The 57,671-nt window shown below is 47.2% G+C and carries 40 protein-coding genes and 1 riboswitch (2 of these 41 running past the window's edge); of the genes, 9 read left to right on the forward strand and 31 right to left on the reverse strand.

What is annotated here, in order from left to right; all coding sequences use genetic code 11:
* The 4 genes from ABIE50_RS11405 to ABIE50_RS11420 form a co-directional block, all read right to left on the reverse strand.
* A protein-coding gene (locus tag ABIE50_RS11405; RefSeq protein WP_209861536.1) for a hypothetical protein crosses the window boundary here: on the reverse strand, window positions 1–194 show its 5' end (the start). Its footprint begins 748 nt before the window's first position; 194 of the gene's 942 nt are visible here — the first part of the coding sequence; its start codon is at window positions 192–194; its stop codon lies beyond the left edge, outside the window.
* 23 nt (window positions 195–217) lie between these two features.
* Window positions 218–1,369 carry a DUF5074 domain-containing protein gene (locus tag ABIE50_RS11410; protein WP_209861534.1) on the reverse strand — a complete coding sequence of 384 codons (1,152 nt, stop codon included), beginning with the start codon at window positions 1,367–1,369 and terminating at the stop codon, window positions 218–220.
* A 10-nt stretch (window positions 1,370–1,379) separates the two neighbouring features.
* On the reverse strand, window positions 1,380–3,395 hold the full coding sequence (locus ABIE50_RS11415; RefSeq protein ID WP_209861532.1) for a TonB-dependent receptor: 2,016 nt from the start codon (window positions 3,393–3,395) through the stop codon (window positions 1,380–1,382).
* A gap of 121 nt (window positions 3,396–3,516) precedes the next feature.
* A riboswitch (cobalamin riboswitch) is annotated at window positions 3,517–3,724 on the reverse strand.
* A gap of 72 nt (window positions 3,725–3,796) precedes the next feature.
* Window positions 3,797–4,354: a nuclear transport factor 2 family protein gene (locus tag ABIE50_RS11420; RefSeq protein ID WP_354027970.1), complete on the reverse strand. Its 558-nt coding sequence runs from the start codon at window positions 4,352–4,354 to the stop codon at window positions 3,797–3,799.
* An 80-nt stretch (window positions 4,355–4,434) separates the two neighbouring features.
* Here ABIE50_RS11420 and ABIE50_RS11425 point away from each other — a divergent pair, with 80 nt between their 5' ends.
* From ABIE50_RS11425 to ABIE50_RS11440, 4 genes are all read left to right on the forward strand, one after another.
* Window positions 4,435–5,739 carry a spondin domain-containing protein gene (locus tag ABIE50_RS11425; protein WP_209861531.1) on the forward strand — a complete coding sequence of 435 codons (1,305 nt, stop codon included), beginning with the start codon at window positions 4,435–4,437 and terminating at the stop codon, window positions 5,737–5,739.
* Between the two features lie 67 nt (window positions 5,740–5,806).
* Window positions 5,807–6,499: a peroxiredoxin-like family protein gene (locus ABIE50_RS11430; protein ID WP_354027971.1), complete on the forward strand. Its 693-nt coding sequence runs from the start codon at window positions 5,807–5,809 to the stop codon at window positions 6,497–6,499.
* Window positions 6,500–6,590: 91 nt separating this feature from the next.
* Window positions 6,591–7,442, forward strand: a complete 852-nt coding sequence (locus tag ABIE50_RS11435; RefSeq protein ID WP_209861529.1) for an AraC family transcriptional regulator — start codon at window positions 6,591–6,593, stop codon at window positions 7,440–7,442.
* Window positions 7,443–7,561: 119 nt separating this feature from the next.
* Window positions 7,562–8,332: a DUF72 domain-containing protein gene (locus ABIE50_RS11440; RefSeq protein WP_209861527.1), complete on the forward strand. Its 771-nt coding sequence runs from the start codon at window positions 7,562–7,564 to the stop codon at window positions 8,330–8,332.
* A 26-nt stretch (window positions 8,333–8,358) separates the two neighbouring features.
* Here the strand turns inward: ABIE50_RS11440 and ABIE50_RS11445 are convergent, their stop codons facing one another.
* From ABIE50_RS11445 to ABIE50_RS11460, 4 genes are read right to left on the reverse strand one after another with little or no spacing between them, the layout of a single operon-like run.
* On the reverse strand, window positions 8,359–9,147 hold the full coding sequence (locus tag ABIE50_RS11445) for an endonuclease/exonuclease/phosphatase family protein (protein ID WP_209861524.1): 789 nt from the start codon (window positions 9,145–9,147) through the stop codon (window positions 8,359–8,361).
* A 20-nt stretch (window positions 9,148–9,167) separates the two neighbouring features.
* A complete protein-coding gene (locus tag ABIE50_RS11450) occupies window positions 9,168–10,823 on the reverse strand; it encodes a RagB/SusD family nutrient uptake outer membrane protein (RefSeq protein ID WP_209861522.1) in 1,656 nt (551 codons plus the stop codon).
* Between the two features lie 2 nt (window positions 10,824–10,825).
* Window positions 10,826–14,188, reverse strand: coding sequence for a TonB-dependent receptor (locus ABIE50_RS11455; RefSeq protein ID WP_209861520.1), 3,363 nt, complete (start codon window positions 14,186–14,188; stop codon window positions 10,826–10,828).
* A gap of 55 nt (window positions 14,189–14,243) precedes the next feature.
* Window positions 14,244–15,392, reverse strand: a complete 1,149-nt coding sequence (locus ABIE50_RS11460; RefSeq protein WP_209861517.1) for a FecR family protein — start codon at window positions 15,390–15,392, stop codon at window positions 14,244–14,246.
* A gap of 190 nt (window positions 15,393–15,582) precedes the next feature.
* On the opposite strand from ABIE50_RS11460, the gene ABIE50_RS11465 reads away from it, so the two are divergent.
* Window positions 15,583–16,251 carry a sigma-70 family RNA polymerase sigma factor gene (locus ABIE50_RS11465; protein ID WP_142683116.1) on the forward strand — a complete coding sequence of 223 codons (669 nt, stop codon included), beginning with the start codon at window positions 15,583–15,585 and terminating at the stop codon, window positions 16,249–16,251.
* Here ABIE50_RS11465 and ABIE50_RS11470 read toward each other — a convergent pair.
* The 10 genes from ABIE50_RS11470 to ABIE50_RS11515 form a co-directional block, all read right to left on the reverse strand.
* Window positions 16,184–19,087: a glycoside hydrolase family 2 TIM barrel-domain containing protein gene (locus ABIE50_RS11470; protein ID WP_209861515.1), complete on the reverse strand. Its 2,904-nt coding sequence runs from the start codon at window positions 19,085–19,087 to the stop codon at window positions 16,184–16,186. The genes ABIE50_RS11465 and ABIE50_RS11470 overlap by 68 nt on opposite strands.
* Before the next feature lie 76 nt (window positions 19,088–19,163).
* Window positions 19,164–20,741 carry a RagB/SusD family nutrient uptake outer membrane protein gene (locus tag ABIE50_RS11475; protein WP_209861513.1) on the reverse strand — a complete coding sequence of 526 codons (1,578 nt, stop codon included), beginning with the start codon at window positions 20,739–20,741 and terminating at the stop codon, window positions 19,164–19,166.
* Between the two features lie 18 nt (window positions 20,742–20,759).
* Complete coding sequence (locus tag ABIE50_RS11480; RefSeq protein WP_209861511.1) at window positions 20,760–24,086, reverse strand: TonB-dependent receptor; 3,327 nt, start codon at window positions 24,084–24,086, stop codon at window positions 20,760–20,762.
* A gap of 260 nt (window positions 24,087–24,346) precedes the next feature.
* Entirely contained in the window at window positions 24,347–25,546 is a 1,200-nt protein-coding gene (locus tag ABIE50_RS11485; protein ID WP_209861508.1) for a FecR family protein, read from the reverse strand.
* A gap of 122 nt (window positions 25,547–25,668) precedes the next feature.
* Window positions 25,669–26,268 (reverse strand): sigma-70 family RNA polymerase sigma factor, encoded by a 600-nt coding sequence (locus ABIE50_RS11490; RefSeq protein ID WP_209861506.1) that lies wholly within the window; start codon window positions 26,266–26,268, stop codon window positions 25,669–25,671.
* A gap of 178 nt (window positions 26,269–26,446) precedes the next feature.
* The gene (locus tag ABIE50_RS11495) at window positions 26,447–27,661 is read right to left on the reverse strand and encodes a macrolide family glycosyltransferase (RefSeq protein WP_209861504.1); all 1,215 of its coding nucleotides are present in this window, start codon (window positions 27,659–27,661) and stop codon (window positions 26,447–26,449) included.
* A 67-nt stretch (window positions 27,662–27,728) separates the two neighbouring features.
* On the reverse strand, window positions 27,729–29,267 hold the full coding sequence (locus ABIE50_RS11500) for a DHA2 family efflux MFS transporter permease subunit (RefSeq protein WP_209861502.1): 1,539 nt from the start codon (window positions 29,265–29,267) through the stop codon (window positions 27,729–27,731).
* A gap of 46 nt (window positions 29,268–29,313) precedes the next feature.
* Complete coding sequence (locus ABIE50_RS11505) at window positions 29,314–30,051, reverse strand: SDR family oxidoreductase (RefSeq protein ID WP_209861500.1); 738 nt, start codon at window positions 30,049–30,051, stop codon at window positions 29,314–29,316.
* A 52-nt stretch (window positions 30,052–30,103) separates the two neighbouring features.
* Window positions 30,104–30,688 (reverse strand): TetR/AcrR family transcriptional regulator, encoded by a 585-nt coding sequence (locus ABIE50_RS11510; RefSeq protein ID WP_209861498.1) that lies wholly within the window; start codon window positions 30,686–30,688, stop codon window positions 30,104–30,106.
* Between the two features lie 60 nt (window positions 30,689–30,748).
* Window positions 30,749–30,982, reverse strand: a complete 234-nt coding sequence (locus ABIE50_RS11515; RefSeq protein WP_209861496.1) for a hypothetical protein — start codon at window positions 30,980–30,982, stop codon at window positions 30,749–30,751.
* 287 nt (window positions 30,983–31,269) lie between these two features.
* Here ABIE50_RS11515 and ABIE50_RS11520 point away from each other — a divergent pair, with 287 nt between their 5' ends.
* The gene (locus ABIE50_RS11520) at window positions 31,270–32,547 is read left to right on the forward strand and encodes an NAD(P)/FAD-dependent oxidoreductase (protein ID WP_209861494.1); all 1,278 of its coding nucleotides are present in this window, start codon (window positions 31,270–31,272) and stop codon (window positions 32,545–32,547) included.
* A gap of 293 nt (window positions 32,548–32,840) precedes the next feature.
* The gene (locus ABIE50_RS11525; protein ID WP_354027972.1) at window positions 32,841–34,025 is read left to right on the forward strand and encodes an epoxide hydrolase family protein; all 1,185 of its coding nucleotides are present in this window, start codon (window positions 32,841–32,843) and stop codon (window positions 34,023–34,025) included.
* A 35-nt stretch (window positions 34,026–34,060) separates the two neighbouring features.
* Here the strand turns inward: ABIE50_RS11525 and ABIE50_RS11530 are convergent, their stop codons facing one another.
* The 6 genes from ABIE50_RS11530 to ABIE50_RS11555 form a co-directional block, all read right to left on the reverse strand.
* Window positions 34,061–34,312 (reverse strand): transposase, encoded by a 252-nt coding sequence (locus ABIE50_RS11530; protein WP_209861611.1) that lies wholly within the window; start codon window positions 34,310–34,312, stop codon window positions 34,061–34,063.
* 165 nt (window positions 34,313–34,477) lie between these two features.
* Window positions 34,478–36,535 (reverse strand): glycoside hydrolase family 2 protein, encoded by a 2,058-nt coding sequence (locus ABIE50_RS11535; RefSeq protein ID WP_209861492.1) that lies wholly within the window; start codon window positions 36,533–36,535, stop codon window positions 34,478–34,480.
* A 90-nt stretch (window positions 36,536–36,625) separates the two neighbouring features.
* Window positions 36,626–38,683, reverse strand: a complete 2,058-nt coding sequence (locus ABIE50_RS11540) for a CBM96 family carbohydrate-binding protein (RefSeq protein ID WP_209861490.1) — start codon at window positions 38,681–38,683, stop codon at window positions 36,626–36,628.
* Window positions 38,684–38,719: 36 nt separating this feature from the next.
* Complete coding sequence (locus ABIE50_RS11545) at window positions 38,720–40,180, reverse strand: RagB/SusD family nutrient uptake outer membrane protein (RefSeq protein ID WP_209861488.1); 1,461 nt, start codon at window positions 40,178–40,180, stop codon at window positions 38,720–38,722.
* Between the two features lie 27 nt (window positions 40,181–40,207).
* Window positions 40,208–41,623: a SusC/RagA family TonB-linked outer membrane protein gene (locus tag ABIE50_RS11550; RefSeq protein WP_354027973.1), complete on the reverse strand. Its 1,416-nt coding sequence runs from the start codon at window positions 41,621–41,623 to the stop codon at window positions 40,208–40,210.
* Window positions 41,624–41,633: 10 nt separating this feature from the next.
* A complete protein-coding gene (locus tag ABIE50_RS11555; RefSeq protein ID WP_354027974.1) occupies window positions 41,634–43,217 on the reverse strand; it encodes a SusC/RagA family TonB-linked outer membrane protein in 1,584 nt (527 codons plus the stop codon).
* A gap of 193 nt (window positions 43,218–43,410) precedes the next feature.
* On the opposite strand from ABIE50_RS11555, the gene ABIE50_RS11560 reads away from it, so the two are divergent.
* Window positions 43,411–47,469 carry a hybrid sensor histidine kinase/response regulator transcription factor gene (locus ABIE50_RS11560; RefSeq protein ID WP_209861484.1) on the forward strand — a complete coding sequence of 1,353 codons (4,059 nt, stop codon included), beginning with the start codon at window positions 43,411–43,413 and terminating at the stop codon, window positions 47,467–47,469.
* A 421-nt stretch (window positions 47,470–47,890) separates the two neighbouring features.
* On the opposite strand, the gene ABIE50_RS11565 is transcribed toward ABIE50_RS11560, so the two are convergent.
* From ABIE50_RS11565 to ABIE50_RS11580, 4 genes are all read right to left on the reverse strand, one after another.
* Window positions 47,891–48,874 carry an FG-GAP repeat domain-containing protein gene (locus ABIE50_RS11565; RefSeq protein ID WP_209861482.1) on the reverse strand — a complete coding sequence of 328 codons (984 nt, stop codon included), beginning with the start codon at window positions 48,872–48,874 and terminating at the stop codon, window positions 47,891–47,893.
* A 49-nt stretch (window positions 48,875–48,923) separates the two neighbouring features.
* Entirely contained in the window at window positions 48,924–49,799 is an 876-nt protein-coding gene (locus ABIE50_RS11570) for a S1 family peptidase (RefSeq protein ID WP_209861480.1), read from the reverse strand.
* Window positions 49,800–49,866: 67 nt separating this feature from the next.
* Window positions 49,867–50,607: a DUF1735 domain-containing protein gene (locus ABIE50_RS11575; RefSeq protein WP_209861477.1), complete on the reverse strand. Its 741-nt coding sequence runs from the start codon at window positions 50,605–50,607 to the stop codon at window positions 49,867–49,869.
* Window positions 50,571–51,131, reverse strand: coding sequence for an RNA polymerase sigma factor (locus ABIE50_RS11580; RefSeq protein ID WP_209861475.1), 561 nt, complete (start codon window positions 51,129–51,131; stop codon window positions 50,571–50,573). The genes ABIE50_RS11575 and ABIE50_RS11580 overlap by 37 nt, the downstream gene beginning before the upstream one ends.
* Before the next feature lie 429 nt (window positions 51,132–51,560).
* Here ABIE50_RS11580 and ABIE50_RS11585 point away from each other — a divergent pair, with 429 nt between their 5' ends.
* Window positions 51,561–51,692, forward strand: coding sequence for a transposase (locus tag ABIE50_RS11585; protein ID WP_209861609.1), 132 nt, complete (start codon window positions 51,561–51,563; stop codon window positions 51,690–51,692).
* Window positions 51,693–51,780: 88 nt separating this feature from the next.
* Here ABIE50_RS11585 and ABIE50_RS11590 read toward each other — a convergent pair whose 3' ends face one another.
* The 3 genes from ABIE50_RS11590 to ABIE50_RS11600 all read right to left on the reverse strand — a co-directional run.
* Window positions 51,781–53,283 (reverse strand): RagB/SusD family nutrient uptake outer membrane protein, encoded by a 1,503-nt coding sequence (locus ABIE50_RS11590; protein WP_209861474.1) that lies wholly within the window; start codon window positions 53,281–53,283, stop codon window positions 51,781–51,783.
* A 27-nt stretch (window positions 53,284–53,310) separates the two neighbouring features.
* Window positions 53,311–56,448, reverse strand: coding sequence for a SusC/RagA family TonB-linked outer membrane protein (locus ABIE50_RS11595; RefSeq protein WP_209861472.1), 3,138 nt, complete (start codon window positions 56,446–56,448; stop codon window positions 53,311–53,313).
* 415 nt (window positions 56,449–56,863) lie between these two features.
* A protein-coding gene (locus ABIE50_RS11600; protein ID WP_209861470.1) for a PVC-type heme-binding CxxCH protein crosses the window boundary here: on the reverse strand, window positions 56,864–57,671 show its final stretch. It continues 2,381 nt past the right edge of the window; 808 of the gene's 3,189 nt are visible here — the last part of the coding sequence; the start codon falls outside the window, past its right edge — the gene reads right to left on this strand; it ends in the stop codon at window positions 56,864–56,866.

Genomic DNA, 57,671 nt, shown 5'->3' on the forward strand with positions numbered 1-57,671 from the left:
GAGTCGCCTGTTTTCCAGGCAGGCAGTTCGTTGGTGAACTGACCGGGTGCAGGGAAATATTCAAAGACTTTGGTCACTTTATTCAGGAAAGGACCGGTAGGCTCCGGGTCTTCGATGATCTCTTTTTTGTCTTTGGAGCAACTGCCCAGTATCACTGCGAGAAGCAGTACAGCGGGTAAAAATTTACGTTTCATTGTATAGTTTTAGTTGGTTATAATTATCTGGTACCGGAAACAAAGGCAATATGGGCAGGTATTTCACCGGTGGTAACTGACCATTTCTTTTTTCCCGCAGGAGAAAAGCAGTAAAGAACGCCGGAAGACACATAGTCTTTCGCATCTGTCAGGAAAATTTCCCTGGTAGCCGGGTTTACCCCGATGCCGTAAGGCATGCGGATAGTTTTATCTGTGCCATCTGTAATGAAATTGGTGTTCAGTACGGTTTCTGTTTTTACATTCACCATGTTATAGGTGATGGTCCATTTGCCGGTATTATAGCTGAAAACGGAGCCATATACATAAGCTGTATCGCCGGAAATCCACAGGTTACTCACCGGGATATCAAACTGTTTTTTTACCGCATCTGTTTTGGTATCTATTAAAAAAAGACGGGAAGGTATATTGTAGTAGTCACCTCTTGAAGTAACATAGATATCCCCATCGGTGTCTGCCTTGAGACGGTCGAGGTTAATAGCAACATCAATCTTTTTTATCTCCCTAAAAGTATTTAAATCTATAACTGATACCGTGCGGTCGTAGTTGGGTACACGGTATCCGCCGGAATTGGCCACATACAGCTTATTGCCTACTACTGCCATTTCTTCCGGCTGATAGCCAACAATTACCTTGCGTGTGATTTCCAGGGTAGCGGTATCTATTTCCGCTACAAAGCCGATAGGCGCGTTGGGCTCTATCAGCACAGGGCCCGCATAGGAGCTCACATATGCTTTACCGTTAGCAAAGGTGATATAACGGCAGTTGAGGATATTGATCTGTTTGATCCGTTTGGTGCTTGCTGCATCCATCACTTCCACCTTATTGGAAATATTGATCACCGCATAGAGTTTTGAGCCGTATATGGTCAGGTCATTGCCCACATCCCCCAGTTCTTTCACTGCTGCAGGATTGGCGGTAGCATAGATATTGCTTTTGTAGATGCCGGTGGTATAATCATAATAATCCAGGGTGGATTTGTTACTTCCCATATTGCCTTCATTCAGGAGATAAAAGCCATTGTAAGCGGATCCAGGCTTTGCAGTATCCACCGGTGTTACTTCCGGCGGAACAATTCTGTCGCCTTTCCGGCAGCCGGTGAGGGCCAGTCCTGCGAGGATGATCACTGATATTATATTCCTTAACTGTTTCATCATGGTAGATGCATTAAATGTTTACGGTTAAAATGAAGCGGTAATTTCTTCCCGGCATGGGGTAGCTGATCACCACTTCATAAAACTGGTTGGCGAGGTTATTCACCTGCGCGGTTACATGAAAGCGTGTGTGCTTACAGGTGAATTGCCTGCCCAGTGAAATATCGCTGGTATACCAGGGCTCCACGTAATTCTTTGGTTTATTTTCCTTGCTATTATATCTTTCCCCGGTGTAGATGAAGCTGTAATTGGCTTCCCATTGTTTATAATCGGCGCCCAGTATGAGGGAGCCGCTATGGCGGGGAATATAAACGATCTGGTCGCCGTAGAAACTATCCGATGGATCGGTGAAGTCCTGCGCACGTTGATAGGTATAAGTAAGCTTTGTGCTGAATTGAATTTGTTTTTTTATCAGCCAGATGGCTTTGGCTTTTACATCCAGCCCTTTTATTTTTACAAATCCCAGGTTCTCCATCTGCCAGCTTAGCATGCTGGCGCCGGGAACGGCTACTATCTTATCTTTCACCTCGTTATAGTAAGCATCTGTTTCTATACCTGCCTGTGTGATCCAGCTGTTGGTAAAGGTTTTGTTCCAGGTAAACCCTGCATCGTATTGTGTGGCAAATTCCGGTTCCAGGAAGCGGTTGCCTATTTCTGTATAATACAGGTCGTTGAATGTGGGCATGCGGAAGATGCGCTTATAAAATCCACGCAGCCTGAAATCCGCTGAGCGCGTGGGTTGCCAGGAAACAAATACAGCGGGTGTGAATTGCTGTTGGTAAGGAGCTGCTGCATTTTTCTTTACGGTTTCATTCACAAAGGTGCCCAGTATGCTGGCCTGTGCGCTGAACCGGTTGAAGCTGATATTGGTAGCAACGGCAGCTAGGGTGGTGTACCGGGTAGGATAGCTGAAATTTGTAAGATCGGCATCCAGCCGGTTCCACTGGAAATCGCCGGAAGCGGCAATGGTCCACCAGTTGGTGAGGGCATACTGGTGCGCCATGGAAAAATACATTTCATACTGCCGGTAATGATTGTCGATATAGAGACGGGCGGTATCCGGGGCCAGGAACCGCGTATAGTCGTACGCGTATTTCCCGTTCAGCAGGATGCTGTAACGTTTGGTAATATCTTTCCGGAAGCTGGATTGTATAAAGATATTCTGATCCCATTGCCGGTCTACATGCCCGAATACGCCGTTTACAATAAAGCCTGGCAGGCCGCGTTCCGATTGGTAATAGTATACTTTTGTGTTCCATTCCCCTCCATTCAGCAGGCCGTTAAAACCGCCTTCCACCCGAACGGCATTCACATCGCCGTTTGTACGGTAAGCGCTGGTATCATATACAAGGTGCCCGTTATCGTCGCGTTTCTGGTAGGAGAATTTATACCTTCCGGTAGCATTGATCCATTCGGTGCTGAAAGAGGCAGACACTTTGCTGCTGATCTTTTGCTGCCATAAGAGGGAGGGATTAAACAGGCCGAAAGAACCGGTTTTTATAGTGCCCCTGAGATGTGTTTTTTCGTTTGCTGTGAATTTAGGTTTGAGAGAAGTGAGATAGATGGCGCCGGCTGATCCGAAGTCTTTTGCCGGCTGGAAGATATTGCTCTTTTGCCCGTTGTAGAGGGCGATTTCTTCCATGTTATCCAGCGAAAACTTTCCAAGGTCTACCTGCCCGTTCTGCGCATTGCCCAGTTGTATGCCATCATAGAATACGCCTACCTGGTTAGTACCCATGCTGCGGATATCAACGGTTTTAAGCCCGCCTATACCGCCATAGTCCTTCACCTGCAGACCGGCAAAAAAACGGATAGCATCCGCTACGGAGTGGCTGCCCAGCCGCTCCAGTTCCTTTGCCTGCATTTTCTGCCCGGGGCTTACTTCCCTGGCAGTCCGTGCTGCGGTTACGGATACCTCCCGGAGCTTTTTGGCGGCTACAGTGTCGGCCTGCTGCGCGTACGCACCAACTCCTCCGCAGAGCAATACCAGCAACATTGCGGCGCCCGCATGTTTTTTGAAACGCATCATTCCCAAGCCTGTTAATATTCCATCAACAGCTTTCGCACTAAGAAAAATAAATCTGGAAAGAGACAAGTACAGGCAATGCCTGCAGATTGAATGTATTCCCAAGCTTCATTCCACGAAAGCTTAAAAAAATAGTGGTATGGCAGGTATTCTGACTTATCTCTGCTTTGGGCGACCTTCCCATTGAATGTTCAACAGTGGTCTGACTGGCGATGCCCTGGCATTGTATGAGACTTACAGCAGCGGGACTGTCCGGGATTTTCACCCGAGTTCCCTTTTAATCAGGCATTATCCGGGATGGACATGCCTGAACCATAGCGGGGCAAAAGTAGGTTATTATTTGGTCGATTCAAAAAACGGGTTGGATAAGTCATTCCGGGACGGGAAATACCCGCATTAACAAATTATTTGGCAGCTGCTTCCTCACAGTTGTCTTTGCGCCGGGTATCTATCAGGTATTGTATTTTCCACCCATCAGGGAACTTCACCATTTGAAAGGAGTCTACCCCGCAATGTGAAAACTGTCCCTTGAAATAGAAGTGGTAAGGCACCCATACAGAGGCCAGGCGCCCGTCCAGCAGGAGGGAGCCAAAAACAATACGCTCGTCGGCGGCGTTGGCTGGCAGTTTGGCAATATGCGATGCAAATTCAGAAACAGGCATGGTATGCACTGTTTCATTGCCGGCTTTATCTTCCGTCACCGACTGCAATTGCGCGCCCGGTGCGAAACAGCCGGCAATCCCGGCGCTGTCTGCATGAAGCATGGCCGTGAATAGCCGCTGGATAGTGGCTTTTATAGCGTCTTCCTGTGTTTGGGCATGCAGGGAAGTGCCTATGCTGAGCAGTATAAGGCTGAATATAACAGGTCGCATTTTTTCTTTGTAATATACTGATTTTACAGGCGATAACCGGTGCTCCTCCTTTCCCCCGGGGAAGGCCGCGACGGGAAATATAGTCAACATACCGGGAAATGCAGATACCTCCACCCATTACCACCGGCCTACCTTTACCGATATTAGTTCAAATAGTTAAAACATTGCTTATGAACCGCAACAAATCGGCCTGGTTATCTATAGCGACATTGCCTCTCTTTATTGCAGCCTGCAGTAAGGATAATGATAATGCGCCGCAAACAGGCACACCTGCAACTATCACTGTAGAGAATGTATTAGATGCAAAACCGCTGGTGGAGTCCGGGACCTTTAAAAATGAGGGCGCCTCGCCTGTGATCATGCCTGGTGAATCCATCTCTTTCCGGTTTTCAGCAGCAAAAGGGCAAGCCCTCTCTTTTGCTACTATGTACGGTTGGTCAAATGACCTGTTCTTTGCACCGGCCAACCCGGGGATAAAATTATATGAAGACAATGGCACGCCGATAGAAGGGGATGTTTCCGCCCAGGTAAAACTGTGGGATAATGGCACACGTATTAACCAGGTGCCCGGCGCCGCTGTTACACACCCCGGCACCGGCGAAACGGCTCCGAAGAATATTACAGAAGTGGCCGGAATGGATGCCCAGGGAAACAGCTATGCCGCGGCATCTGCCCTGATGAAAGCAACGCTTCACTATGAGGGTAATTCCACCTTTACGTTAACGATAAAGAATACTTCCGGGGGCAGTTCCAATCCAACGCCATTCAGCCCGGGCGTATGGGCCATTTCATACATCGCCGGGGGAAACCTGTTAAATCCCAATCCATTATTTGAAGCAGGTAAACCTACTGCAAACGGGTTGACAAACATTGCCGAAATGGGCGATAACAGTATTCTTGGCGAATATATTAAAGGGCAAACAGGCATTTTTACACCCCTTTCACCGGTATTGGTAGTGGTGTATAACGGTATCGATAATCCCATTTATAAAATTGGAGAGAATGACCGTGGTAAAGGATTAAAGGAACTGGCGCAGAAAGGAGATGCCAGCGGACTCGCGGCATATCTTAAAACCGTAAGTGGTGTAAAGGAGGTCTATATATTACCGGCAGCTAATTCTACCGTATTGTTGCCAAAAGCAGGCGGTCAGGCAGGCAGCAGTGTTTCGCAGCAACTGAAAGTAGCTAAAGGCGACAGAATAGCCATTGCTACTATGTATGGGTTCTCTAACGACTGGTTCTTCGCTTCAAAAGATAACGGCGTTGATGCAACTCAGAAAGGTGATATATCTTCTTCTGTTGCGCTTTACGATGATGGCACTGCCGTGAATCAATTCCCCGGAGCAGGCATTACACAATTTAACCTGGCAGGCACCCCGCTGGAAGAAAGCAAGGTAATTGAAGAAGTGCCCAATCCCAATGCTTTCACCACATTGCCTGCAATCACCGGTATCATAAAAGTAACGCTTCAATAATCCTTTAATATTTCCGCCGGCAAAGAAATTGGCGTAGTAAATTTTATTAACAGTAAAGAAAGAAATAATGAAAGCAGGTAAAATGATTGGCCGCAGGGGAATGTTAATCTCTGTTTCTATGGGTATGTTGCTGTCACTACCGGCAGCAACAGCATGGGGGCAGCAAATGGAGCGTAAAACGGCATTAATACCAGTTGAAAGTACCAGTTATACTATACCGCAGCAACCGGAAGATATCAGTCCTTTGCTGAATGGGGAAGCTATTCCCATGGTAATGCTTAAAGATGTATCAGGGAAAGAATTTGACCTGAACAAAGCAGTGGCAAACAAGCCTACCATCCTTATTTTTTACAGGGGAGGCTGGTGTCCTTTCTGTTCCAGGCAACTGTCGGGCCTGCAGGAAATAGTGCCCGTACTTGAGAAAAGCGGGTATCAGCTGATTGCAGTAAGCACAGACAAACCGGAAGGGTTAAAGCAGGCGGCAATGAAACAACAATTGAGTTATACATTGCTGTCGGATGCAGATATGAAGGCATCCAAACTGTTTGGTCTTGCCTATAAAGCTCCTAAAGCTTATTGGGAAATACTGCCCAAAACTACAGGCGGAATGGATACAGATCTTCTTCTTCCGGTGCCTTCTGTATTTATCCTGGATAGAAAGGGAGTAATACATTTTGAGTATATTAACCCGGATTTTAAGCAACGTCTTAACCCGGAACTGCTGAAAGTAGTGGCTGAGCAAATTTATAAGGAATTGTAACATAGTATCGCTTGCGGCGGGGAAAATAATGAAGCTTTATTTTTTTTGATACATTTGAAACCGGAAGGGGTGTTTTTATAACAGATTAGCAATGATCAGGGAATATAACGAGAAAACAACCACAGCACGTTTTATTATGCATGCCAATAGCAAATTGCTGGCAGGCAAGGGACTGTGCAACCCGGCGCCATACCCTATCAATACGTTCGTGTACAATGGCGGGGCCGCCCAAAAGGTGGTTATCGACGAAATTACCTACACTATGCCAGGGGCTTGTATATTGCCCCTGGTTTCTAACCAGCATTTCACTTTTGAGCGCCCGGAAGAACTGGTAGCATGGCAGTTTAACCGTGAGTTTTACTGTATAGTTGATCATGACGCGGAAGTAGGATGTGTAGGGTTCCTCTTCTATGGTATCCAGCACCCGATGTTTATTAGGCTGGATGAAGAAGAGATCGCGGAAATGACGCACCTGGAAAAAGTTTTCTCCCGGGAGTTACAGGTAAGGGATAATTTTCAGGGAGAAATGTTACGCACACTGTTAAAAAGGGTCATCATCAAAATAACCCGGATAGCAAAGCAGCAGAATGAGGGCTACGGTTTATTCCCCGATGAGAAAATGGACATTGTAAGAAAGTTCTCTCTTTTGCTGGAAGCCAATTTCAGACAGGAACACGAAGTTAAGTTCTATGCCTCCGCATTGAACAAGTCACCTAAAACACTGAGCAATGTGTTTGCCTTGCTGAAACAACCTGCACCTTCGGTACTGATACGGAACCGGGTCATCCTGGAAATAAAGCGTTATCTCCATTATACAGACAGGTCTTCCAAGGAAATTGCCTACGAGTTGGGATTTGAGAGCCCCGCGCATTTCAGCCGTTTTTTCAAGCAACATACAGGGAGCAATATCACTGAGTTCCGGAGCACGGAAAATGTGAAGTAATGGTGGGGTATAGCAATTTTTGAGATGAAGATATATTGATCATGTCGCAAATTTTGTTCCTCGCCCCTGGGAACCTGCCCTGGTCAGATTTTTGCATAACATTTCTGCAAACGTCAGCTATGACAAACAGGGATAAAGGCCTTTACAGATCAGGTACAAGCGGGCTCGTGCTACCCGTGCCCAACAAACAGTCGTACCCTCCGGCTTTCCGGGATAAAAGCCGGCTTACCTATTATGCCTCCCTGTTTAACAGTATTGAAATCAACAGCTCCTTCTATAAAGTGCCGCAGGCGGCAACAGTGAGGAAGTGGTCGGAATCAGTACCGGCCGGTTTTACATTCACTTTTAAGTTATGGCGTGAAATTACCCATGTAAAAAAGCTGGCTTTCCGGGAAGCCGATGTGCTGCATTTTATGGAAGTGATCAGCCAGGCAGGCCCTAAAAAGGGCAGCCTGCTGATACAGTTTCCTCCAGGTATCACCGTAGAGCAATATGGCCAGGTGGAGCAGCTGTTGAATATCGTACAGGGAGCCAATCCCGGCAACGACTGGAAGGTGGCATTGGAATTCAGGCATAGCTCCTGGTATATAGGGGAGGTGTTTGAACTGGCAGATGAATATGCGTGCAGTATCGTATTGCATGATATTCCAAAATCGCGGAATGAACAGCTGAACCGGCAGGCGGATTTTGTATACCTGCGTTTTCATGGCCCGGCAGGGGATTATAAGGGTGGATATACTGATGAACAACTGGCACATCACGCAAAGCAGATACGAGCCTGGATAAAGGAAGGAAAGGAGGTGTATGTGTATTTCAACAACACTATTGGCGATGCACTGAAAAACCTGGCTACGCTGAATGAAATGCTCGGAAATATAAAAGCCGCATAAGTCCGGGAACTTATGCGGCTCCGTCGTTATTTTATAACAATTTCCGCCACTACCGGTAAATGATCCGATGGGTACGGCTCATTTATCACTTCACTGCGCTGCACTTTAAATCCTGTGGCATTTGTCCACATAATGTGGTCAATTACCCTGTTGGGATTATTCACCGGGATGGTGAATCCGCAATCAGTACAGGAAGGCGTAAACTTTTTCATCAGGATCTGGTAAGAATCGCTTTCCGGTTTGCAGTTAAGGTCACCGGCAAGAATGAAGGGAATACGGGTGGCCGCTGCAATTTTATTGATTTCGCTGGCCTGCTCATCTCTCACTGCTGCATTGCTTACGTCCATATGCGTACAGGCAAAAATGAATTTTTTACCGTTGCGGAAGTTGATGCGCGCCATTGCTACCACACGGTCTTCACTGCCGGGATTCGCCGTTTCCGGCAGGTGTATGGTTTGTGTATCCCTTAATGGGAACTTCGACAAAATAGCCACGCCATATCCGCCGCCATCATGATCAATGGCTTTCCCGAAATAAGCGTGCATGCCTGTTTTTGCAGCCAGTTGTGCTGCCTGGTCAATACCGCCGGAGCGTTTGGTGTTTACATCCACTTCCTGTAATGCTACCAGGTCGGGTTGGCGGCTGTTGATCACGCGGGCAATGGCATCTACATCAATCTCGCCTGTTTTGCTCTTTGTAGGAGGATTACAGTGATGAATATTGTAGGTCATGATGCGCAGTGTATCGCCGGCAGCTGCTTTGTAAGAACAGGCGCAGAGCAGGAGCGCAGATAATATTTTAAGAGATGATTTCATGTATTTGTCTTTTGTAAGATTTATTCCCAACCGGGATTCTGTGGCCCTAATGCGGGATTGCGTTGTATCTGCGTGAGTGGAACCGGGAACAGGTAATGCTTGGGATCTACGAACTGCCTGCCGGTCATTACAATAATGTAGCCGTTGGCATCGGCCGCCATGTTGCTCACCTGGGAGGGTACTGCTGCCAGTGATTTCTTCATTCCTTTCACATCGGCGGCCAGCAGGCTGCCTTGTTTCCAGCGGATAATGTCATACCAGCGTTGTCCTTCACGGGCCAGCTCAATCCTGCGTTCCCTGCGTATCTCTGTTCGCAGGTCCTGGCCATTGGCGGCCAGCTCTGTGAGAAGCATCCTTCTCATGCCCACCCTGTCGCGGAGCTTATTGATAGTGAGGTCTATATCTGCCTGTGTAAGTGTTCCCTGTTCCATCTTTGCTTCTGCATAGGTTAACAGCACTTCGGCCAGGCGCATTACGTGAATATCGTTCTGATCTTTGCTTACCTGAGATACAGTGCTTACCTCCACGTATTTGGTATAATAGTAACCGGTAATGGTAACGCATCCAAGCTTATCAGATACAAATTTGGGCGCCGTAAAAATAGCCGGGTTGGTATTAGCAGGGTTGCCATCTTTTTTACCACCCCAGGCAGCGCCAGGCGCCAGGATGGTTTGCTTCATACGCGGATCGCGGTTTTCAAAAATATCAGCATAAGTGTCTTCCTTATACAACGGTGATTTGTCGATGGTAAGACCATCGGTGCAGAGATACGCATCTACCAGTGCTTTGGTAGGGTTGTAGCGGGAGGCCTGGTCGGGCACCTGCGATTCACGGCTGATATTATGCATGCTCACATCAGTAAGGTTGATACGGGCGGCAATGGTTTCCTTATTTACGCCTGCACTGAGCTTGCCTTTGTAGGTGAACAGGTCGTAATAATCCTGTGCGGGTTTACCGGTGCTGTACAGGGAATATACGTTCAGGTCCATCACATCTTTGGCTGCTTTTTCTGCTACGTCCCAGCGACTGTCGTACAGCGCCATACGGGCTTTGAACGCCAGTGCAGTGCCTTTGCTGAAGCGACCCAGGGTAGGGCCGGTTTGGCGTTCTTTTTTCATCATGCCGGCCGCTTCTTCCAGTTCAGATAAAATAAAGTCGATGATCTCTTTGCGTTTATTACGCGGGCCATACAGCTCGTCGATGTTCAATGGTTTGGTAACCAGCGGCAGATCGCCGAAGTAGGATACCAGGTTCATGTACATATATGCCCGGATGGTTTTGGCTTCACCGGCCATCTGGTTTTTTACTTCCTCTGATACACTGGTAGCGCGCTGGTAATTGGCAAGAAATACGTTGCACTGGCGGATACCACTGTACTGACTTACCCATTCAGCATTTACCGCCGACAGATCAGGACCGAAGTTGCCGCTGCCGAAAATACGATAGGTATCTGTAGTGGAAGAGTTAATGCTGTTGTCGCCCATCTGGTCCATGGCGATGGTATTGTTATTTTTTACGTTGGCATAAAGGCCGTTCAGCGCCAGTGTGAGCTGTTCTTCAGTTGTCCAGTAAGTTTCATCAGAGATGGCATCCTGCGGGCTACGGTTAAGAAATCCTTTCCGGCAGCCGGTAGATGTTACTAATAACACGCAGGTATATAGCAATATCTTTTTCATAATTATTTAAAATTGATGTTTAAACCAAATACAAATGTTTTCACCTGTGGATAAAAACCTCCGCTGCTCACCGGTGTTTCCGGGTCGTATCCATAAAAGAAGTTGGTAGAGGTGAACAGGTTGTCGGCAGAGAAATAAAGACGCAGGCGTTCTATTCTCAGCCTCTCAGTAAGACCTGCAGGAAGGGTATATCCTACCTGGATATTTTTTAACCGGAGATAAGAAGCATCTTCGAGCCAGAAGGTAGACAGGCGCTGGTTATACGAATACCCATAGGCAAGCCGCGGATAGCTGGCATCGGGGTTCTCCGGTGTCCAGCGGTCCAGGTGTATGGGCTGGGGGTTGGAGCCATCGTTAATAAAAGCATGACGGGCGGCGCTGGTGATCCAGCCATCGGCTTTGCCTACTCCCTGCAGGAAGAAGCTGAAGTCAACGCCTTTCCAGGCAATGTTTCCCTTTAAGCCGTAAGTATAGCGTGGAATGGCGCTGCCTATCACCTGGCGGTCGTCTGCAGCGGTGATCTTTTTATCACCATTCAGATCTTTGTAGATAATATCACCAGGCATCATCGGGTAGCTGGCGTCGTAAGGGAACAGTGGGGTGTATTTGTTGGTAGCTGCGTCGTAGGAATAATCAGAGATCTGTGAGATGCGCTCTGCTACAAAACCATAAAATGCATCAATGGGCTGGCCTACGGTCCTGATCTGATCAGCAATGGTAGCCGGTGCATTGCCCAGGCTCATCACTTCATTCTTTACATCTGAGAGGTTGGCGCTTACACCATAGCTGATATCACCGATCCTGTCCTGCCAGCCTATCATCAGCTCCCATCCTTTGTTACGCACTTTGCCCGCGTTCTGATAAGGATAGTTACCGCTCATACCAAGTACATCCGGCAGCGGTACCCGCAGCAAAATATCATTGGTGTTGTTGATGTAATAATCTGCTGTTACATTTAAACGGTTGTTAAGAAAAGTAAGATCTAACCCGATATCCTGTTTGGTCATAGATTCCCAGGTGAGCAGCGGGTTAGGAATACCGGTCTGGCGGTAACCAACGGTCAGCACATTGCCAATAGGCATAGTGGCTACAGAGCTGATGGAGGAAAGGTACCCAAAATCGTCCTGTACTTTATCGTTCCCCTGTGTACCATAAGAGGCCCGGATCTTACCAAAGTTGATGATGTGTTCCAGTGATCTGAAGAAAGGCTCTTTACTGAACACCCATCCTGCTGATCCGGAGAAGAACCAGTTCCAGCGGAGATCCGCGGCAAAGCGTGTGGATCCGTCATAACGGAAATTACCTTCCAGCAGGTACTTATCGCTGTAGCCATAATTTACACGGCCAAATATGGATTGCAGCGCATTCTGCCCCGCATCTGAGCCATTCAGCTGATTCAGCGTTCCGAGGTTGATGCTGCCGATATCCTGTGTGGGCAAATTGGTTCTGCTGGCAGTGAAATTGCGGCTCACTGTTTCTTCTGAAGAAGCTGCGGCCAGCGCTTTCACATAATGTTTCCCGGCAAATGTCTTTTCATATTCCGCCATCCCGATCACTGTCTGGTACAGGGCAGTGTAATCGCGGTTATCGATCTTGTTCGGGTTGTTGGTCTGGTAGATCAGCGAGTTATCATCCGGGCTATAGTAGTTGATGGTTTTGGTGAAGATCTGTCTGAAAGAATTGCTTTTCACCAGGCCATATTGTCCTTTTAAGCGGAAGTCTTTTGTAATATTCAGCGTAGCCTGGATATTACCGGTGATCTCCTGTGAAGAGAAATCGTTGGTACCGCCGTCTGTTACAACGGCCACGGGATTCTGCTGGCCGCCAAGATATCCCCAGCCGCCGGTGGTGAATCTTACCGGTACCAGCGGGGAGATCTGGTGGGCCGATTGAATAGGGCCGCCGGAGCCACTTACATCAAGACTGGACCCTGTCTGGTTCCTGTCTATATATCCCAGGTTGGCATCCAGTTGCAGGATGTCGAACAGTGTAGTATTCAGGCGTAAACGTACATTATGTCTTTTGGAATTATAGTTATCACCGGTAATAAGCCCGCCTTGTTTCAGGAAGCCGTAGGAGAGGTAATAGTTGATATTATTGGCGCCCCCGGAAAGATTCAGCGTATGACTTTGTTGCGGCGCCGATGATTTGTAAATTTCTTTCAGCCAGTTAGTGTTGGCATAGTAATTCGGGTCGCTGCCGTTTTTTGCAATGTCAATTTGTTCCTGGGTATAAGTAGGGTTGTTACCTGCATTTACCTTTGCTTCGTTCAGCAGCGTCATATAATCCACCGAGCCCAGAAAAGTAGGTAATGCAGTAGGTGTTTGTACTCCAAAGTAGTTGGTATAAGTTAAAGAAGGCTTGCCGCTTTTACCTTTCTTGGTGGTAACGAGAATAACACCGTTGGCGCCACGTACCCCGTAAATAGAAGAGGAGGCTGCATCTTTAAGCACAGATATATTTTCGATATCGTCCTGGTTGAGGATATTAAGATTGCCGCCGGGAATACCATCTACTACCACCAGCGGGCCTGCATCATTAAGCGTACCGATACCACGGATGCGGATCGTGTTTGCATCCGAGCCTCCGGGGATGGCAGTGGCATTCACAACGGTAACACCGGCCATCTGCCCCTGCAGGGCAGCAACAGCGGAAGTAGCAGGGCGGCCTTTGAAATCTTCACTGCTCACCATGCTTACCGCACCGGTAAGATTGGCTTTTTTCTGGGTGCCATAACCTACCACCACTACCGCGTCCAGGCCTACTGTGGAAGTTTTCAGATGTATGTTGTAATCTTGTTTAGGCCCTGCTGTAATGATGGTTTCTTCATATCCCAGCATTTTTACAGACAGTTTTTCGCCTGTGTTCACGGCAATTTTAAATTCGCCTTTGTCGTTGGTAATAGTGCCTTTATTGCTGCTGAGATTCAGTATCCTGGCACCGGGCACAGGATTACCTTTTTCATCTGTTACAATACCGGTTATTTCTTCCGCCGGTGTAGTAACTGCTGTTTGTCTTTTTACAACAATGGTATTTTTGTTGATGATGTATGTGAATGGTTGTCCTTCAAAGCACTTGTTCAGCGCTTCTTCCACCGTGGCGTTCACCAGGGTGAAGGTTACCGGGCGGGCTTCCGCCAGCATCTCCGAGTTCAAAAGAAAATTGTAACCGGTTTGCTTTTTTATCTCTTTAAAAACTTCCCTTAACGGTGCCTGTTTTTCAGAAAGAGTAACTCTTTGTGCATAGGTAACTGCGCTTACCTGCAGGGAAAGAAAAATGATCAGGAAGAAGGATAGCTTAATAAGCCTGAGTGCTTCCCATGAAAGTTCACCTGCCTTTTTCAAGGCATGAGCATTGCGCTTCATAAATAAAGTTTAGTTTACGAATTATTGACCTGGCCGATATGTTGTGGACGATAGGTTACTGAATGACAGTTATTTTTTCTGCTTCTACTTTAAATTGTACTGTTCCTGTTAGTGCCAGCATATTTAATACCTCTGTAACATTTTTGAAGCGGGAGATACTACCCACAAAAGATAATTTCTTTGTACCACTGCTATATTGTATATCCACGTTGTACCAACGGGAAATTTTACGCATGATGGAGGTAAGGTCCTCATCATTAAAAACAAAATAACCATTCTTCCATGACATAGCCTGTTCTATATCTGCCTTGTTCACCTTAAAGTTTTTGTTACCGGTGAATACGCCTTCCTGGCCGGGTTTTAGTATTACTTCTCCTGCGTGGTCGTTTCGCAGTTTTACTTTTCCTTCCAGTAAGGTGGTGTTGATGCTGGCCTCATCTTCATAGGCCATCACGTTAAACTGTGTACCCAGCACTTCTACCTGCATCCCTTTTACTTTCACAATAAAAGGTTGCTGCTGGTTGTGCGCTATTTCGAAATAGGCTTCCCCTTCCAGTTCCACTATTCTTTCGCTGCCCGTGAACTGGGTAGGGAAACGCAACCTGCTTGCGGCATTCAGCCATATCCTGCTGCCATCGGGTAACGTGAGATTGTATTGCCCGCCCCGTGGAATAGCCAGGGTATTAAATACTGTTGTGGAAGATGCCTGTGTTTGATCTGTCAGCTGGTATACCAGCTGCCCGTTGCCGGATTTGTTCACTGTTGTATTGCCCTGTGCAGCTATCTTTCCTTCCGTGGCCTTGTTGAGGTCTACTTTGGAACCATCGTCAAGTATAAGCACAGCCCTGTTGCCGCCGGGGGCAATGTCGTGCTGCAAAGGTTGGGTATCTGTGGAAGCCGCTGCCACCGGCTTACTTCTATGGGATAGCCGGTTATTCAGGTACAGGAGCCCGGATGCCATTATAAGCAGTACTGCTGCCGCGGCTGCTACTGCTTTCCATGGGAACAACCTTTTCACTTTTTCTTCCTGTGAAATACTTTCAGAAAGCCGGTTGTATATTTTTTCCTGTATTGCTTCGTCGGTTTCAGCATCGTCGGAAAAACAAAAGTCGTCCTCATACTGCTGCAGCCTGGCCAGTTCATCAGGGCTGCAATCCCCTTTCAGGGACCTTTCGTACAGGGCAAGGTATTCTTCTTTTGTCATCACAGGCGATTCATTTACTCTATAGAGACAAATATTTTTTCCAACACACACACTTTTTAAAAAAAAGAGTATTTTGTCGGAGTAGGAGAGGCCGGATCAGGTGTTATCCTGACAATCAACCAGGATCAATTTCTATATATTTCATGTTAATTTAACACGCAGGTAATTTTATTTTATCAATTTTTGTGGCATGATTAGGTGGGATGCTAATACGGCAGATGCTGATTTATGGCTTGCAGTCAGAGACGGTGAAAAAACAGCCTATAACCTGTTATTTAACCGGTACTGGGGCAGGATGTATCATACCGCCAATAAGATGTTGAATGATGCGGAAGCCAGTGAAACAATTGTGCATGATGTATTCCTTACATTGTGGTTGAAGAGGGAGGAGCTGCAGATTAATCATTTCCGGAACTATATTATTTCTGCTACACGTTACCACGTTTACCGCGTATTGAAATCGAAAAAAGCATTCCAGGTAATAGAAGCAGAAGAGCATATGGCGGCTATCAGCAATGTTGCCGAGGAAAGAATAGAGGAACAGTCTTTCCGCCGGCAACTGCATGCATCTCTCAGCAACCTGCCCAAACGCAGTAAGGAAATTTTCCTGCTAAGCCGCGAGGAACAACTCAGTAACCAGGAGATCGCGGAACGTTTGAATATTTCCAAAAGAAGCGTGGAAAACCAGATCACCCACGCATTGCAACACCTCCGGCTTTATCTGAAGCATTTGCTGATGGCAGGGGTTATGCTGATCAGCCTGACATTGCCCAAAGAAGGGCACCGGGCCGCTACTGCCCGCCATATAACTGTATCTCTTTCACTGCTGCCTTACTGGTTTCCGGCTGAATATCGCTGATAAGATAACGGACATATCTTACTTTATTACTTTGAAAAAATACCGGCTGGTAATTCTGCCCGGAAACCCGCTCAGGGCTTTTTACACTTATCCAGTCGCTGCCATTAGCGGATACAGCGATGCTGTAAGTATACCAATCACTGTCTTTTCCCCATACAACGCGGCTACCGCTTAACCGGTATTTATTTTTCAGATCAAGGGTGATGCTTACCGGGAGTTTGCTCCGGCCGGATACCCATCCTGTAGCGGTATTGCCATCTATAACCGCTGTAAGGTTTTCGCCGTCGGGTGTTATAATCACTGCTTTGCCACTGAGCTTAATTTCCTGTAATTGCCTGGGTGCAGTGCTATCGGAATAACAGGCAGTAACTTTTTTTTCATCTTCGTTTATCCATTCCCGGTGTATGCCATCGCTAACATATTGCCCCGGTGCTGTAGTTGTTGTGATTACTTTTTGGGCAGGTTCCATACCGGTACTGTTTGCATAGATCCGGATATTCCCCGGGGTGGTGGTATGACGGATCACACCGTAGGCAATGCCTCCTTCCGTTTGCTGCAGGGCAATACCTGCCCCTGGTATGTTTCCTCCTATCAGGGCGCCCTGGCCGGATACGCTGAGTTGAACCGCATACGACTGCCCGGCTTCCCGGTTGGAAACAAGTGTGCCGTCCTGGTCGCACACTTTCACATAAAAAGGCGTCATAGAGGAGCCGTCTGCCAGGAAAGCAGTATGGCCTTCGGGGATTTCAATTTCCAGGTGATGGGGTTTGCCGGGCGTTTTCACAATATGCGTGCAGGTCGCTTTCCCGTTCATAATGCCTATGGCTTTCAACTCTCCCGGCTCATATTTTCCCGTATGGAATAAAAAGTAGGGGCTGCCGCCTTTAGCGGCTATAAACGGGGCTGTACGCGCGTTTTCAGCCCTTGTAATTTCACCGCAGAGCCGGTTGTTCCTGTATAGCTGTACTGCATCGCAATTGGAGAATATCATGATAGTACTGTCAAGGGCAGGCTGGTTATTATAGCTGGCAATGTATACCATAGGGCCATAGGTAGGATTGTGCGCATCCTGCATGGATTGAAGCTGGTAGTAGCTGAATTTTTCATAACGGTCCAGATCCGTTACGCCACTAAAGGCAGTAACAGGGTCGGAGCCCCTGGTATAATCGTTGAAACTCCATACAAAATAGCCGGCTATCCTGGGATTGGCATCCAGGCCGCCGTGATCCCAGTAGCCGCCTGCTGCTTCGGAGGTTTCGCCATTCAGGGCATTTTGCCGTAATACACATTGATTGATCAATCCTTTCTCCGTGTACTTCCTGCTGGCGCGCAGGCTGTTTTCTTTTGCAGCATCGGCCATCCAGCTATCGCCCCATTCCCGGGTAATAAAAGGACGTGATGGCATCGGATCAGTACCGTCTTCATTCACTACTTTGTAGGAAACATTGTAGTAGTTTTTACTGCGTGCGTTGAAGTCGTCTGCCACGAACAGCTGGTTGCCGGGCATTTCGGCCCGGGCGGTTTGTACAGCCTGTTGCATCCATGCGGCGGGGGTAGGTGATTCATTGAGGGAAGTTTCCCATAGGAAAACGCAAGGATGGTTGCGGTCGCGGCGGATCATTTCCCGGATATCGCGGTAGGTGTTTTCTGTAAACGCCGTGTCTTTTGAAAAGAACTGCCAACCCGGCTCGCATTCAATTACCAGCAGACCGGTTTTGTCGCAGGCCGCCAGGAAAGCCGGAGATGCAGGGTAATGCGCCGCGCGCACGGCATTAAATCCTCCCTTCTTCAACTGCAGGGCATCCTGGTATTGCATGTTATCAGCTGCGGCATCGCCGGTGTATTCATAAGCCTGGTGCCGGTTAGCGCCGCGCAGGTATAGTTTCTTCCCGTTTATGTAATATCCATCCGGGGCAAAGGCAATATTTCGTATGCCCGTATGCGTTACAATACTGTCTACGGTTATATCATCTTTATAAACAACAGATACCAGGTGGTACAGGTAAGGATGATCGGGATGCCATAAATGCGGATGATGTACCGTAAAGGATTGCCGGATCTCCGTGTCGGTATTGGCAGGGATGAGTTGCCCGCTTACCGTTGCTGCCACGGTTACGCCGCCGGTATCCACCAGCATTGTTTTCAGCCGGACATTCACTGTGCTGCCGGAGGTATTTACAATATTGGTTTTTATATCGGTAACCGCAGTATCTGCTCCAACGGAGGGATAAGTGATAAACACACCTCCACCGGCTACTTTATCAGCTTCCAGGGGATCGGATATAAACACTTTTTCCGTCACTACGAGAAACACATTCCTGTAAATGCCGCCGAAGTAGTTAAAGTCGAGTTTCGACTGTGGCTTACCGGGCGGCACCCGGGAGTTGTCTTTATTAGATACCCTTACTGCCAGCACATTATCTTTCCCAATATTTACGTACCTGCTGATGTCCACCACAAATCCCATATACCCGCCGGAGTGGGTCGCTATTTTTTTACCGTTCAGGTATATCTCGGCATCGGTTTGTATGCCTTCAAAATTGATGGTAAGCCTTTTACCGCGATAAGAGGAAGGCACTTTAAAATATCTCCTGTACCAGCCACTGCCCTGGTATACGGCATTACCGCCGTTGTGCTTTTTTTCAATACGCATTACGTGCGGGAGACTTACGCCCGCCCAGTCCTTGTCGTTGAACAGCACCTGTTCCGCACCAGCGATATCACCTCTCTGGAAAGCCCAGTGGGTATTAAAGTTAAGAACGGACCTGCTATGCTGGGCGGATAAAACGAAAGGAAGTAAAAAGAATACCAGCAGGCCGGTAGTTAAACGATGCATGAGAAGAATTTTGGTGCAAAAAAAATCCCGCTCATCTTTCAACTCGCGGGATTTTTCCTTAATTGTTATAGTTGTATTAATAACCCGGGTTTTGAGTCAGGTTTTTGTTCACATCTCTTTCTGCCTGTGGCACCGGCCAGAGGTAATCCCTGTTCTCAACAAAGGTGCGTTGCTCTACCGTGATGTGATTGCCGCTGAGGGTAAGCTTGCCGTTGGTGGGATCCACTTTACCCAGCCTTGCACCATATACGGTACCGGATCTGACAGCAGTGCCTATTTTCCAGCGCTGTATATCGTACCAGCGTAATCCTTCCAGTGCCAGTTCCACCCTGCGTTCCCGTCTTACCAGGGTACGCATTTTATCAACGCTGTTGTATACGGTTCTGTCTACCACCGGCATACCTGCACGGGTCCTGACAGCATCTATTGCGTCATATACTGTATTGTCGATCACACCTGATTCAATCTGCGCTTCGGCGTATGTGAGCAGGATTTCCGCGTAGCGGATCACGATCATATTCAAACCGGTGTTCCACATATCCGTGTAGTCGCCGAGGTTAGCTGTGAACTTCTTCGGTATATAAGCCGTTTTGGAGTTGTTATCCCCGTTGTAGTAATCGCCGGAGGTGCTTTCAATGGAGTTGTAGTATTTACCCATATAGAGCTGACCTGGGCATACAATAGTAGCCGTTAATCGCGGGTCCCTGTTATTGTATGGATCATTTTCTGTATAGCCTGAAGTTGGATCATCAATGGTTTTCCCGTTCTTCATTTCGTAGGCGTCTACCAGTGCCTGGGTAGGGTCCAGGGAGCCCCAGCCGCCAAAGGAAGAAGAAGGCATTACACCGATATCGGCGTTGGGATAATCATTCTCTTTGTACTGCACATCAAGGATTACTTCCTTATTGTTTTCGTTCTGGATACGGAAAAGATCCTGGTAACTGGAGAACAAACCATAACCGAGAGCCATTACTTTTTTACAGTCGGCAATACATGCTGCGTAGTTTTTATCATACAGCTCCATCCTGGCTTTCAGGGAAAGCGCTGCGCCCTGCGTGATACGGCCCACCTCGCTGCCGGAGTAAGATACCGGCAGGGTAGGTGCAATGGCTTCCAGTTCGTCGAGCACAAATTTGCGTACTTCAGTAGCAGCCGTCCGGGAAATGGTATTGGCTTCTTCTGTAGTAACGGTATTTTTAACAAGGGGCACATCTCCGTAAAGCTGTGTAAGGGTAAAGTACTGGTAGGCCCTCAGGAAACGTGCTTCGCTCTTAAACTGTGTTTTTAAGGTTTCATCCATCGGTGTTTTATCAACGTTTTCCAGGAACCAGTTGCACTTCTGGATAGAGGTGTAGCTCCAGCGTTTGGAGGCATTGGTATTGGCGGGTGTAATGCTGCCATTGCCATAGTCGGTATAGCCTTCCCAGTAATACTGGCTGTACATGTTGTCGCTTACAGCGTCCATGTAAAGCAGGGTATAATCGCCTTCCCAGTCTTTGTAACAACCGTTCAGCGCTGCCTGTGCATCGCTCTGTGATTTCCAGAGAGATTCGTTGCTGTAGGCATCCAATGGTTGCCTGTCCAGGAAATCTTTGTTGCATGCGGATTGGAGCGCAGCAGAGAAGAGTATTATATAGAGGATGTTCCTTTTCATGATGTTGATTGCTTTTCGTTAAAAACTAACATTTACGCCAAACGTGTGCGCTTTCACCTGTGGGTAGTAGTAAATACTGCTGGTAATGGATGCTTCCGGATCTATCCATTTATACAACCCGTCGAAGGTGAGTATATTCTGACCGCTATAGTAGAAGCGTACTTTACTGAGACCAATTCTTTTTATCACTCTTTCCGGTAGTGTGTAACCAACCTGCAGGTTTTTAAGCCGCAGGTAAGAGCCGTCCTTTACCCAGAAGGAAGAAGGCGTGCCGCTGGGATCATTTTGCGTAAAGCCGCTCCAGATGCGCGGTAAAGCAGCGGAGGTGTTTTCAGGTGTCCAGGTATCCAGTAAAGCAGAAGTGGGTTTGCCCGCGGAGGAGCTTACACTGCCCAGTTTACCGGCATCAATGTATGTTTTCACACCGGCAGCGCCCTGCAGGAAGATATTGAGGTCAAAGTTTTTCCAGGAGCCGCCAAGGTTAAAGCCAAAGGTTACTTTAGGAAAATAGTTTCCCAGGTACACTTTATCGGCGCTGTTGATGGTATCGTTGCCGTCCTTGTCTTTATATTTCAGATCGCCTGGAGCTGTTCTGTTGGTCTGGTAAGGTGATTTGGCCACTTCATCGGCCGATTGGAAAATGCCGTCGGCCTCATATCCATACAGGGAGTTGATCGGATAACCTACCTGTCTAAAGGTGTAGCCGTCAATAATCGGCCCTGTACCGTGAAGGTCGGTTACTTCATTCTTAATAAAGGCTGCATTAGCAGAAACATTGTATTTGAATTCGCCTGCATTGCCTGCGTAGCTGAGTGCAAATTCCCAGCCTTTGTTGAGTACGGAACCCGCATTTTGAACAGGCGCGTTCAGGCCATATACTGCACCAACCGGTACCGGCAGCAGGATGTCATGTGTGGGTTTATAGAAATAATCTGCGGTAAAATTTAAGTTTCCGTCCAGAAAGCCTGCGTCAATACCTATACTTGTTTCTGTTGTGCTTTCCCATTTGATTTTTTCATTGGCTCCATTTACTGGTACTACACCGGCAGCAATGGCTGCTGCAGTACCTCCGAATGTATAGTTCTGGCTTCCGTTAACAGTGGCTATCCATGGATAATAAGGCGCGCTGGGGTATTTGGTGTCATCGAAACCTGTGATGTTCTGGTTACCCAGCTGGCCCCATGAGCCTCTTATTTTAAGATTGGATATATATTTTTTTAAAGGCGTAAAGAAATCTTCCCTGTCTAAATTCCATCCGGCGGAGAAGGAGGGAAATAAACCCCAGCGGTTGCCTGGTGCAAAACGGGAGGAACCATCGTAACGGAGATTTGCTTCAAACAGGTATTTACCGTCGAAATCATAGTTCAACCGGCCAAAATATGATTGGAGGGCCAGCTGATAAGAGTAGCCACTGGTTTTCTGTCCATCTGTTGAGCCAAGGTTTACATCAGTAAGCTGGTTGTTCAGGAAGCCTTTCCGGTAGCCGTCGTCAAAGCTGAATTTGGTCAGTTCCTGAGAGTAACCGCCCAGTATTTTGAAATTATGTTTACTGAATGATTTGGTGTAATCCAGCAATGCCTGTTGTGTAACAGTATTGGCAAAGGTATTTTCATCTGTTACAGAGGTTGGCCCCTGGTAAAATGTTTTATTGCCGGCTGCATCATAATACTGCTGATCGGCAATGAACTTCTTGTTATGACTGATCTTCATCACATAGGCAAGGGAAGGTTTGAAATGCAATCCTTTTACAATTTCCCAGTCTGCGCCTACATTACCTACCAGGTCGTAGTTATTATATTTACTCAGGCTGTTTCCTTCCAGCCATGCCATGGGGCTGCCATCGGAAATATAGCCATAGTAGCCATTTTCATATTTGTAAGGAATGGTAGGGGAGATGCGGTTGATCTGTCTTACCAGCTGTGTGAAATCGCCCGTGTAAGGGTTGCTGGGCTCATTTCTGCCGGAGGAAGTAAAGGCGATATTACCGATCACTTTTACTTTCTCATTAATCTGGGAAGTGATGTTCAGCCTGCTGGTGTAGCGTTTGGCATTTGTTTTTTCCATAAGGCCATTCTGGTCAAATAAACCTAAGGAGAAAGCATACTGGGTATTGTCGCTGCCGCCGGAAACACCTACATAGTGATTCTGTTGTAAGCCGTTACCCTGGTAAAACAGGTCGAGCCAGTCGGTATTGGGATAGTTGAACGGATCTGAGCCATCTTTGAATTTCTGGATCTCCGCATCTGTCCAGCGGGCAGTTTTACCTTCATTGCTCAGCGCCTGGTTGTATAGTGTAGCTGCCTGCCAGGAAGGTAAAAAGTCGGGTAAGCCTGTGGCATTCTGTTTACCTACATATCCGTTGTAAACCACCTGCGGCGGGCCTTTACGGCCTTGCTTGGTGGTGATGAGGATAACTCCGTTGGCTGCGCGGGAACCGTAAATGGCTGCAGATGCTGCATCTTTCAGCACAGACATGGTAGCGATATCGTCCGGGTTAATGTTGTTAAGCCCGCTCAGGTTGGTCACCACGCCATCTATCACAATTACCGGGTCGGCGTTGTTTAAGGTACCAATACCCCTGATACGGATCTTGGCAGCGTCGTTGCCTGGCTGGCCGCTGTTGGCTGCTGTAACGGTGATGCCTGGCATGGTACCCTGCAGGGCGTTGCCCAGGCTGGTTACCGGCCTGTTGGTAAGTTGTTCTGTGCCGATAGAAGTAACGGAACCGGTAAGGTTAGCTTTTTTCTGTGTGCCGTAACCCACTACCACAAACTGTTTCAGCGCGCTTACATCGGGAGCCAGCGAAATATTGATCACTGTTTTTCCTGCTACGGGAATTTCTTTGGTGATATAGCCGATACTGGTTACCACCAGCACTGCATTATCGGGCACGTTTGTAAGCTGGAAAGTACCATCCGGGCCTGAAACGGCGCCTTTCTGTGTACCTTTTATTACGATGGAAACACCGGGAACAGGCGCTCCGGCATCATCTGTCACCTTTCCGGTAACAGCCGGTGGAGGTGGGGTAGCTGCCGGCGCTGCAGCCGGTTTCTCGTTCTTTGTAATAAAGATAGTATTGCCCTGGATCTCGAAGCTGAGCGGTTGCTTTTGTAGTACCGCTTCCATGGCTGCCTGCAGGGATGCGTTCTTTATGTTCACTGAAACAGGGGTACTGTTTTTCAGATCCTCCTTATCATAAAAGAAAACATAGCCTGTTTGTGCTTTGATCACATTCAACGCTTTCTGGAGACTCACCTCCCTGGCGGAGTAGGTCACCGTTTGGGCGCTGCCTGCTGCACTTACCTGTAGGGCGGCAATGAGCAGCATAAATGAAGTTAGCTTCATAACTAACAGTGTTTTGGTTGAGAGCCCCGCAAATTTCCAATATCTGCGGGTACCGGAATTACAAATAGCCTTAAGTTGCATACTTTTGCAATGTTTGGTTGAATTAATAAATAATGTTTACCGACTTGTTTGTTGATGAAATTGAACTATAGCCGGGGTAGGACGCCAATCTCAGCCCCGGTTTTTTATTCAATGCGCATGGTGCGCCGCTGGCAATAGCTTTGGTCTTTTCATTGTCCTTATTTTTTCATTGTTCATAACTATGGTTGGATCACGATCCTGTTACCATTCTCTATCCTGTATTTGATACGTGTTTTTGTAAGCCCTTTTAATACCTGTGATAAGGTGAGGTTCCGGCCTATTTCCCCGGTAAATACCCTTTGGGGGATCCTGCCTTCATATGTTACTTCCACATTGTACCAGCGTGATAACTGGCGCATAACAGCGGGAAGGTCTGCATCATTAAAAGAAAAGAAACCTGCTTTCCAGGCAATCACTTCAGAAATATCGGCGTGGTCCACTACCTGTATCGATGCTCCGTTTGCCATTACCCTGGCCTGTTGCCCCGGCCTGAGCTGTTGCTGCTGCTGTGCAATGTTCACCCGCACAGCGCCTTCAAGCAAGGTGGTATTAATGCTGGCTTCATCTTTATATGCGTTAATATTGAAATGTGTGCCCAGTACGTCAATCGTGGTATTGCCTGCTTTTACCCTGAAAGGCATTTTTTCATTTTTTACCACCTCAAAGTAAGCTTCACCGGTAACGGTTACACTTCTTTCATTGCCGGTAAAGGCAGTGGGATAGCTGATGGAAGAAGCGGCATTCAGCCATACGCCGGTGCCGTCTGGTAAAATCAGCTGGTATTGCCCGCCCGGCGGGGTGCTCATGGTATTATGAAGTATTTTCCCTTCGGGGTTACCGGATCCGCTGTAGGCCAGTTGCCCGTTGCTCAGCTTGGTGATCCGGGTATTGCCCTGTTGGGCCAGTACGCCGTTACCGGCACTGTCGAGCGTGATCTGGCTACCATCGGAAAGGGTAAGCACGGCCCTGTTACCACCCGGCGCTATATCTTTTACAGGAGCCGCGACTGCCACAGCCGGTTGCCTTGTTTGTTTGGATAAATAATAAGCGCCTGCGGTTAAGAGGATGATACAGGCGGCAGCCCACCAATAACGCTGCAGGAAATAGATACGGTTTTTAACAGGCAACATTACAGGTTGCCGTGCAGAATTATCGGCATCGAGTATTTCTTTTACTGCCTGCTGCCAGTAGGCGTGGTCGTACTCCGTACCGGCGGCGCTTTCTGTGGTTCCGGCGCCATGCCAGGTATCCAGCAGCCTCACTATTTCCCCCTGCTCATCACTGCTGATCAGTTGTAACAGTTCCCTGTACTCCGCAGAGGTGGCCCGGCGTAGCCGTACCTGTTCCAATAAGTATGTAAGTCTTTCTGATGTGGACAACGGCCTCGTTTTAAAGCATTCGGAATTCAGTTGATTTAACGTGGAACTGCCTGGTTACAGGAAGCCCCCTGCTTATACGTACCGTTAGCAGGCAAAGAGTACCTATGTCTTTCAGAAAAAAGTTAAAAAAAATATAAAACACCCCACCCGAGGAGGATCATAGGCAGGATAATACCTTTACCTGTAAGGTATTCCCGGATGAACCTGAGGGAACGGACCAGTGAATTTTTAACGGTTTGGGGAGAGAGCTTCAGCTCAGAGGCAATTTCCGCAATTTTAAGACCTTTCTCCCGGCTAAGCAGGTAGATCTTTTGCGCCTGGGGCGGCAACTGGAGAATGGCCTGCTTTACCAGCAGCGCAGTTTCTGAAAAAGCAATATTTTCTTCGGTAAAATTGGAATGAGCGGTGCTTTCCTGTGTGATAGCCCTGCTGGCCTTGTCACGTACACCCTGTTTCTGTAACCAGCTGTAACAGCGGTGGTACACCATTTTAAAGATCCAGTTGTGGGGAACCATTACTTCCGGCAGCTTTTCACGGCTTAGCCAGATGCCCAGGAATATTTCCTGTATAATATCTTTCTCGGGGCCTTCGACCTGTATGATACGGGCAATTACCGGCCTGATCTTAGGAACATACAGGTGGAACAATGCTTCAAATGCAGATTCATCCCCCTCCGCAATCCGGTGGAAAAGTGCAGTTTCATGTCCTGTGTCATTATTCATCCGTTAAATCCAGTTCCCTTAAAATTAAATATCAGGCAATCTCTGTTCACCAGGTAATGAAATAGATGAACAGGCCGGTGTAATCGATAAAGATGTATGTTGCAAAGTACGAAAATTTAGCGGTACCCTCCGGGATCCGCAACCATAGGTGAAAAATTACAGCAATAAAAGCCGCTTATTATATTATACCCTTTTCTTTTTTAAACCGGAAGATCTCTTCCACTGCTTTTGGATAGCCACCGGCTTCCCTGAATGAATCACTGATCTTTTTAATATTCTCCCGGTAAGCAGGATCATTCAATACTTTCTCTATTGATTGTTTTAATAATTCAGGAGTGAGGTTTTGTGCATCCAGTGAAATGGTGGCGCCCAGTTCTTCTGCTCTTTTCGCCAGCAGGGGCTGATCTGCTCCAAGTGGTATCGCTACAAAGGGGGTATTGCTGAATATCAGGTCGCTGATGCTGTTCATGCCTGCATGGGTAATGGCTGCATCGGTATATTTTAGAAGCGCGGATTGCGGTACATAGTTTCTCACAATAAAATTACCCGGTATATCCAGCTGGGACAGGTTCACCTGGTAGGCAGCCATCACGATCACCGCGTCCATGTCTGCAAAACTTTTAAAGAAAAGACGGTACAGGTCTTCATTATAGTTGCTGAACACTGTGCCCAGGGAAATATAGATCACGCGTTTACCATCCAGTTGTTCAAAAGGAAAATCCATATTTTCTTTCCTGCCGGAAACAGGCGGCCCTACAAACTTAAAGCTGCTGTCAAAATCGTCTGCATCGGGTGCAAAATACCTGGAAGTATATACGAGATTGATATCTCCCTTATTAAAAATAAGCTGCATGAAATTAGTGGGCATCTGTACTGAATAGGTATCACTGATGTTTTGCATCACATGTGCGTAACTGTTCATCAGCTCCTGCATACCGGGAAATGGTTTATGCCCGGTGGTATTGTCTTCCTTCAGGAATTGCCTAAGCCCGGCAAATACAGCATGGGAAGATACGGTAGGAAGCTTCAGCAGGGGAGCTATTACCTTTATAAAAGGAAAGGGTGCGGAGTGAATAATATAATCGAATTTCCGTCCCTGTATCTGGGATAAGATGCCGGCTATAATTTTATCAGCAGATGCAATGATCCGTTGCAATGGCCGTACAGGGCCCGCTGCGCCGTTTTGCGGCCGGTTATCCGTTTTCATGTTGAAGATGTCCATATCTTCCTGGTACGGGATAAATTCCGCGCCCGCCGCTTCAATTTTATCTTTAAAATCTTCCGAAGAAAAATATAAAATTTCCTCTCCCTGTTTTACCAGTTCTGATACCAGGCCTAAAGTAGGATTTACATGTCCATGTGATGGAATGCCGAAGAAAAGCACTTTTGACATATCTTATTGTATTGATTATACAGTAAGACGATCGGGCTGTTCTTTTATTTTAAGAGAAGATAAAACATCAGTGATCCATTACGATCACGTTGGCTGTTTTTTTCTTTTTTGCAGATGCCATTAACAGCAATGGCAATGCCGCAAGGAATATAAGACCTACCAGCAGGAATGCATCGCTGAAGCTCAGCAGGGTGCTTTGTTTTATCACCGAGCTATCCAGCAGCTTCAGTGCTTTATGATGTGCATCCGTTGCAGTAGCGCCTTTGCCGGCAAAGTAATGGGCGTAGCTGTTTAACCGGTTTGTTACAGCGGGATTATCGGTAGCGAGATTACTTACCAGGTCCATCCGGTGTTGGGCATTCCGGTTGGCCAGGTAGGTATTCACCATAGCAATACCAAACGAGCCGCCCAGTTGCCGCATCATATTATTTAAGGCGGCTCCCTGCGGGATATCTGCCGGCGCAAGGGAAGATACGGCCAGTGTGGTAAGCGGCACTGTAACCAGCGCCAGCCCTACGCCCCTCCAGATGAGGGAAGTGGTAATGGCAGCAGCACCGGCATCCTGGTTGAGGGCCGACATCTGCCAGCTGAATAGAATAAACAGCCCCATTCCTGCCACAATAAGGAACACCGGCGATACTCCACGCTGCAGCAATCGCGCGGAGATGATCAGCCCGCCTATAGCAAGACAGGCGCCGGGCAGCAATAACATACCTGTTTGCAGCGGTGTGAAGTTGAGCAGCCGTTGTGCAAATACCGGCGTAAGAAATACGGAACTGAAAATACCCATACCGGAAACAAATGTCAGGATGGCTGCAATGCTCAGGTTCCTGCTTTTCAGCACGCGAAGATTTACCACGGGCTCTTTGATCCGTAGTTCCCACCACACAAATATTAGAAGTGCAAACCCAGCGATGACAGACAGCCAGGTAATATAGGCAGCTTCAAACCAGTCGTCGGTTTCTCCTCTTTCCAGCACTGTTTGCAATGCGCTCACGCCAACGGCCAGCAGCAGGATACCGGTCCAGTCGATACGCTTGCCCGGCGGCGCCTGGGCAGGCTCTTTCAGCAGTATATAGCAAAGTGAAGCCACTGTGATACCTATGGGCACATTGATGTAAAAGATCCAGGGCCATGAATAGAATTCAGTGATATAACCACCTAATGTAGGCCCGATAGTGGGACCAATAAACACGCCTATGCCAAAGAGTGCACTGGCTACATTCTGTTTTTCCTTGGGGAATAATTCAAAAATGATCACCTGTGATACGGATAGCAATGCACCGCCGCCAATACCCTGCAGGAAGCGGAATACCACCAGCATCCAGATGTTGGTGGCCTGTCCGCACATCAATGAAAAAAAAGTAAAAGCTATTATAGAGCCTATATAATAATTGCGCCGGCCAAGTTTTCCCGCCAGGAAGCCGGTAATGGGAATGATGATCACGTTGGCAATGGCGTAGGCAGTAATGACCCAGGAGGTATCTTCCAGCGTGGAGCCAAGGTTGCCGCTCATATGTGATAAGGCTACATTTACGATGGAGGTATCTATCAGTTCCATGATAGCCGCTGTGATCACCGCCAGGATCAGTACTGTACGTTTCATTGCTGTTATTTAATATACCGGTTGGTATATTCAGGTATAAATTTTTTTACTTCTCCCTGCTGTTCATTGCTTCCAGGGCAGCTGCTGCTGAGGTGCGCGATAACTGATAGATCTGTTCTGTATCGCCTACACGGATCTCATATTCATTTTTGCCGAGTGCAGCCAGTAGCTCAGCAGCCACCTGTGCAGGCGGGATGCCGTTGGCGCCGCCTATTTCCTGGGAGAAATCGGTATTTACCAGGGGAGGCATCAGTTCAAAGATGTGCAGTTTGGGAAATGTAACCCGCAGCGACTGTGTATAGGAACGCAGGGCGGCTTTGGTGGCGGAGTAAGTGGCTATCCCTGCGCTGGGTGCAAAAGCTACAATGGAAGTAACATTCACGATAGCGGCTTCCGGCTGCCTGTTAAGTATGGGCAGCAGTTTTTCGGTAAGACGCAGCACCGCAAAAAAGTTGGTATCCATTTCTTCTGCCGCTTTTCCTGCTGCATTGGCGTTTTCCGACAGCTCATAGGCAAAAGCGCGGCCTGCGTTGTTGACCAGGATATTCAAAGAAGGGTATTCTTCCTGTAAGGTGGCCACCAGCTGCGTTACCGCCTTATCGCTGGTTACATCGCTTACAATACCCCTTACACCGGGTAACTGCTGAACGGCCTTTTCCAGTCGTGCGGCATCCCTGCCGGTAACGATCACCTGGTTACCCTCCCTGGATAATTGCTTCGCTATTTCCAGTCCGATACCCGCGCTTCCGCCGGTAATAAGTACAGTGTTTCCTGTTGTTTTCATTTCATTTTGTTTTTATATACCGATTGGTATATTTATAAAGAAAAAAATTGACTTACAATTCGTTGATCATTTTTTCCACAGACTGCATAATACTGTTACGGTAATTTATTTTACCGGTCAGCTTGGCAATCATGATACATCCTTCAATAGTGGCAATCATGGTGAGTGCCACCTGCTCACTGTTCACATCTTCACTGAATTCTCCCGCCGCTATGCCTTTTTCGATCAGGCCGGCAATGAGCCCTTTCCAGGCAATGACAGCATCCGCTGCTTTCTGTTTCAGCAGGGGATGGGTGTCGTCTGCCTCGATAGCTGTATTGAGAATAGGACATCCGCCTGCAGGAAACGGGTGTTTCAGGAAGTTCTGGTACACATGTACATATACCAGCAGCTTATCCCTGCAGGTATCTTTTTTATCCATTTCCTGCCGGATAATAGTACCCACTTTTTTCAGGTTAAAATCAAAACAGGCCAGGGCCACCTCGTCTTTGTTGGCGAAGTTGCCATAAATACTGCCCTTTGTTAACCCTGTGGCATTGGTCATATCATTCAGAGAAGTGCCGGTGTAGCCCTTCTCATTAAAAACAGGGGCCGTCATCTTCACAATAAACTGTCTTGTTTTTTCTGCCTTATTCATAACCCTCTTTCTTTTGACAGTACAAAAATATACCATTCGGTACAAAATTAAAAATAAATTTTAGGAAAAGGGGAAGCCGTTGTATAACAGGGCCTGTGCAGCAATAGCTGTAAATACAGGATGTTCTGCAGAAAGCACAAAGCTGCCGCCGGTAGCCAGGCAACGTATACTTTCCGGCAAACCGTTCCTGATCTGCCACATCGTGCAGCGCCAGTGAACTGTACCATGGTAAAACGGAGCGGCTTTATGGGCCCGTGTCCTGTGCAGTGGAAGCTGCGGAGACAGGCATATCATATAACGTGAAATTTATCCAGAGATTGAGGCGCAGGGTCAACAGCTTTTTCCTGCTCTCCCTATTGTAAATAAAGAACAAGGATGCTTATTTATTAATCTTCAAACTGACAATTAATTTCCGGGCACATGAATGCACAATGCACATCTAAAGGAACCTGCCTTCCGTGAAGCAGACGGAACAAATCATCTTCCAAAACTGTTATCTGCCATAAACAGGCAAAAAGATGAGCCGGCTGGCAATACGGCAACAAAATTGCCTCTCACTTTTTTACAACAAAGATCATATTATGAAACATATTGTTGTTATCGGCGGTGGATTTGCAGGAATTAACCTGGTAAGAAAACTGGCCCGCAAAGAAGAATTTATGGTTACGCTGGTTGACCGGAATAATTATAATTATTTTCCACCGCTGGTATACCAGGTGTCGATGGCGTTCCTGGACCCCACGGATATCAGTTACCCTTTCAGGAAATTGTTGCGTAAAAATAAAAATGCACGTTTCGTGATCGGCGAATTCCTGAAGGTAATACCGGAAGAAAAAAAAGTGGTGCTTTCCACTACCACTCTTTCCTATGATTACCTGGTGCTTGCTTATGGTACCGCCACCAATTATTTTGGGATGGAAAATGTACAGCGTTACGCAAAGCCCATGAAAACAGTGAACGATGCACTGGAGCTCAGGAATCACTTTCTGCAGATCATGGAAAAGGCGGCGCTTACCACCAACCCGGAAGAAAGAACAAAACTGCTCACCATTGTAGTGGTGGGTGGAGGGCCCACCGGCGTGGAAGTATCCGGCCTGCTGGCGGAGCTGAAAAAAGAAGTGGTACCAAAAGATTATCCTGAAATAGCCGGCAAAGGATATGAATCGCATATTTACCTGGTAGATGGTCTTCAGAAAGTACTGGCCGCCATGAGTGATCAGTCGCAACAGGATGCGTATAATGCCCTTCTCAAAATGGGGGTGGAAATAAAGCTGGGCATGCAGGTAAAAGATTATGTAAATGATACGGTGATCTTTTCCAACGGGGAAACCATTGCCACCAAAACAGTGGTATGGGCGGCAGGTGTAACAGCTCCTGCTATAGAAGGCATTCCGGCGGAATGTTATGGCAAGGGAAAAAGACTGGTGGTAGATGAGTTTAATGAAGTAAAGGGACTGAAAGATGTTTTCGCGATAGGCGACATCAGCCTGCAAACTACTGATCCTGCATTCCCCAACGGGCATCCGCAACTGGCCCAGGTGGCCATACAGCAAGGCACGCGGCTGGGGGAGAATTTTGTGGCAATTGCGAGATCCCGGGCCCGTAAACCTTTCCGTTATTTTGATAAAGGCAACATGGCCATTATAGGCCGCAATAAAGCAGTAGCAGATATTCCCAAACCCGAGCTTCACTTCAAAGGATTTATCGCCTGGTTTATCTGGCTTTTTATCCACCTCACTTTCCTGGTGAGTTATGGCAACCGTTTCAAAACATTGTATAACTGGATAGTAGCCTATTTTACGAAAGACCAGTCGCTCCGTTTAATATTAAGACCGCTGAAAAAGGATGAGATCCTTTAACCTGCCGGTTTAATAACCAGCTAATGAAGATAACGCCTGTATATACCCGTAAACACGGCTGTATTTACTGACAATAACCACTGGTAATACCATTACTATATGTCATATTGGTTGACGGATATTTGAAGTGAGTATAGCTATAATCCCCACCAGTAAGGGTTACGGGCAGCGCTGTCAGGTATATTTCCCCTGTACTTTTAAAGCACGAATTATTTATTTTTGGAAGCCGGTTTACAACTGACATACAGCTGTCACAACCCGTTTGGATATTTGTTTCATCAAACAGAAAAACTATGAAACAGATCATCTTTTTTTTAACGATAGCTGTTATAACAGTATCTGCCATTGGACAACCTAAAACAAAAACCTATATGTACACTGTAAAGCCCTTCAAAATTGACGTACAGCAAACTGTACTGGACGATCTCCAAAACCGGCTCCGCCAAACCCGCTGGCCTGATGCGCCCGACAACATTGGCTGGAAATATGGCACAGACCCCGTATTTCTCAAAAGCCTGGTTGCCTACTGGCAAAATGGTTACGACTGGCGTAAACAGGAAGCCGCTCTCAACGCCATCCCGCAATTTACTGTAGAAATAGACGGGACAACCATTCACTTCGAGCACATCAAAAGTAAAAATCCAAATGCCAGGCCCCTGTTACTCCTGCATGGCTGGCCCGATTGCTTTTACCGCTATCACAAAGTGATTCCTTTATTAACAGGAGATTATGACATCGTGGTGCCTTCCATTCCAGGCTTCGGTTTTTCCAGTCATGTAGCCATGACGGACGATGGCTCTGCGAAAATTTTTGCTACGCTGATGAAAGATGTGCTTGGCTACAAAAGCTTCCTGGTAGCAGGAGGGGATGTGGGCAGCAATATTGGCAGGTCTATCGCCAATTTGTATCCTGAAAATGTAGCAGCGATTCACCTGTCGGATGTTGGGTTTCCAAACGGTTCGGAAGACTGGAGCACGATGTCCAAAGCCGAACAGGAATTTGGACAGATCATCCAGAAATGGTGGTTCACAGAAGGGGCATACGCCATGCTGCATGCCACCAAGCCCCAAACGCAGGCTTTTGGATTAAACGATTCTCCTGTAGGTCTTGCTTCCTGGATCATTGAGAAGTTCAAAGGATGGAGCACACCCGATGGTACTATTGAAGATCATTTCACAAAAGATGAATTGCTTACCAACGTTATGATCTACTGGGTGAGCCAAACCATCAATTCATCTATGCGTACGTATGCTGTTGGGGCCTTTCAGCAGCTGGCTTCCGGCCAGAAAGTGAATACGCCCACGGGAGTAGCCATATTCCCCGGCGATGCTCCAACCCCAAAGGAATGGGCGGAAAGGAGAGCTAACGTGAAACAGTTTACGGTGATGGAAAAAGGTGGCCACTTTGCAGCATTGGAATTGCCGGAGTTGTGGGCGAAGGAGGTGGATGGTTTTTTTAAGCGTAATGTAGTGAAGTGAGGAGATATAACCCGGAATTGAAAAAGGACAGGCGGCTAAGAGCGGCTTGTCCTTTTTAATGCCCGGAACTGGAATCTTAATTTGTTCTGAGTGAGGGCTAATAACCCCATTTCTACAGTTACTTTATCTATTCCACGCAGCATGAAGCGATTAAACTGGTGGTTGTGTTTAATATTGGCAAAAACGGGTTCAACATCAAAGCATCGTCTTTTCCTTTTCTCAACGCCCCGTTTTGTATTTAATCGTTTGTCAGCCTTTACCTCCAGCGATATGAATACATCATTAATAAAAGCTCATCTTGATAGGCGGAGAAGAATAACGCAACCGTACAGGTGGCAACAAAGAACAATAAAGGTTTCATTTTTTCGCAACGTTTAAATTTTAAAAAATCAGAAAAAATAATTGGTTGACTCAGATTGTGATATTGTTCACTGTTCGCTAAGGTCATCATTTTACTTTACCCTTTTTAAAACATTGTTCACTGTTCTGATGCAGCTATCCTGCAACTGGATGCCGCTAATGGCGGCCTGTACAACTATTTTATTTTTGCCGGGCTGTAGTTTTACATTTTCCCAGATCACGCGTCCTATTGCATCCCGGGGGGCCGTGCTGATTTGTTTTCCATTAATATACAAGGTAGCATGGTATGCATTCGTATAGGCCTTGACAGTAATATTAGTGGTAGTGCGCTGTGCCGCACGCTTCTCTGTGAGATAGAGCATTGGTGCTTTGCTCCAGTTGGCCTTATAGAAATAAAATGCGTCTTTTTTTGTTTTGCGGTCGTAGGTAACAAGCCCCTTATCGTTTAGCCCGTTAACGTTACCCTCCATTCTGATGGCAGAACTAAAATCCGAGAGCACCCACACAAACTTTCCCCACACAAATGGCCGGGCGTTCAGTTGTTGCCAGTTGGCTTCGTGGTAGGCCGTTTGCCACTCTTCCGGATGGAAATTGCCGCTGGCATCCGGTGCTTTGAGCACTTCCTGGTGTTGTTGGATATTTGCGCCTGCGCCGTATTCGCTCACACCAATTGGTTTGCCGGGAAACTTCCTGTGCATGGCGTCCGCCCAGGCGCCTATATCGCTGAATGTGCCGCCATACCAGCCATAGTATTTATTCCAGGCAATCACGTCGCTGACGGTATTGAAATAATCGGAATCCAGGAAGGTGGCACAGGTGATGATCCTGGAGGAATCTTCTTTCTTCGCCAATGCCTGTAGTTCGGCGAGGTATGGCGCCGGATCATCGTAGTCCAGTTTCAGTTCATTAAACAGGCCCCAGAACAGAATGGAAGGATGATTGTATTGTTGCCTGATCATTTCTGTGAGCAGCTGCCGTGCTTGCGCCTTCAGTTCGGGCGAGTTGATAAACCCGGTACCGGTGTAGCCGCCCGGGCCTACCAGTGGGATTTCTGTCCATACAATAATACCGCTGCTATCTGCCAGCTGATAGAAGTAATTGCCGTGGGGATAGTGGGTGAGGCGCATGGCGGTGGCGCCGGACTCCAGGATGAGGTCCATACTTGCCCGGCGATCCGCAGGCAGCAGTGCAGAACCGCGGCCTTTTACATCTTCATGCATCCCGAAGCCGTGGAGGTCCAGGTGGCTGCCATTTAATGTAAATCCGGTATTGGCATCTATCTTAAAAGTACGTAACCCCAGTGGTTGTATCACTTCATCCACCAGTTGATGATCCTGATATAGTTGTACGGTAACCTGGTACAGGTAAGGATCGCGGCGGCCACTCCAAAAGTGCGGCTGTGTAATTTGTAATGTTTGCTCAACAGATTGCTCATTGCCCGCCGAAGCGGTGTGTTCTGCCACGATGGTTTGAGTGGCGTCTTTAATGATGGTACGTACTTCCAGCTGATGCCCGGGTTGCAGAAGGGATAATTTCGTTTGTACGTTTACATTAGCTAATGCGCTGTCTGCGTGTGCAGGACGGATATACACTCCCGGTGAGGCATAATCCAGCGGCGTTATACAGTTTTGATTGGTTACTATCAGCCATACAGAACGGTGGAGGCCACCAAATACATTGAAGTCGCCGGACAATGGCAATACATCCATTCTTGCAGCATTGCTTACCTGCACGGTGATGGCGTTGTTTGCGCTGCTATTCAGATAACCGGTTATTTCTGCACAAAAGGCGGTATAACCTCCTTTGTGTGCGGTTACAAATTTATTGTTCACCAGTACATCCGCAACGGAGTTGGCGCCTTCGAAATAGAGGAATACCCTTTTGTTTTTCCACTCCGGATTATACGCCAGCTGGCGGTTATAGATGCCGGTACCACGGTAATACTGCAATTCCCCCTTCATTACATCTGTGGCGTTCCAGGTATGCGGCAAGGTTACCTGTTGCAATGGTGCATTCTTTCTGATATCGTACGAAAAATGAAAGTTCCACCCGGCATCCAGGTTTAGGATGGTGCGTGTATCTGCCCCAAATACATGGAATACGATCGTTAATAAACAGGTGGTTAAAGCCGGAATTAGTTTTCTTTTCATGAACTATCGACCTGGGTTGAAATGCTTGTATACGTGGATGTGAGATAGATTGCCTGCTCCCCGGAGCAGGCAATCTAAATGGAAATTGTATTAATACTGTAACAGCAGTGTTGGTTTATTATTGCTGGCATCTTTGCTGTTAAACATCATATCGCCGTTGGAGTTAAATGCACCGGTATTGAGCATCAGCAGAGATACTGTTTTGCTGCCATTTTGCAACTCGCGGTTCACTGCGCTGGTCACGTCTATATTGTAAACGCCGGGAGCGCTGATGGTTACCTTGCCGGCCAGGGTAGTGTCCATAGGCGCATTATTCCAGGTGATGCTGTTTTCCGTCCAGGTTTTATTGGCGGTGCTGTAAATATTCACCACATTGGGAATAAGCGTCCTGGCGCAATGGATATTCAGTGTTGCCTTGCTTACGCTGCGTGTGCCTACCTGGTTGAAACTGAATTTGAGATAGGCTTTGCGTGCATAAGAGGCGGCATCTGCCTTAACTGTCAGCAATGTATCTGTACCATAGTTGGCGCCTGCATAGCTGCCGTCGCGTACATGGGAATCCGCCAGGGTGCTGCCTGCCTGGGATACAATCGCATGCTGGAAAGCGCCTACATCCGGGTTGCTGCCGGGTAATGCGTTGCCCGCGAAATCCTGTCCGCCGTTGTTGCTCACCAGTATGCCATTATTCCTGCAACGGGAAGTATCTGAAACATTGTAACCGTTTGCCACGCTGAAACCTGTACCACTGGCTGGGTTCAGGAATAGCGGGTTGTCATGGAAATTGTTGGTCAGCACAGCTGTACCCCAGCTGGCTTTGGAGAACACGCTGGAAGGATACAGGCAGTTGTTGTAAAACTTCATGTCTGTATCAAGTGTAACGTTGGAAATATTCCCGATGGTGGAAGTGGTATAGATGATATTGTTGGAGAAAGTGGCCATTGCGTTGCCGACAATCAGGCTGTTCGCAGGATTTTTGATATAGAATACGTTGTTATAGATCTGCCGGTTGTTGTTATCAGATTTTTGAAACCAGAAAAGTTTCTTGGTGTAGGGGCCGGCTGTACCGATATCGTTTACACTTACATTGTAACGTACAGTGATGTTTTTGGAATACTTCATAAACAGCATGAAGCCGCCGTTATTGTCGTGGGTATAGTTGTACTCAAAAATATCGCCGTCTGTGGTGGTTTCGGGAGTGTAGCCATCGGCATCAAAGGCTTCGCCATCGTTGGGGCCGCCGCCGGTTAAGCCGTATACTTCGTTATGCGCTACCAGCGTGCCCCTGCTGCCAACGGTCCAGATGCCGGCGAAGTTGCGATCGTTCGTCATGCAGGCTTTGTACACGGTGTTGTTGGTTACTTTGCTGCCACCACTTACGGACGCCATCACAATACCATCGCCATAAATACTTTCGATAAAGTTGTTGTCGAAGATGATATTCTTTAGTCCATCTGTAGGGCCCGCGGTGCGTAGGCCTTCTACGGCGCAATTAGCGATATGGCAGCTTTGTACCAGTACATCGCTCAGCCTGTCGTTGATGATGATGCCGCCGCTGCCTTTGACGTAGTTGGTCTGCTTCACCGTAGCTGAGTTGACATTGTGTACATAACAGTTGCTGATGGTGATGTTGGTGTTGACAGGATCTGTACTAGCTGTGCCTCCATTCACCCGGATGCCGGTGGCGGCGTAGGTTACACCGGTAGGTACGGTGTTGGTGATTTCAAGATTGTTCACTGTCCACCAGTTTACCTTATCCAGCAGCAGGGTGACGGAGCCATTTACCCGACCACCCCCATTGATCAACGGCAAGGTAGTGCCGCCGTATTTGTCGATGACGATTGGAGCGCCAGCGCTGCCGGAACCTTTCGGATGCAGTGTATCATTCCATACGCCACCGCTTTTAAAGAGGATCTTATCCCCGGGAGAAAATGTCATGGTGTTAACTTTCGCTACTGTTTTCCAGGCGGCAGTAGTGCTGGTACCGGCATTGGTATCGCTGCCGGCGGGATCAACATAGTAGGTAGTCCCAACAGCGCTGGTTGCCATGGCGGCGGATTTGCCGGTTACCAGCTGTTGTAGTCCCTTATTTTTGGAACAGGCAAACAGGCAAACGCAGGCTGCTGTAAGGATCGATACATTTTTTTTCATCGTTGGAATTTATTTGGTTAAAAAAGAGGATGGAATCTATAGGCCAGTATTAATTTGCATATCTGCATACGGAATGGGAAACCAGTACCTGCTTTTGGTAATAGGATTCAATGGCTTCAGATCATCTGTAGCTTTATTTCCATTGGCTGCTTCTACCAGCTCCAGGCGTTGCAGATCGAACCAGCGGGTGTATTCCCCTGCAAATTCCCAGCCACGCTCTGCTACTACAGCGTCTGCAAAGGCGCTGCCGGATAACCCTGCGGGGAGGTCGTCCAATCCTGCCCGTTTGCGGATAAGGTTAACAGCTGCATAGGCATCTGCCGAAGGTGAACCGGTTGATCTTGTCTGCGCTTCTGCATAAGTCAGCAATACCTGTGCATACCTTAATAGTTTTACAGACAGGTCTGATGCGGAAGTCAGAAAGCCTGGTATTGGGGTATTTACACGGAACTTGTTATAGTAAGGATGTTTGGTCTGTCCGTTTTGCCAGTTCACATTTCCCGCACTGGTAGTAAACACGGTATGAAACGTTGCATCCTTTCTTTTACCTGCAGGGAAATTATTGAAGAAGGTAACCTCACAGAAGTAATCATCCCAGCCGGCTTCATCGCCAGGCATGCACGATTTTCCGTAGAGCGTGCTGGGATTGCCGCAGCTGTTGCAGAACTGTAAAGAAAATACATCTTCAGGCGTATTGTTGCTGGAGGTAGTGCCGGTCCATAATGTACTGAAGTCTGCCACCAGGTCAAATCCGTACATTGCTTTGTTATCGATCACTTCTTTTGCTTTAGCCGCTGCCAGCGCATATTTGGAAGCATCTTTCAGCGGGTAGCCTGCTTCTGTCAGGTATACTTCTGCCAGCAAGGCTTTGGCGGTACCTGCATTTGCCCTGCCCGCGGCGGGTTTGGCGTTGGGCATCATCGTCTCTGCTTTTTTCAGATCCGCTTCTATCAGCGCATACACATCAGCTGGTTTACTTTTTTGAATGCTCAGCAAATCGGTGCTGAATTTAGAAGTGGTGATCAGCGGAATATTTCCCCAGAGTCGTACCAGCCAGAAATAACTGAATGCCCTTAAGAAGTATGCTTCTCCGCCGATTTGCGTGATATTGGCGGTATTACCCACTTTTCCATAATTTTCGATGATGTTATTCGCATTTTGAATGCTTTTGTAACAACCCAACCAGATAACGTTAATCCTGCTATTGGTGGAGTTAACGGAGAACTGATCTATTTCACGCAGCTCCTGTTTGTTGCTGGCAGGATGTGTGGTCAGGTCGTCAGCACCCATGAGCACTGCATCCAGTGCAGCTGTGGCAAATCCGGACGTGTATCCGTTCTTTAGCGGCTGGTAAGCCCCTGCCAGTGCGGATTGTAGTCCTTCAATGGTACTCAGTGCGCCATCGCCCACCAGCTGCCCATTGGGGTTTTCGTCCAGTTCTTTATTACATGCCACGGTAAGCGATGCGAGTAGTATGATGGAGAATATCTTTTTCATTTGTAGTGTTTTTTAAGTCGGTGCTAGTTATAATCCGATCTTCACGCCGCCGGTAATAGTTTTTGCATTCGGGTAGGAGCCATAGTCGATGCTCTGATTTACGTCGCTGCCTGCGCCGGTAGCTACACTGTTGGTTTCAGGATCGAAGCCCTTGTATTTGGTGATCGTAAAGAGATTAGTTGCCCGGAGATAGACGCTTATTCTGGCCTGTTTTACAACTGATGCAGGCAGTTCATAACTGAGGCTGATATTCTTGAACCGGATAAACGTACCATCTTCCAGGAACCTGGTGGTAACGATGTAGTTCTTGTTGGTTTTGCTGAATGCTGGTATATCAGACGTTTCATTTTGTTTGGCGATATACCTGTTTTTGATGTCTGCAATCGTGGCCTGGCGCATGTCTGCATTGGCGGTGATACCGGCAGCATAAGTGTAGTCCAGTTTATCGTAGCCGCCGAGTGATTGAATAAATACATTCAGTGTAAATCCTTTCCAGTTGAAAGTATTGTTCCAGCCCCAGGAGTAGCGTGGCAGCCCATAGCCAATGACGTGGTAGTCGCTTCCATCGATCACTTTGTTGCCGTCCAGGTCCATGTACTTGGAATCTCCCGGCACATTTCCATATGCTGCAGCTGCAGCTTCTTCGCCCGGCTTCCAGGTGCCCAGGTAGGTAAGGCCCCAGTAAGTGCCCAGCGGCTGTCCGGGAATGATCATGAATTCCGGCTGTGGGGAAAGTCCGGAACCCACATTGGTGCCCGAAGGAATATTTTTATCAGAATAGAGAGATATCACCTTATTGCGCAGGAACGAGATATTGAAAGCGCTGTTCCATTTCACATCACCGTGGCGGATAATGTCTGCGGAGAGTGCCAGTTCAATCCCTTTGTTGTTCACTTTACCTACGTTCGACAAAATGCTGCCTCCACCCAGGTAATTGGGAATTGGTACAGACAGCAGCAGGTTGCTGGTATTCTTGTTATAATAATCGGCTGTCAGTGAAAGGCGGTCGTCGAATAAATCAGCATCAATACCGATATCCCATTGTTTTGTAGTTTCCCACTTCAGGTCCGGATTGCCGGGATTGCCGAGGACGATGCCGGGAGTAACGCTGCCGGGGATGAGCGTGGTGGTTACACTCTGATAGGAGGTGAGTGTTTGGTAAGGATTGATGGCCTGGTTGCCGGTTACGCCATATCCTGTTCTGATTCTAAGATTGTTGATGAAGTGTGCGCCTTTCATGAAATCCATTTCACTGAGTTTCCATGCTACGCCTACGGAAGGAAAGGTGCTGTATTGATGGCCGTTCCGGAATTTAGAGGAACCATCGCGGCGAACACCGGCAGTTACATAGTAGCGGCCTTTGTAGTCGTAATTTACACGTCCGAGGTACGACAGTAGTTTATAATCCGTGTAGCTGGTACCTACGCCATAGGTCTGAGCCAATGCCAGGTTGTTATAGCCCAGGCCAGGGAAGGTCAGGCTGGTTGGCGTTGGCGCTGAATCCGTTGAGGGTGAAGTACTGGTATTCTACTACACCCGTCACCGTTAGTTGGTGCGCGTTATTAAACAGGTGGCTGTAGGTAAGGTTATTGGTATTTTGTATACCGATGTTTTCGCTGGAGCCGCGGCTGGAACTGGCCTGCCGGGCGGAGTTGATAGCCGGGCCGGTGTAGGTGAGCGACTGCACATTGGCATAATTCACGCCGCCGGTTACATCCAGTGTGAGGCCTGGAACAAATTCATATTTAAGACCCGCAATGGTTGCGAAATTGGAATTGTGTGTGATCCGGCGCTGATCGGTGGCAAGTGCCACGGGGTTAAAGGAAATAGAACCTACCGGATCATTGAGGGTGTAGTCTCCTTTGCTGTCGCGCACCGGCAGAGTGGGTGCCCAGGCAATAGACTGTGTAATAGGCGCATCTCTTCCGGTGATGCCCGTGTTGCGCACTTCATTTCTAACCGCGTAGGCATTCAGGTGCAGGGAAAGTTTTTTGTACAGCTGAGAGGTAAGGTTGGTACGCAGTGAGTATCTTTTAAGGCCGGAATTGAGGATGATGCCCTGCTGATTGAGGAAGTTGCCGCTGGTATAGAACCGTGTCTTATCATTTCCTCCTGCAATACTCAGCTGGTATTCCTGTGTAGGTGCTACTCTGAAAATCTCATCCTGCCAGTTGGTGCCGCCATTGTTTTTAAAGTTCTCTATCTGGCTGTCTGTGAAGATAGGTGATCCTCCATTTGCAGCTGAATTCGCATTGGCAGTGAGGGCATAGTCGGCCGCATTCAGCAGGTCGAGTTTTTTCAGTACGCGGGCGCTGGAAAACTGCGTCATGAAATCGATACTTGTTTTGCCTGCTTTCCCTTTTTTGGTGGTGATCACAATCACGCCGTTGGCGCCCCTGCTACCATAGATCGCGGTAGAAGAGGCGTCTTTCAGCACGTCCATAGTTTCTATATCGTTTGGGTTCACGGATGAAGGGTCGGCGCCCACGAAGCCATCAATCACATATAGCGGATTATTATCACCTTTGATAGAGTTGTTGCCCCGGATACGTACGGATACTTCCCCGCCGGGTGCGCCCGCATTGGAAACCACCTGTACGCCGGCAGCGCGCCCCTGGAGGATCTGTTGCACATTTACTACAGGCTGTTCTTTGAAGTCGCGCGTGGATACAGATGTGATGGCCCCGGTCAGGTCGCGTTTTTTCTGGGTACCATAGCCTACCACCACCACATCATTTATATTATTGACCTTCGAAGCCAGTGTAAGGGTAAATGGCTGGCTGATGGAAATAACAGGCACTTCCTGCCTGTTGTAATTCACCGCGGAGAAAGTAAGTGTTGCCGTAAGGGGAGCATCGATTTCAAATTGCCCGGAGGCATTGGTCATAGCCCCGGTTGTTTTTCCTTTTACCTGCACGCTGATCCCCGGGAGAGGGACGCCATTTTCATCTTTTACCGTGCCGGCTATCTTCTTTGATTGTGCCCATGACCCCAGTGGAATAAATAGGATACTGATCAGCAATAGACGTAGATTCATAACGTTAGATTGGATATTTTATATAGGGCAAGATATCTTACACACGAAGGAAACACCGGGTAAAATCAGAAAAAAAATGGGGGAAAATTGTAAATACTGGTAAAAAAAGACGGTTTTTTTCCCTATACTGCAAGCAGTTTATAATGTTCCTGCCACGTTAAATAACTAAGACACCACAACGAATGTTTGTTGCATGATGCCAAAAACTTGTGTCCTGACATTTCTATTCCTGTGGTGCCTGCGTGCAGGTGCCCAGGAATTACTCTTCAACCGGCTCACTTCTGAAGAAGGGCTGGCCCCCGGCGCTGTGCTGTGCATTGCGCAGGACCATAACGGTTTCCTTTGGTTCGGCACACAAAACGGGCTGAACCGCTTCGATTCCCGGAGGTTTAAACACTATACCAGCCCCACAAATAAATACAAAGATGTTCCTGAAAATTATATTACCCGGTTACTGGTGGACTCCCAGGGGAATTTTTGGGTGGGCACCCGGAATGGGCTGCATCAATATAATAAGGTAACAGACCAGCTTGATAAGGTAACGCTAACGGATCAACGCGGCCGCCCGGTAAGCATCAGTTGTATCTATGAAGACCACCAGGGTAATGTGTGGGTATGGTCGTCCGCAGGGTTGTTTGAACGTAAACCCCGGACGAACCGGTTTACAGCGGTGCCGGTTCCGGACTCGGTGGCCGGGTTGGCAGAGAATAATAACATCCGCACCATTTGCCAGGACCATACAGGCGCCTACTGGATTGGTTCTTCCCTGGGCCTTATGCGGATGACCATTCTTAATGGTTCACCTGTCTACCGGTCGTTCCGGCATAACAACAACGACGCAACTAGCCTTAGCGATAACTACGTTACCGTTATTATCGAGGATAAAGCCAATCACCTGTGGATTGGCACCCAACAGGGCGGATTAAATGGCTATGACCCGGAAAGCGGTTCCTTCAAAAGATACCAGGCCGGCGGGGGAACGAGCCTGGTCAATAACAATATCAGGGATCTTAAAACAGATTCGCTGGGCAGGTTATGGATCGGCACACAAGGTGGCATCAGCATCCTGGATCCCGCGGATGGAAGTTTTATCAACTACCGTTCCGATCCCGGCAATGTACAGTCCCTGAGCCATAACTCCGTGTATAGTATCTTCCTGGACAACAGGGGCACAGCATGGATTGGCACCTATTGGGGCGGCGTAAACAGCGTGTCTGTAAATAATACACCCTTTCATAGTTATAAATCCGGCAGTTTGTCGCTGCCGGTAAATAATGTAGTCAGCGCCGTGGCGGAAGACGATGCCCATAACCTTTGGGTAGGCACAGAAGGTGCCGGATTGAATTATATTGATAGAAGGCGTAAGCAGGTCAGCGTTTACCGGCATCTCCCTACAGACAATACTTCACTGGGATCCGATCTGGTAAAGGTAATTTATAAAGACACGGATGGAAATTTCTGGGTCGGCACGCATGGCGGCGGGTTGAACCTCTTTAATGCCTCAGCAAAAAACTTCACCCGCTTCTTCTATAAAGAAAATGATCCTGTGGTGCGCAGTGCAGAAGTGCTGTCTATGATGGAAAGCAGGGACGGCATCTTTTGGGTCGGCACGCAAACCGGGCTGCTCGCGTTTAAACGAACAGGTAAATCATTGACGCCGCTGCCGGAAAATAGGCTAACGCAGATAGTGGGAACAAAATCCGTGAAAGCTTTGCTGCAGGCAGCGAACGGGGATATATGGGTGGGTACCTCCGGTGACTTGCTGCTGCTGCCGCGGAACGGACAGGCGGTACAACAGTTCACCGGCAAAGACAACCTGCCGAGAAACAATATTAATTGTATCCAGGAAGACCAGCAAGGACACATATGGGTTGGCTGCGCCTTTGGTGGCCTGGCCCGCTACACGCCAGACAGCAGCCATCAGAAATTTACTACCTACACAAAGAAAAATGGCCTGCCGGATGATAATATTACGGCTATCCGCCCCGATGAGCACAATAACCTCTGGATCAGTACCGGCAACGGTTTGTGCAAGCTGGATGTAGCGCACATGGCGTTTAAGAATTATAATAAGTCCGACGGTCTTGCGGGGAATATATTCAATATCAACTCCAGCTGCGTTACCAGCAGTCATGAACTGATCTTCGGCGGGTTTAATGGCATTACCTTTTTTCACCCGGAGGAGATAAAGGAAAACCTGTCCGCACCGCGCACTTTCCTTACCGGCTTAAAATTGTTTGAACATAATATTGCTATCAATGGTGCAGACGGGCTCCTGAAGCAAGAGATAAGCCTGGTCAGGGAAATCTCTTTCACTTATCAGCAAAATGTCTTCACACTTGAATTTGCAGCACTGAACTATGTACAGCCGGATAAAAATATATATGCCTACACGTTACAGGGCTTCGATAAAAAATGGAACTATACGGCGGCGCCGGAAGCTACCTATATGAACCTGCCGCCAGGGGATTATGATTTCCTTGTAAAGGGCACCAACAACGATGGTATCTGGGGCGCACCGGTGGCGCTGCACATTAAAGTGATACCCCCCATCTGGAAAACAGGCTGGGCTTACCTTCTGTATTGCCTCCTCATTATTGCCATTGCCTTTTTTGTAATACGCTTTTTTGTGTTGCGGTCGTTGATAAGGAGAGAGAAGGAACTCACCAGGCTAAAGCTGGATTTCTTTACCAACATTTCACATGAAATGAGATCCAGGCTGTCGTTGATCATAGGTCCTGCGGAGCGGCTGCTGATCATCAACAAAGAAGATTATGAAAACACCCGGCAGCTGCAGATCATACGGAAGAACTCAGAGAGCTTGCTGCATCTGCTTACAGAGCTGATGGATTTCCGTAAGGCAGAATCGGGCAACCTGGCGTTGCATTTGGTGAATGAAGACGTTGTTGCTTTCCTGCGGGAGATATTCCTCACGTTTGAAGACCGTGCGCTTTCCATGAATATCCGGCATACGTTTGTGAGTACCACACCAGCCATCATATTGCCGTTCGACAAAGAGCAGCTGGAGAAAGTTTTCTATAACCTGTTTTATAATGCCTATAAATTTACACCATCGGGCGGGAGTGTAACGGCGACCATAATGGATAAAGAATCCACCGTTGTTATTTCCATTGAAGACACGGGCCGTGGCGTGGCGCCGGAAAATATTTCAAAATTATTCACCAACTATTTCCAGGAAGATGACCAGGGCAGCGATAATAAAGGGTATGGCATTGGCCTGGCGCTGGCAAAGAGTATTATAGAATTGCACGGAGGTGGTATTTCAGTGGAAAGCACACGGGAAGAAAAGGGGAATTCAACAGTATTCAGCGTGGTGCTGAAAAAAGGAGATGCTGATTATCTGCAGCAGCAGCAGCAACAAGTAATGGGAACGGATATACGAAATAAGTTAAAAACCTATTCGCTGTCTGCGCCAGCAATATTGCCTCCTGTAGCATTAAACCCGCCTGTGGTCACAGTAAAAAAGTATACCATACTGCTGATAGAGGACAATGAAGAAATTCTCACTTTTAACAGGGAGATGCTGGAACAGCATTACAACATCATCACCAGCAGCAATGGAACGGCTGGCTGGGAAGAGGCTGTAACAAACATTCCGGATGTGATAGTTAGTGATGTGATGATGCCGGGTACGGATGGTTACACGCTTTGTCATAAGATTAAATCGGATGAGCGGACCAACCATATCCCTGTGATACTGCTAACGGCTATGTCCGCAACCGGTCAGCAGATCAGCGGCCTGCAACATGGGGCAGATGTCTATCTCACCAAACCTTACAGTATTCACATGCTCGGTTTGCATATTGGCAACCTGCTGGCGTTCCGGGAAAAGATTCATGCACGCTTTGCTGCGCAATTCCAGCATGCAGGGGAAGCACCTGTGCTACAAAATGAACCGGCGGATACGATTACAGATCCTTTTCTTTTGCGGGTGATTGAAATCATCGAACAAAATATGGAAGATCCGGGATTTAATGTGGATATCATTTCCCGGAAACTAGCCATGAGCCGCCCTATACTTTACAAGAAACTAAATATGCTCACCGGCCTTACCGTGAATGATTTTATCATCGCCGTACGTATGAAGCAGGCAATTATTTTGCTGGAAAACGGAGCCTATAATATCAGTGAGGTGGCCTACAAAGTTGGCTACAGCGACCCGAAATATTTCAGCAGGGAGTTTAAAAAGCGCTATGGAAAAGCGCCCAGGGAGTGGAAGAGCAAACATTAAATTTACTCCACATGATGAAAGTAACTGTTTAAATATTGGCTGTGCCTTTGCATATTCCTCATAGTAATCCGGAAAATATGCTTTAAACTTATGCGGTGGGATAAAGCCGGTTCCTACAGCCTGGCTCTCGATTATTAATTGGCTTTTCTTTAATTCAATAAGTGAAAGGGCCTTTTTGTTGTGTTTTTTTTCGGTCTGATCTTTCTGTTTGGTATAAACGAAAATGTCGTTGAAGGGCGTTGCCCTTTGCCTCTGCCGGTGGATAGGCAGAGAAGCGAAGGAGCTGGACGTGAAACAGAAAGAAGTATTTTGGAAATAATTGTCCTGTTTAATGAGAAAAGGGGCTAACCGTTTTGGTTAACCCCTTTGACCGAACAACGGACAGTAACGGATACTAATAGTCTCCTCTCATTTCCCCTGCCTATTTCCGCAGAAATACATATACATTGCCTATTGTGGCTCGCTCACCATCGATCATTGCTTCTTCACAATTCCCAACCAGCAGGTCCAGTTTACCATCTTCGTTCCAGTCGTTAGTAGCTAACCTTACACGATAACCGGGATAAGGCTCCTTTTCTCCCGTGGGCCATACTGATACGCCCGGATAGAAATCCTTGCTGTTTTTCGCTTTGCCCCTGAAGAACTTGATGCCACCTGATTCAGTGCCTACCAGTAAGTCTATAATGCCATCTCCATCCCAATCAACCGGAAGCGGATCGCTTTTACTGTTCACTACCATATGCTTTCCTTCCGTGTTCAGTGGAACTGTTTTAGCAAACTTGTAGGCCGTTTTCGTTCCAATATTCTCTGTATACATCACGTCGCCCTTAGCATTACCCCAAACCAGATCATAGTCTCCATCGCTGTCAAAATCAATAAGATTGGCAGTTCGCATAAACCAGGTATACTCCCCTGGGGCCAGTTCATGTTCCAGCTCAGGCTGTGCCAGCTTTACTCCTTTTTTAAATTGCAGGGGATGCTTGCCGGTTCCCTCAAAGAAATTGATGAAACCTCCTGAGAACTGACCTGATATTACGTCGGTTATACCATCGCCGTTCAGGTCTGCAAAAGAAGGATCAAATCCGATGCAGCAAAACGGAGGCACTTTCGCATCTTCTCCACCAGCTTGCAGGTAAGTAAAATCGTTGAACTTCGGCGCTTTATTTGTCCCTTTGTTCAGGTAAATACGGGCGCGTCCCTCTCCAAATTCACCGACCACCAGATCTTTGATGCCATCACCGTCATAGTCTATCACAAACGGCGCAGCATGTCCCATATCGAGAACAATAGGTTTGCCATTGGCCTCAATTTTAAAACCAGGCTCAAGTTGTGGCAAGCCTTTGCCATCTTTTAATGCTTTATTTTGTACTAATAATAGCACAGGTAATAAAAACAGTAGTTTCATTGTAAAGAAATGTAGTAGTTATTAATTCCAATAGCCCGGTGGTTGATGGTTACTTATCCAGTAACTTTTTTATTGTACTGACAGGAATGGTTTCTTTAACAACCATTTGTAACGATCTCTTTAGTTGCTTATCTGCGTATATGCTCTCTGTACTGGAAACCAGGCCTACCAGTTGTCCTGACTGATTAATGATAGGCCCTCCGCTTGATCCTACCGCATAATCGGCTGTAATTTGCATCCTGTCATCTTGTGCTGTTTCTCCTGAGATATTCCTGGCTACTGCCCCCTGGCTATAATAATAGAACTTACCGTCAGGATGCGTAATGGCGCACACGAAATTGCCTTCCTGTGCAGCAGTGCCCAAAGGAACGGGATCCAGTTTGTCGTTACTTATCGCCACACGGAATATGGCCGCATCACCTTCTTTCGAGTATGCAAGGATTTTGTCGAGGGCATATATTTTCCCGGCTATCGTCGATACGAAATAGAGGCTGTCTTTTGCCAGGCTCTCACCGGACTTTTCGATCAGCTCCTCCAGTACATGGTAATTGGTGACGCATACACCATCTGAAGTAATGGCAAAGGCTGTTGCTATGGGAGCCATATGCGTTTTATTGCAATTGCCACAACTATAACACATGCCTACTACCAATACGCCCTGCTTACATTTATTGAACAACTCTTCTCCCGCCAGCTTTTTGTGGTCTGTTGATTTGGGAAGATTTATTTTTTCAGCGACCGGCATATTGTTTTTCAGCAGCTTTGCTTCTCCGGCGATCTCTTGTATTGGCTTGAATGATTTGCTAGCCAGTAATTGCAGGGCGGAATTTTCGATCTGTTCTTTGAATGCCTTTTCATGTGTATACAACATCGTGTTTTGTCCATTTACATACTGCATGAAGCTGAAAGAAAGAATTAGTGGCAAGATTTTTTTTAAGGTGTTTTTAGACATTGCTAGCTAATTTTAAAGTTTAGTTATTATTTTAATGCGTTCAGTTCTGAAATGATTTGATACGGTTGACTGACCGGGATATTTCTATTGTGCGGGCGTTCCATTCTTTACGGTATTGGCAGGAAGGCGTAAAGGGAAAGCCCCTGACAGTCTGCGTTCCCCCCATGTTCAGCAGGATAATCCCTTCCTCCATAGCATTGGTGCTCCATGTTGTCCGGATTGACCCGTCCAGCAGATTTTCGACTGGGTCTGAACCAGGACCGCTAATTTTCCATCCGGTGCGACTTATAGTGTTGGATGTATCGATCCTGGATTTCGGCGCGGTAATATAAATGTCACTATGAGTTTCATACGCCCTTGTACTGTCTTTGAGTTTTAGTAACAGCAGGTAATCACTGTAAGGATTAAGTTTAGAATAATCGGTAAGTCTGAAATGGAAATCGGCTACAGGTTGGCCCGTGAGTATAGAGACTGTTTTAGGGTCCCATTCATAAGCGCCGTCGGGAAAAGGCTCGTAGGCGGTGTTATGGTCGCGATTATATGTGTCAATAAATGCCTTTTCGGTTACCGCCTCCAGGTTTACCTGGAGGTCGCGGTTTACTTTCGAGGACAGCGACAAAGTAAGGTCGACGGGCATCTGCTGACTGCCCTTAAAAATTGAAAAGTTGTAATGATCGACGTCAGACAGCGACATATACAGATCTGTTACGAAGATTTTATATTGTACGAATACCAGGCTGCTTTTCAGGCAGGCATTTGAGGAACTGGTATAACCCGGCATAAATTTTTTTTTATTTTTTTTAGCGCTCTGCCCATCTGGTTATTAACGGTACTTTCCGATATACCCAGTACCGTCGCTGCCTGTTTGTGGCTTAAGCCGTTGACCCTGCACTGGATGAAAACTTCCCGGCATCCGGGAGGCAAACCAACTATAGCATCGCTCAGCAGCTTGTTTGTTTCCTTTACAAGTATTATTTGGTCCGTAGAAAGAGGATTCATGATCACATCTTTTTTAATTTCAGCAAGAATGTGTTCTTCCCGGCGCACACGGTTAAGGAGATTTATAAGCGTCCTGCGGGCTATTGTGTACAGATATGCTTTGAAAGGCTGTTCGGGGTCCAATCTGTCCCGGTGCTCCCATATTTTAATAAAAGTATCATGAATGACATCTTCCGTCAATGCCGGCGATTTGGCTGCCCTCAGGATAAAATAGCTGAGCGGCTTCACGTGGGAGAAGTATAATTGGCTTAACGCCTCCCTGTCACCCTGCCGAAGGAGTGCTACTAGTTCTTTTTCAGCATGCATTTGACATTCAGTTTGGGCAGAAATAATTTACTTCGATGCTGTGGCCGGGAAACGTTTGTCACAAACATCGGTAAGAACGCAGGTATTAGGATTTGACACCATTTGGCTACGCAATGCCAAATTTTCGGAGACATCTGTAACAACGGTGTAAGCATGCTATCCTTCATCCTGTATTTTACGGTTTCTTTGTATCAATGATGCAGCATGTGTTAAGATTTGGTCGGAGAGCAGTGTCATTCTTTTGTAATTTTTGAAACCGGAGTGCAACAGACAGCATTCAGCTTTAGACATCGCGCTTAAGAAATGAGCAGTCTTTAAAGGGAATAAAAAGTTATGGCTTGCCAGGCTCAAGCAATGTTATGCCCATCTGGCTAGCGAATGCGAAAAAAAAAGTTCAGAAGAATAACCAGAAATGGTTAGGAACAAACGATAACGACCTATCAGGCTAAAACATGCCAGGGATGTTCATTACGGCAGATGTGCCATGAGGGGCAAACAAACCGGGTCATAGCAGTAAATCATAATTTTAATCGTCTTAAAGCACAGGCATACAAACAATAAAAAGGGAAGAAAGGAATACGGAAACGTAAACAGCGTTGTTATTAACGAAGAAGCCGTCTCTTGCTTGAGACGGCTTCTTTATATTTCATTAATATCCTTTCGTTGGTACCAGGTTGGGATTATTTCTCAACTCCGTACTTGGTATCGGGAATAGAAGCTCCCGTTCCGTTAAAACAGGGCCATAGGAAAACTTATGACCAACGTAATTATCAAAGCCCTTCGTTTTTACGTTAAATGCTTTGCGAAGACGCACCATATCAAACCAGGTAACGTTTTCAAAACACAGCTCATACCAGCGTTCCCGCCAGATGGATTCCCGTAATTGTTCTTTGGACAATCCTGCTAATGCCGGTAGCTTTGCTCTTATTCTCACCTCGTTAACCGCATCATAGACTTTTGCTCCCGGCCCGTTTACTTCATTGGCTGCTTCCGCATATACAAGCAGTATATCGGCGTACCGGATCAGCGACCAGTTAAGATCGCTGTTGGCGGTGGTGGTTTGCGCTGCCACGTCAAAAAGCTTATATATAAAGTATCCGCCCAGGTTCACTTTCAGGTTCCTGTTGTCCTGGTTAGTGAATTCAGTGAAAAAGAACTGACCTTCCTTGGCACGCAGGTCTGCGGCATCATATGACTTTACGAAATCGGCTGTTGCATAAATACCTCCTGTTTCGGCTGAATAGGCGGAGATGTTTTTGTTGTAAGGAATAATGAGCGATTGCCAGGTTCCGGGAATGACCTGTGTTTTGTACTGGATCATAAAGATATTTTCCTCGGTGTTTTTCTTCGCCGGGTTATGCAAATCACCATACGTGTCAAATAACCTGAATTGTTTTGAATCCAGAACTTCTGCTGCTTTTTTTGCTGCCAGGTCGAAGTACTGGTTCCCTTTTTGTAAAGGGTAGCCTGCCATAGTAAGGTATACCTTTGCCAGCAGCGATTTTACGGCACCCAGGCTTACCTTGCCGCTGGCGTCTTTCCAGGGCAGCCCGGCACTCTCTGCGGTTATCAGGTCTTCCACAATCAATTTATAAACATCTTCAGGAGCCGCCTGTTTGGGCCTTAGCTGCTCCGACTTCAGATCAACAGGCTCGGTGATCAGTGGTATGTTACCAAACATCTGCACAAGGTTGAAATAGTACCAGGCGCGCAAAAAATGAGCTTCGCCCAGCAGGCTTTTGGCTTCTGCCGCATCCATGGAAATGCCCGGTATTTTGGCTATAGACAGATTGGCGTTGCTGATGCCTTTGTAATAGTTCCTCCAGTAGTTTTCCCCATATGCATTGTCCGCTGTATTGTGCAGGTCTTTTATAAAATAGCTGTTAACAGCCTGCCCGAGATCAGTAGCGGCCAACCCGGTAGCAAATTCCGTCATTGTCCAGGGGGCGCCGTTAAAATCGCCGCTCATGGGATCCCGTAAGCTGGCATAGATGGCGTTTACCGAGCTTCTTGCATGTTCGGGCTTTGTAAAATAAGTATCTTCTGTATAGTTGCTGGGATCTGTTTCATCCAGAAATTTCCGGCAGCCGGCCATAAATAATGTTCCGGTTGTTAATACCAGCAGTCCGTATTTTATTATTGTTGCTTTCATGATCTTTCATTTAAAGTTGGTACTGTATTATAATCCCACGTTAAGACCCAGCATAAATACCCGTGGCTTTGGATAATCGTATAAATTCAGTCCCTGGTCGAAAGGAGAGCTGGAGTTGGAAACTTCCGGATCGTATCCCTTGTACTTGGTGATCAGGAAGAAGTTTTGCACGGAAGCGTATACTCTCAGGCGACTGAGCTTTAAAGCCGAAGCTGTGGTTGATGGAAATACATAGGCCAGTAACAAATTACGGCCACGGATAAACGACCCGTCGGTTACTTTGTGGCTGTCGTTATTGGTGGTGTAATAGGCGTTAATAGGCCGTATCTGCGCGATAGGTGTATTCTGGTTCGTTTCTGTCCATGCATTGAGCACGGTTTTATAACTATTGGCTATTCCTTGCCTGTCTTCCGCAGAATGTATACTTCTGTCGAGCACATCATTGCCGTACATAAACTGGAGGTCTACTGTCAGTGACCATGCTTTATATTGAAAAGTGTTCAGGAAGGTGCCGTATCCGTCAGGTATACCTCTTCCGATAATGACCCTGTCAAGGTCGTTTATTATGCCATCGTTATTGATATCTTTATATTTTACATCCCCGGGCAGCATATTGTATTTCTTTGCTTCATCGGCTTCCTTGCTGCCCCAGGTACCGAGATGCACTCTTCCAAAGAAAGAGCCAACTGGTTCGCCCACCCTGATAATGCCGTTGCCGGAGGCTATATCACCATTGGCTAAAGCGAGCACTTTGTTTTTATTGACCGAAATGTTGAAGGTGGTGCTCCAGGAGAAATTATCCGTTTGGATGTTGGTTGAGTTAAGGCCGAGCTCAAATCCCTTGTTTTCCATACTACCCACATTGGAGAAAATTTTATCACGGCCGCTGGTGTAAGGTAACGGGGCGTCCAGCAGCATACCGTCTACTTTCCTGCGGTAGAGGTCCAGTTCCAGATTCAGCCTGTTGGAGAATAAGCCCAGTTCAAGCCCGAAATCCACCTGTTTGGTTTTTTCCCATTGTAAACCCGGGTTGGCAATACGGTCAATACCCACACCGGAATTCCGTGCCCCGTTGAAAATAACGCTGTAGTTTCCCATGCCCGCAAGCGCCCTGTAGGCCGGTATTTCGGAGTTGCCGGTAGCGCCGTAACTGGCACGTACCTTTAAATTGGATATTGCAGCAACGCTCTTCATAAAATCTTCTTCTGTTACTCTCCAGGCGAGCGCCGCAGATGGAAAGAATGCAAACTGGTTATCACTTCCGAATTTGGATGAGCCATCCATACGGCCGGTAAAAGTGACCAGGTATTTATTCCGGAAACCATAGTTGATGCGGCCAAAGTAGGAATTCAGCCCGTTGGCGGTTCCCACAGAAGAAGGCGGCTGGGGACTGGATCCCGCACCAAGATTGTAATACCGGTAGTAAGAATCGGTGAAACCCTCTGTGCTTGCCTGGTTTTCAAAGCGGTCAATATGTTGCCACGATACCCCTGCCATAGCATTTAAACTATGCACCTTTGAAAACTGCCTGTTGTAGGTAAGGTAGTTTTCAAACTGCCAGGAATTGTACCTGTTATTATTAACGAAAGCATTTCCGTTGTCTGAAATGTATTGCATTCCTTTAGCGGCGAAATAATCTTCCCTTTGGTTAATAATGTTCACACCAACGGTCGATTTCAATTCCAGTCCAGGGGCCAGGTGAATATTTGCATATAAATTACCAAGAAGGGTTTGGGTATGCAGAATGGATATCCTGTCGGCCGCCACCCTTAATGGGTTATCACCGCCTTCCATTCCGGGATAGTCCCTGTTGCTGGCCCATGTTCCGTCTGCATATTTTACGGGGATAATAGGCAAGGCTTCCAGCACCTGCCGCATCATGGTAATACCGCCCCCATTAAGCTGGTCTACCTGTTTTTCCCGCTGATCGGTGTAACTCATTGTACCACCAATCTTCAGCCAGTCCTTTATCTGGCTGTCGTATGCCACGCGGCCGGCATACCGGTCCTGCCAGGAGCCCCGTGCCAGTCCTTCCTGGCTGCGATAGTTTAAGAAAGCGCCTATGCTTCTTTTTTCGTCGCCATCCGTAAAGCCAAGCTGATGGTTTTGTGTAAATGCTTTTTGAAATGTTTCGTCCTGCCAGTCGGTATCATATAAAGGGTTTCCCTGTGCATCAAATAATTTAGGGTTAGTGCGTTTGGTTTTGGGATCGGTGTATTTTGTTCCTGTTGCCCATCCCACGGGGTCATATTTCTGAGCGTTGGCATAAGCCAGGTCCTCCACTGCCAGGAACTCTTTTGCATTGAGCAGCTCCAGTTTCCTGGGCAATACGCCTATACTGAAATCCGGGTCATAGGTGATCTTTCCACCGGATGAATTACCTCTTTTGGTGGTAACAAGAATAACCCCGTTTGCACCCCTGGCGCCATAGATCGCTGTGGAAGAGGCGTCTTTCAGTACTTCGATGGAAGCAATATCATTAGGATTGATATAATCAATGGGAGTGCTTCCATTTCTCAGATCTACTGGGTTCAGGATCACACCATCAATTACATACAGCGGGTTATTGGAAACGCTCAGGGAGCTTGATCCACGGATACGGATATTGGTTCTGCCGCCTGGTCTTCCTGAGTTGGAAGACACATTCACCCCGGTTACACGGCCGGATAGGCTTTGATTTAAGGAAGAGGAGGGGCGTTCCTGCAGGGTTTCCGCTTTAACGGTACCAACTGCCCCGGTGAGATCTGATTTTTTTGTGGTGCCATAACCCACCACTACTACTTCGTCTATCTTTTTAACCTGCGGAACAAGTTTAATCTGCATCTCTGCAGCAGTAACGCTCACTTCCTGTGTAATATAGCCGATATAAGAAACAATCAACACCGCATCAGCAGGGACACCTTTAATGTTGAAGTTCCCATCACCGTCTGTAGTAGTAGCCTTATTGACATTCTTTACTTTAATGCTCACCCCGGGTACCCCGGTGCCATTCTCTTCCAAAACTTTACCACGTACGTCTATGAGCGATGTTTGGGGGTAATTAAGCGTTGCCGGGTTTATTGCATGGAGTGGCATTGTTATTCCCATGAATAAGGCAAAGGTGGCATAAATGATTTTCTGGCGTAATGCCGGCAGTTTAAAAATCACCGTGGAAATGTGTTTCATAGTTAAAATGTTATTAGGTTAAATTGATCGTATCCTGGATATTACTTAAGCAGCAGTTTTTAAATTTGGGATCTTACAAGTCTGGGCGTCCTGTATCTATCCGGCAAATAACATCCTGCCGGATAAATTCAATTCGGGAAAACGCAGGTGATATCACGCTGCAAAGTGATGACTGCTGCCGTGTTTACAATGTAAATGCTATAATTGTCGCCGTTCCTGGGTTGAATGATTATGCTACGTCGCAACGGCTGCGATAGTTTTTCAAATTTTGGTGATGAGTAAATAGTAACTTTGTTAATTAGAAGTCCTAACAATATTAAATATACAGCCTAATATTTCCTTGTGATATTTTATCTAAGTGATATAGTAAATTAACAGAAGTGTTTTTGTCTTTAAGTAAATAGCCGGGTACCTGTTATTTTTTCTCCATTGGGTGTTCTTTAAGTAACTGTTCAGCAGAATAAAAATCCTTTTTACTTTCTATGGCTTTTCTTACCTGTTTCACTTTATCGGGAGATACAGGTGTTCCCTTGTTGCCGAATGAATTCCTGACATAGGTTAACACGGCGGCTATCTCATCATCTTTCAGTAATCCGCCAAAAGGCGTCATGGGCACCTGGCCCGGATACGTTTTATTGTTTACTTCTATTGGGCCTAATACGCCTTTCATCACCAGTTTGATAAGGCGCTCATCGCTTCCTGTTACCCAACCGGAGCCGGCAAGAGGAGGGAAGCCTGAATCAGGCAGGCCTTTACCATCTGCCTGGTGGCATGTTTTACAATATCCTTCTATGGAGTAGATTTCTTTTCCTTTGTTAAACAGCGCCAGTGCGGCGCCTTTCAGCCTGGTGTTTTCATTTTCTTCTTTATCCTTTTTCACATTTTCCCCGTTTAAGTGTGCCACGGCAGTTTCGTATGCGTGGATCATCCATTCATCCAGCGGCATTTTTTCAGCGGCTGCCAGGATAGGAAGACCTCTTTCCTTGCCGATCCATGAAGCGGCTACTATGGCCATCAGGCGTACACGGCTGTTTTCATCCTTTGCGGCCTGCATCAGCAGGTCTGCCTGGTCTGCCACCTGGTGCCCTGTATAACGCAGTACTTCTACTGCTGCGGCCCTTGCATGATAGTCCTTTGCTTTTAATAACTGTTTTAAAAGCGGCTGGTCTACCTTATCCATTCCCCAGCTCACCCAAAGTCCTTCGAGTAAATGATGTTCATAC

The organism is Chitinophaga sp. OAE865 (assembly GCF_040546735.1).
Lineage (GTDB): Bacteria > Bacteroidota > Bacteroidia > Chitinophagales > Chitinophagaceae > Chitinophaga > Chitinophaga polysaccharea_A.

Coding starts and splice junctions, on each gene's coding strand:
- ABIE50_RS11480 (WP_209861511.1), bottom strand. CDS start 24,086: ATGAAGCTAACTTCATTTATGCTGCTCATTGCCGCCCTACAGGTAAGT.
- ABIE50_RS11545 (WP_209861488.1), bottom strand. CDS start 40,180: ATGAAAAAGATATTCTCCATCATACTACTCGCATCGCTTACCGTGGCA.
- ABIE50_RS11430 (WP_354027971.1), top strand. CDS start 5,807: ATGAAAGCAGGTAAAATGATTGGCCGCAGGGGAATGTTAATCTCTGTT.
- ABIE50_RS11565 (WP_209861482.1), bottom strand. CDS start 48,874: ATGAAACTACTGTTTTTATTACCTGTGCTATTATTAGTACAAAATAAA.
- ABIE50_RS11505 (WP_209861500.1), bottom strand. CDS start 30,051: ATGAAAACAACAGGAAACACTGTACTTATTACCGGCGGAAGCGCGGGT.
- ABIE50_RS11440 (WP_209861527.1), top strand. CDS start 7,562: ATGACAAACAGGGATAAAGGCCTTTACAGATCAGGTACAAGCGGGCTC.
- ABIE50_RS11470 (WP_209861515.1), bottom strand. CDS start 19,087: ATGCATCGTTTAACTACCGGCCTGCTGGTATTCTTTTTACTTCCTTTC.
- ABIE50_RS11460 (WP_209861517.1), bottom strand. CDS start 15,392: ATGACAAAAGAAGAATACCTTGCCCTGTACGAAAGGTCCCTGAAAGGG.
- ABIE50_RS11450 (WP_209861522.1), bottom strand. CDS start 10,823: ATGAAAAAGATATTGCTATATACCTGCGTGTTATTAGTAACATCTACC.
- ABIE50_RS11410 (WP_209861534.1), bottom strand. CDS start 1,369: ATGATGAAACAGTTAAGGAATATAATATCAGTGATCATCCTCGCAGGA.
- ABIE50_RS11490 (WP_209861506.1), bottom strand. CDS start 26,268: ATGAATAATGACACAGGACATGAAACTGCACTTTTCCACCGGATTGCG.
- ABIE50_RS11560 (WP_209861484.1), top strand. CDS start 43,411: ATGATGCCAAAAACTTGTGTCCTGACATTTCTATTCCTGTGGTGCCTG.
- ABIE50_RS11455 (WP_209861520.1), bottom strand. CDS start 14,188: ATGAAGCGCAATGCTCATGCCTTGAAAAAGGCAGGTGAACTTTCATGG.
- ABIE50_RS11420 (WP_354027970.1), bottom strand. CDS start 4,354: ATGTTGACTATATTTCCCGTCGCGGCCTTCCCCGGGGGAAAGGAGGAG.
- ABIE50_RS11590 (WP_209861474.1), bottom strand. CDS start 53,283: ATGAAAGCAACAATAATAAAATACGGACTGCTGGTATTAACAACCGGA.
- ABIE50_RS11475 (WP_209861513.1), bottom strand. CDS start 20,741: ATGAAAAGGAACATCCTCTATATAATACTCTTCTCTGCTGCGCTCCAA.
- ABIE50_RS11495 (WP_209861504.1), bottom strand. CDS start 27,661: ATGTCAAAAGTGCTTTTCTTCGGCATTCCATCACATGGACATGTAAAT.
- ABIE50_RS11515 (WP_209861496.1), bottom strand. CDS start 30,982: ATGATATGCCTGTCTCCGCAGCTTCCACTGCACAGGACACGGGCCCAT.
- ABIE50_RS11500 (WP_209861502.1), bottom strand. CDS start 29,267: ATGAAACGTACAGTACTGATCCTGGCGGTGATCACAGCGGCTATCATG.
- ABIE50_RS11510 (WP_209861498.1), bottom strand. CDS start 30,688: ATGAATAAGGCAGAAAAAACAAGACAGTTTATTGTGAAGATGACGGCC.
- ABIE50_RS11445 (WP_209861524.1), bottom strand. CDS start 9,147: ATGAAATCATCTCTTAAAATATTATCTGCGCTCCTGCTCTGCGCCTGT.
- ABIE50_RS11435 (WP_209861529.1), top strand. CDS start 6,591: ATGATCAGGGAATATAACGAGAAAACAACCACAGCACGTTTTATTATG.
- ABIE50_RS11415 (WP_209861532.1), bottom strand. CDS start 3,395: ATGATGCGTTTCAAAAAACATGCGGGCGCCGCAATGTTGCTGGTATTG.
- ABIE50_RS11575 (WP_209861477.1), bottom strand. CDS start 50,607: ATGCCGGGTTATACCAGTTCCTCAAATGCCTGCCTGAAAAGCAGCCTG.
- ABIE50_RS11535 (WP_209861492.1), bottom strand. CDS start 36,535: ATGAAAAGAAAACTAATTCCGGCTTTAACCACCTGTTTATTAACGATC.
- ABIE50_RS11425 (WP_209861531.1), top strand. CDS start 4,435: ATGAACCGCAACAAATCGGCCTGGTTATCTATAGCGACATTGCCTCTC.
- ABIE50_RS11525 (WP_354027972.1), top strand. CDS start 32,841: ATGAAACAGATCATCTTTTTTTTAACGATAGCTGTTATAACAGTATCT.
- ABIE50_RS11465 (WP_142683116.1), top strand. CDS start 15,583: ATGATTAGGTGGGATGCTAATACGGCAGATGCTGATTTATGGCTTGCA.
- ABIE50_RS11520 (WP_209861494.1), top strand. CDS start 31,270: ATGAAACATATTGTTGTTATCGGCGGTGGATTTGCAGGAATTAACCTG.
- ABIE50_RS11555 (WP_354027974.1), bottom strand. CDS start 43,217: ATGAATCTACGTCTATTGCTGATCAGTATCCTATTTATTCCACTGGGG.
- ABIE50_RS11595 (WP_209861472.1), bottom strand. CDS start 56,448: ATGAAACACATTTCCACGGTGATTTTTAAACTGCCGGCATTACGCCAG.
- ABIE50_RS11580 (WP_209861475.1), bottom strand. CDS start 51,131: ATGCATGCTGAAAAAGAACTAGTAGCACTCCTTCGGCAGGGTGACAGG.
- ABIE50_RS11540 (WP_209861490.1), bottom strand. CDS start 38,683: ATGAAAAAAAATGTATCGATCCTTACAGCAGCCTGCGTTTGCCTGTTT.